54 protein-coding genes and 2 pseudogenes (1 of these 56 only partly in view) are annotated in these 56,706 nt (G+C 72.4%); 17 read left to right on the forward strand and 39 right to left on the reverse strand.

Annotation, left to right across the window (positions count from 1 at the left end; translation table 11 throughout):
- Positions 1–170: 170 nt before the first annotated feature.
- On the reverse strand, positions 171–986 hold the full coding sequence (gene dapB, locus L615_RS04550; protein ID WP_145724286.1) for a 4-hydroxy-tetrahydrodipicolinate reductase: 816 nt from the start codon (positions 984–986) through the stop codon (positions 171–173).
- Positions 987–1,037: 51 nt separating this feature from the next.
- On the opposite strand from dapB, the gene L615_RS04555 reads away from it, so the two are divergent.
- Entirely contained in the window at positions 1,038–1,553 is a 516-nt protein-coding gene (locus L615_RS04555) for a trans-aconitate 2-methyltransferase (protein WP_036517326.1), read from the forward strand.
- Positions 1,554–1,610: 57 nt separating this feature from the next.
- Here the strand turns inward: L615_RS04555 and L615_RS04560 are convergent, their stop codons facing one another.
- From L615_RS04560 to rpsO, 4 genes are all read right to left on the reverse strand, one after another.
- Positions 1,611–3,368, reverse strand: a complete 1,758-nt coding sequence (locus tag L615_RS04560) for a BCCT family transporter (protein ID WP_051485631.1) — start codon at positions 3,366–3,368, stop codon at positions 1,611–1,613.
- Positions 3,369–3,431: 63 nt separating this feature from the next.
- Positions 3,432–4,853: a pitrilysin family protein gene (locus L615_RS04565; protein ID WP_145724287.1), complete on the reverse strand. Its 1,422-nt coding sequence runs from the start codon at positions 4,851–4,853 to the stop codon at positions 3,432–3,434.
- Positions 4,850–7,078 carry a polyribonucleotide nucleotidyltransferase gene (locus L615_RS04570; RefSeq protein ID WP_145724288.1) on the reverse strand — a complete coding sequence of 743 codons (2,229 nt, stop codon included), beginning with the start codon at positions 7,076–7,078 and terminating at the stop codon, positions 4,850–4,852. The genes L615_RS04565 and L615_RS04570 overlap by 4 nt, the downstream gene beginning before the upstream one ends.
- 268 nt (positions 7,079–7,346) lie before the next feature.
- Positions 7,347–7,622, reverse strand: coding sequence for a 30S ribosomal protein S15 (gene rpsO / locus L615_RS04575; protein ID WP_028655186.1), 276 nt, complete (start codon positions 7,620–7,622; stop codon positions 7,347–7,349).
- Positions 7,623–7,839: 217 nt separating this feature from the next.
- On the opposite strand from rpsO, the gene L615_RS04580 reads away from it, so the two are divergent.
- Together L615_RS04580 and arfB are read left to right on the forward strand one after the other, a co-directional pair.
- Positions 7,840–9,951, forward strand: a complete 2,112-nt coding sequence (locus L615_RS04580) for a molybdopterin-dependent oxidoreductase (protein WP_186449733.1) — start codon at positions 7,840–7,842, stop codon at positions 9,949–9,951.
- 4 nt (positions 9,952–9,955) lie between these two features.
- Entirely contained in the window at positions 9,956–10,378 is a 423-nt protein-coding gene (gene arfB / locus L615_RS04585) for an alternative ribosome rescue aminoacyl-tRNA hydrolase ArfB (protein ID WP_028655184.1), read from the forward strand.
- 12 nt (positions 10,379–10,390) lie between these two features.
- Here arfB and L615_RS23115 read toward each other — a convergent pair whose 3' ends face one another.
- From L615_RS23115 to rimP, 13 genes and pseudogenes are all read right to left on the reverse strand, one after another.
- Complete coding sequence (locus L615_RS23115) at positions 10,391–10,594, reverse strand: hypothetical protein (protein ID WP_028655183.1); 204 nt, start codon at positions 10,592–10,594, stop codon at positions 10,391–10,393.
- 64 nt (positions 10,595–10,658) lie between these two features.
- Positions 10,659–11,264: pseudogene (locus L615_RS24695) on the reverse strand (molybdopterin-dependent oxidoreductase); the annotation flags it as partial.
- Positions 11,265–11,296: 32 nt separating this feature from the next.
- Entirely contained in the window at positions 11,297–12,256 is a 960-nt protein-coding gene (locus L615_RS04595) for a nucleoside hydrolase (RefSeq protein WP_145724290.1), read from the reverse strand.
- The gene (locus tag L615_RS04600; protein WP_028655181.1) at positions 12,253–13,272 is read right to left on the reverse strand and encodes a hypothetical protein; all 1,020 of its coding nucleotides are present in this window, start codon (positions 13,270–13,272) and stop codon (positions 12,253–12,255) included. The genes L615_RS04595 and L615_RS04600 overlap by 4 nt, the downstream gene beginning before the upstream one ends.
- Positions 13,273–13,294: 22 nt before the next feature.
- Positions 13,295–14,242, reverse strand: coding sequence for a bifunctional riboflavin kinase/FAD synthetase (locus tag L615_RS04605; protein WP_028655180.1), 948 nt, complete (start codon positions 14,240–14,242; stop codon positions 13,295–13,297).
- A gap of 68 nt (positions 14,243–14,310) precedes the next feature.
- A complete protein-coding gene (locus L615_RS04610; protein WP_145724291.1) occupies positions 14,311–14,757 on the reverse strand; it encodes an FxLYD domain-containing protein in 447 nt (148 codons plus the stop codon).
- A 56-nt stretch (positions 14,758–14,813) separates the two neighbouring features.
- On the reverse strand, positions 14,814–15,239 hold the full coding sequence (locus L615_RS04615; RefSeq protein ID WP_186449734.1) for an LPXTG cell wall anchor domain-containing protein: 426 nt from the start codon (positions 15,237–15,239) through the stop codon (positions 14,814–14,816).
- Positions 15,240–15,323: 84 nt separating this feature from the next.
- Complete coding sequence (gene truB / locus L615_RS04620) at positions 15,324–16,181, reverse strand: tRNA pseudouridine(55) synthase TruB (protein ID WP_028655177.1); 858 nt, start codon at positions 16,179–16,181, stop codon at positions 15,324–15,326.
- The gene (gene rbfA / locus L615_RS04625) at positions 16,181–16,627 is read right to left on the reverse strand and encodes a 30S ribosome-binding factor RbfA (RefSeq protein WP_028655176.1); all 447 of its coding nucleotides are present in this window, start codon (positions 16,625–16,627) and stop codon (positions 16,181–16,183) included. Before rbfA ends, truB begins: the two co-directional genes overlap by 1 nt.
- Positions 16,628–16,730: 103 nt before the next feature.
- Positions 16,731–19,580, reverse strand: coding sequence for a translation initiation factor IF-2 (infB, locus tag L615_RS04630; protein ID WP_145724293.1), 2,850 nt, complete (start codon positions 19,578–19,580; stop codon positions 16,731–16,733).
- A gap of 97 nt (positions 19,581–19,677) precedes the next feature.
- On the reverse strand, positions 19,678–20,034 hold the full coding sequence (locus L615_RS04635; protein WP_261376555.1) for a YlxR family protein: 357 nt from the start codon (positions 20,032–20,034) through the stop codon (positions 19,678–19,680).
- A gap of 80 nt (positions 20,035–20,114) precedes the next feature.
- A complete protein-coding gene (nusA, locus tag L615_RS04640; protein ID WP_028655174.1) occupies positions 20,115–21,080 on the reverse strand; it encodes a transcription termination factor NusA in 966 nt (321 codons plus the stop codon).
- Positions 21,080–21,604: a ribosome maturation factor RimP gene (gene rimP / locus L615_RS04645; RefSeq protein ID WP_145724294.1), complete on the reverse strand. Its 525-nt coding sequence runs from the start codon at positions 21,602–21,604 to the stop codon at positions 21,080–21,082. Before rimP ends, nusA begins: the two co-directional genes overlap by 1 nt.
- Before the next feature lie 76 nt (positions 21,605–21,680).
- Between rimP and L615_RS04650 the strand changes: the two genes are divergently transcribed.
- The gene (locus L615_RS04650; protein ID WP_036517324.1) at positions 21,681–22,184 is read left to right on the forward strand and encodes a hypothetical protein; all 504 of its coding nucleotides are present in this window, start codon (positions 21,681–21,683) and stop codon (positions 22,182–22,184) included.
- On the forward strand, positions 22,181–22,699 hold the full coding sequence (locus L615_RS04655; RefSeq protein WP_145724295.1) for a ferritin-like domain-containing protein: 519 nt from the start codon (positions 22,181–22,183) through the stop codon (positions 22,697–22,699). The genes L615_RS04650 and L615_RS04655 overlap by 4 nt, the downstream gene beginning before the upstream one ends.
- 301 nt (positions 22,700–23,000) lie before the next feature.
- On the opposite strand, the gene L615_RS04660 is transcribed toward L615_RS04655, so the two are convergent.
- The 4 genes from L615_RS04660 to L615_RS04675 all read right to left on the reverse strand — a co-directional run bounded on the left by L615_RS04660 (position 23,001) and on the right by L615_RS04675 (position 28,875).
- Positions 23,001–23,711, reverse strand: a complete 711-nt coding sequence (locus tag L615_RS04660; protein WP_028655172.1) for an HAD family hydrolase — start codon at positions 23,709–23,711, stop codon at positions 23,001–23,003.
- 2 nt (positions 23,712–23,713) lie between these two features.
- Positions 23,714–25,228, reverse strand: coding sequence for an acetyl-CoA hydrolase/transferase family protein (locus L615_RS04665; RefSeq protein ID WP_028655171.1), 1,515 nt, complete (start codon positions 25,226–25,228; stop codon positions 23,714–23,716).
- A 16-nt stretch (positions 25,229–25,244) separates the two neighbouring features.
- Complete coding sequence (locus L615_RS04670) at positions 25,245–27,023, reverse strand: proline--tRNA ligase (protein ID WP_028655170.1); 1,779 nt, start codon at positions 27,021–27,023, stop codon at positions 25,245–25,247.
- Positions 27,024–27,120: 97 nt separating this feature from the next.
- Positions 27,121–28,875: an FAD-dependent oxidoreductase gene (locus L615_RS04675; RefSeq protein ID WP_028655169.1), complete on the reverse strand. Its 1,755-nt coding sequence runs from the start codon at positions 28,873–28,875 to the stop codon at positions 27,121–27,123.
- A gap of 141 nt (positions 28,876–29,016) precedes the next feature.
- On the opposite strand from L615_RS04675, the gene L615_RS04680 reads away from it, so the two are divergent.
- Positions 29,017–29,664, forward strand: a complete 648-nt coding sequence (locus L615_RS04680) for a TetR/AcrR family transcriptional regulator (RefSeq protein ID WP_036517323.1) — start codon at positions 29,017–29,019, stop codon at positions 29,662–29,664.
- Between the two features lie 4 nt (positions 29,665–29,668).
- Here L615_RS04680 and L615_RS04685 read toward each other — a convergent pair whose 3' ends face one another.
- Positions 29,669–30,514 carry a DUF4081 domain-containing GNAT family N-acetyltransferase gene (locus L615_RS04685; RefSeq protein ID WP_028655167.1) on the reverse strand — a complete coding sequence of 282 codons (846 nt, stop codon included), beginning with the start codon at positions 30,512–30,514 and terminating at the stop codon, positions 29,669–29,671.
- On the opposite strand from L615_RS04685, the gene L615_RS04690 reads away from it, so the two are divergent.
- On the forward strand, positions 30,497–31,384 hold the full coding sequence (locus tag L615_RS04690) for a homocysteine S-methyltransferase family protein (RefSeq protein ID WP_186449735.1): 888 nt from the start codon (positions 30,497–30,499) through the stop codon (positions 31,382–31,384). The two genes, L615_RS04685 and L615_RS04690, sit on opposite strands and share 18 nt — an antisense overlap.
- On the opposite strand, the gene ispG is transcribed toward L615_RS04690, so the two are convergent.
- Genes ispG through dxr form a run of 3 tightly spaced genes read right to left on the reverse strand, consistent with a single transcriptional unit; the run spans position 31,377 to position 35,018 of the window.
- Entirely contained in the window at positions 31,377–32,528 is a 1,152-nt protein-coding gene (ispG, locus tag L615_RS04695) for a flavodoxin-dependent (E)-4-hydroxy-3-methylbut-2-enyl-diphosphate synthase (RefSeq protein ID WP_145724297.1), read from the reverse strand. The genes L615_RS04690 and ispG overlap by 8 nt on opposite strands.
- Before the next feature lie 31 nt (positions 32,529–32,559).
- Complete coding sequence (locus L615_RS04700) at positions 32,560–33,918, reverse strand: RIP metalloprotease (protein ID WP_315897773.1); 1,359 nt, start codon at positions 33,916–33,918, stop codon at positions 32,560–32,562.
- Positions 33,915–35,018, reverse strand: a complete 1,104-nt coding sequence (gene dxr / locus L615_RS04705; RefSeq protein ID WP_145724298.1) for a 1-deoxy-D-xylulose-5-phosphate reductoisomerase — start codon at positions 35,016–35,018, stop codon at positions 33,915–33,917. The genes L615_RS04700 and dxr overlap by 4 nt, the downstream gene beginning before the upstream one ends.
- Positions 35,019–35,167: 149 nt before the next feature.
- Here dxr and L615_RS04710 point away from each other — a divergent pair, with 149 nt between their 5' ends.
- Entirely contained in the window at positions 35,168–36,316 is a 1,149-nt protein-coding gene (locus tag L615_RS04710) for a polysaccharide deacetylase family protein (protein ID WP_051485627.1), read from the forward strand.
- On the opposite strand, the gene meaB is transcribed toward L615_RS04710, so the two are convergent.
- Positions 36,306–37,286, reverse strand: a complete 981-nt coding sequence (meaB, locus tag L615_RS04715) for a methylmalonyl Co-A mutase-associated GTPase MeaB (RefSeq protein ID WP_232221723.1) — start codon at positions 37,284–37,286, stop codon at positions 36,306–36,308. The genes L615_RS04710 and meaB overlap by 11 nt on opposite strands.
- Before the next feature lie 14 nt (positions 37,287–37,300).
- The gene (locus tag L615_RS04720) at positions 37,301–38,500 is read right to left on the reverse strand and encodes an acetyl-CoA C-acetyltransferase (RefSeq protein ID WP_145724299.1); all 1,200 of its coding nucleotides are present in this window, start codon (positions 38,498–38,500) and stop codon (positions 37,301–37,303) included.
- Between the two features lie 140 nt (positions 38,501–38,640).
- Between L615_RS04720 and mce the strand changes: the two genes are divergently transcribed.
- The gene (gene mce / locus L615_RS04725; RefSeq protein WP_028655162.1) at positions 38,641–39,093 is read left to right on the forward strand and encodes a methylmalonyl-CoA epimerase; all 453 of its coding nucleotides are present in this window, start codon (positions 38,641–38,643) and stop codon (positions 39,091–39,093) included.
- A 25-nt stretch (positions 39,094–39,118) separates the two neighbouring features.
- Here the strand turns inward: mce and L615_RS04730 are convergent, their stop codons facing one another.
- The 3 genes and pseudogenes from L615_RS04730 to L615_RS04740 all read right to left on the reverse strand — a co-directional run bounded on the left by L615_RS04730 (position 39,119) and on the right by L615_RS04740 (position 41,359).
- Entirely contained in the window at positions 39,119–39,970 is an 852-nt protein-coding gene (locus L615_RS04730) for a biotin-dependent carboxyltransferase family protein (protein ID WP_145724300.1), read from the reverse strand.
- Positions 39,967–40,601, reverse strand: a pseudogene (locus L615_RS04735) (allophanate hydrolase subunit 1). Before L615_RS04735 ends, L615_RS04730 begins: the two are co-directional and overlap by 4 nt.
- Positions 40,598–41,359, reverse strand: a complete 762-nt coding sequence (locus L615_RS04740; protein ID WP_232221722.1) for a LamB/YcsF family protein — start codon at positions 41,357–41,359, stop codon at positions 40,598–40,600. Before L615_RS04740 ends, L615_RS04735 begins: the two are co-directional and overlap by 4 nt.
- 180 nt (positions 41,360–41,539) lie before the next feature.
- Here L615_RS04740 and ccrA point away from each other — a divergent pair, with 180 nt between their 5' ends.
- From ccrA to L615_RS04755, 3 genes are all read left to right on the forward strand, one after another.
- Positions 41,540–42,880, forward strand: coding sequence for a crotonyl-CoA carboxylase/reductase (ccrA, locus tag L615_RS04745; protein WP_028655158.1), 1,341 nt, complete (start codon positions 41,540–41,542; stop codon positions 42,878–42,880).
- 170 nt (positions 42,881–43,050) lie between these two features.
- Positions 43,051–44,307 carry a hypothetical protein gene (locus L615_RS04750; RefSeq protein ID WP_145724301.1) on the forward strand — a complete coding sequence of 419 codons (1,257 nt, stop codon included), beginning with the start codon at positions 43,051–43,053 and terminating at the stop codon, positions 44,305–44,307.
- Entirely contained in the window at positions 44,304–45,479 is a 1,176-nt protein-coding gene (locus L615_RS04755; RefSeq protein WP_232221721.1) for an AI-2E family transporter, read from the forward strand. Before L615_RS04750 ends, L615_RS04755 begins: the two co-directional genes overlap by 4 nt.
- A gap of 16 nt (positions 45,480–45,495) precedes the next feature.
- On the opposite strand, the gene L615_RS04760 is transcribed toward L615_RS04755, so the two are convergent.
- Entirely contained in the window at positions 45,496–46,461 is a 966-nt protein-coding gene (locus tag L615_RS04760; RefSeq protein WP_051485625.1) for a DMT family transporter, read from the reverse strand.
- A gap of 39 nt (positions 46,462–46,500) precedes the next feature.
- On the opposite strand from L615_RS04760, the gene L615_RS04765 reads away from it, so the two are divergent.
- Together L615_RS04765 and L615_RS04770 are read left to right on the forward strand one after the other, a co-directional pair.
- Entirely contained in the window at positions 46,501–47,049 is a 549-nt protein-coding gene (locus L615_RS04765) for a CGNR zinc finger domain-containing protein (protein WP_145724302.1), read from the forward strand.
- Between the two features lie 41 nt (positions 47,050–47,090).
- Positions 47,091–48,251 carry an endonuclease gene (locus L615_RS04770; protein WP_261376557.1) on the forward strand — a complete coding sequence of 387 codons (1,161 nt, stop codon included), beginning with the start codon at positions 47,091–47,093 and terminating at the stop codon, positions 48,249–48,251.
- A gap of 17 nt (positions 48,252–48,268) precedes the next feature.
- Here L615_RS04770 and L615_RS04775 read toward each other — a convergent pair whose 3' ends face one another.
- The 3 genes from L615_RS04775 to L615_RS04785 form a co-directional block, all read right to left on the reverse strand.
- Positions 48,269–49,057, reverse strand: coding sequence for an alpha/beta fold hydrolase (locus tag L615_RS04775; RefSeq protein WP_028655155.1), 789 nt, complete (start codon positions 49,055–49,057; stop codon positions 48,269–48,271).
- Between the two features lie 31 nt (positions 49,058–49,088).
- Positions 49,089–50,255 (reverse strand): 3-hydroxyacyl-CoA dehydrogenase NAD-binding domain-containing protein, encoded by a 1,167-nt coding sequence (locus tag L615_RS04780; RefSeq protein WP_028655154.1) that lies wholly within the window; start codon positions 50,253–50,255, stop codon positions 49,089–49,091.
- A gap of 107 nt (positions 50,256–50,362) precedes the next feature.
- Positions 50,363–50,710: a DUF167 domain-containing protein gene (locus L615_RS04785; RefSeq protein WP_198020158.1), complete on the reverse strand. Its 348-nt coding sequence runs from the start codon at positions 50,708–50,710 to the stop codon at positions 50,363–50,365.
- A 25-nt stretch (positions 50,711–50,735) separates the two neighbouring features.
- Between L615_RS04785 and nucS the strand changes: the two genes are divergently transcribed.
- Positions 50,736–51,434, forward strand: coding sequence for an endonuclease NucS (gene nucS, locus L615_RS04790; protein ID WP_028655153.1), 699 nt, complete (start codon positions 50,736–50,738; stop codon positions 51,432–51,434).
- A gap of 12 nt (positions 51,435–51,446) precedes the next feature.
- Here the strand turns inward: nucS and L615_RS04795 are convergent, their stop codons facing one another.
- Positions 51,447–52,643, reverse strand: a complete 1,197-nt coding sequence (locus L615_RS04795; RefSeq protein WP_051485624.1) for an LCP family protein — start codon at positions 52,641–52,643, stop codon at positions 51,447–51,449.
- 50 nt (positions 52,644–52,693) lie between these two features.
- On the opposite strand from L615_RS04795, the gene L615_RS04800 reads away from it, so the two are divergent.
- Positions 52,694–53,296, forward strand: a complete 603-nt coding sequence (locus L615_RS04800) for a DUF952 domain-containing protein (RefSeq protein WP_145724303.1) — start codon at positions 52,694–52,696, stop codon at positions 53,294–53,296.
- Position 53,297: 1 nt separating this feature from the next.
- On the opposite strand, the gene L615_RS04805 is transcribed toward L615_RS04800, so the two are convergent.
- Together L615_RS04805 and L615_RS04810 are read right to left on the reverse strand one after the other, a co-directional pair.
- A complete protein-coding gene (locus tag L615_RS04805) occupies positions 53,298–53,822 on the reverse strand; it encodes a ferritin (protein ID WP_028655152.1) in 525 nt (174 codons plus the stop codon).
- Between the two features lie 53 nt (positions 53,823–53,875).
- A complete protein-coding gene (locus L615_RS04810; RefSeq protein WP_145724304.1) occupies positions 53,876–54,295 on the reverse strand; it encodes a hypothetical protein in 420 nt (139 codons plus the stop codon).
- 95 nt (positions 54,296–54,390) lie between these two features.
- On the opposite strand from L615_RS04810, the gene L615_RS04815 reads away from it, so the two are divergent.
- Positions 54,391–54,750: an ArsC/Spx/MgsR family protein gene (locus tag L615_RS04815; RefSeq protein ID WP_261376558.1), complete on the forward strand. Its 360-nt coding sequence runs from the start codon at positions 54,391–54,393 to the stop codon at positions 54,748–54,750.
- A 111-nt stretch (positions 54,751–54,861) separates the two neighbouring features.
- Here the strand turns inward: L615_RS04815 and L615_RS04820 are convergent, their stop codons facing one another.
- Positions 54,862–56,706: the 3' portion of a protein meaA gene (locus L615_RS04820; protein WP_084254990.1), read on the reverse strand. Its footprint extends 195 nt past the window's final position; the window shows 1,845 of its 2,040 coding nt (coding positions 196–2,040); its start codon lies beyond the right edge, outside the window; the stop codon is at positions 54,862–54,864.

A 56,706-nucleotide genomic window follows, 5' to 3' on the forward strand; every position in this document is an offset into this window, starting at 1 on the left:
CCCGCCGGCCCGGAGCCGCAGGGAGCGAGGAACGAGCGACCGGAGGCGGAGGGAGGCGGGACTGCGCGTGCCGCCCGTCTTGCCGCCAGGCGGACGTCACCATCCACCGGAGGCAACCGCGGCGCGGCAGCGCGGCGCGAGGCACGAGCGACGCGCTCGCGCCATCCAGCTCAGCCCAGGGGCAGGAAATGCTCCAGGCCGACGGTGAGGCCGGGGGAGTCCGCGATGCGGCGCACGCCGGTGAGGACGCCGGGGGTGAAGGAGACCCGGTCGATGGAGTCGTGGCGGATGGTGAGGGTCTCCCCCAGGCCACCGAGCAGGACCTCCTGGTGAGCCACGAGGCCGCGCAGGCGGACGCTGTGGACGGGGATGCCGTCGACGTCCGCGCCCCGGGCGCCCTCGAGGCCGGTACTGGTCGCGTCCGGGACCGGCGGGCAGTCGGCGTCGCGCCGGGCCGCGGCGATCATCTCGGCGGTACGACGGGCGGTGCCGCTCGGCGCGTCGGCCTTGGTCGGGTGGTGCAGCTCGACGACCTCGACGGACTCGAAGAACGGGGCGGCGATCGAGGCGAAGCGCATCATCAGGATCGCGCCGATGGAGAAGTTCGGGGCGATGAGCACGCCGGTGCCGGGGCTGTCGGCGAGCCAGCCGCGCAGCGCCTCGAGCCGCTCCTCGTCGAAGCCGGTGGTGCCGACGACGGCGTGGATGCCGTTCTCGATGCAGAAGCGGAGGTTGTCCATCACCACGTCGGGGTGGGTGAAGTCGACGACGACCTGCGTGCCGCTGTCGACGAGCGAGGAGACGTCGTCACCCTGGTCGACGCCGGCGCTGAGCTCGAGGTCGTCGGCCGACTCGACGGCCTTGACCACCTCCGCGCCGACCTTCCCGCGGGCGCCGAGGACGCCGACCCGGAGCCTCGTGGCGTCCGTCGACGTCGGCGCCGATGCGTCCGTGGGGGCTGTGTTCTCCGCGACACGACTGCTCACGGGACCAAGGTAGTGCGTCGTCCGCGCAGGCGTTCTGGCAGGCTGGACCCCATGGTGACCAAGATCCCGGCCCGGATCCGCTGGGCGGTGGACTTCATGGACGTCCAGCCCAACGACCACGTGCTGGAGATCGGCTGCGGCAACGGCGCAGCCGCCGACCTCATCTGCAGCCGTCTCGAGGGCAAGGGCAAGATGTTCGCGATCGACCGCTCCGAGGCGGGCGTCGACCGCACGAAGCAGCGCTGCGCGGCCCACATCGAGGCCGGCCGGCTGACGGTCCGCCAGATCGACCTGGCCACGCTGCGGGTCCCGGTCAAGCGGCTCACCAAGGTGTTCGCGTTCGACGTCAACCTGTTCTGGGTCCGTGACGCGTCCGAGGAGATCGCGCTGCTGCACGAGCGGCTGATGCCGGGCGGCTCGGTCAACCTGTTCTTCGACACCACCCGCCCCGAGCAGGTGCCGGACATCCTCGCCAAGGCCTCCGCGCAGCTGCGCGACGGCGGCTTCCGCGTCTACATCGTCGACTCGAAGACCCCGCCGGTCATCGGCATCATCGGCCGCCGCTGAAAGACGCACCGCGCCCCGACACCTCGTGGAGGTGCCGGGGCGCGGTGGCGTGTGGCGTCAGCCTGCGGGCGGTGCCGGCGGACCGTCACCGGCCTCGCCGGCCGGGGCCTTGCGCAGCGACGCGCCGCCGGACGAGCCGGCCGGCGCCGTCGACTCGTCCGACGCAGCGATCTCGGCCGCCACCTGCTCGGCGAGCCACTGCCGCTGGCGACGCACCCGCAGCCGGTTCTCGGCCAGCAGCGACTTGGCCGTGGCGATGGCCAGGCCCAGCATCACGATGCTGAACGGCAGCGCCAGCAGGATCGCCATCGTCTGCAGCGCGCCGAGCGGATTCACGTCCGGGTCGGTCTTCTGCGCCTCGAGACCGACGTAGAGCAGCACAGCGGCGACGGCGCCCTCCATGAGGGCCCAGAACGCCCGGCTCCACACCGGCGGGTTCTGGTCGCCGCCCGAGGAGAGCATGTCGACCACGAAGGAGCCCGAGTCCGAGCTGGTGACGAAGAAGACCACGATGAGGAAGATCGCCACGCCGCTGACCAGGCCGGCGGCGGGCAGCAGGTCGAGCATCTGGAAGAGCGCGGTGTTGGTGTCGACGCCGCCGTCGGCACCGACCACGCCACCGTCGCCGAAGAGCTCCTCGTAGAGGGCGGTGCCGCCCAGCGCGGAGAACCACAGGAAGGTGACCAGGGTGGGCACGAGCAGCACGCCGACGATGAACTCACGCACGGTGCGCCCGCGCGAGATGCGGGCGATGAAGACGCCGACGAAGGGCGCCCAGCTCATCCACCAGCCCCAGTAGAAGGTCGTCCAGCCGCCGAGCCACTCCTTGCCGTCGTCCTGGAACGGGCGGGCGTTGAACGACATCTGGAAGAAGTTCTGGATGTACGACCCGATCTGGGTGACGAAGTCGCTGAGGATGAACACCGTGGGACCGGCGACGAGGACGAAGCAGACGAGCGCGACGGCGACGACCATGTTGATGTTCGACAGCCACTTGATGCCCTTGTCGACGCCGGTGACGACGGAGGTCAGGGCGATGGCGGTGATGCCGATGACGAGGGCGATCAGCAGCCACGTCGTCGGCTCGTCGATCACCTCGAGGTAGCCGAGGCCGGCGCCGATCTGGCTGACGCCGAGGCCGAGCGAGGTCGCGACGCCGAAGAGGGTGCCCAGGACGGCGATGACGTCGATGACGTCACCCCAGAAACCACGGATCCGGTCACCGAGGAGCGGCTGGAGCGCCCAGCGGATGGAGATCGGGTTGCCGCGGCGGTGCACCGAGTAGGCGATCGCCAGGCCGACGACGACGTAGATCGCCCAGGCGTGCAGGCCCCAGTGCAGGAAGGTGGTGTCCATGGCGGTGCGCGCCGCTTGCGCGTCGGTGGCTGCGGCGGCACCCGGCGGCGGGGCGACGTAGTGGTTGAGCGGCTCGGCGACGCCCCAGAAGACGAGGCCGATGCCCATGCCGGCCGCGAAGAGCATCGCGAACCAGGAACCGAGCCCGAACTCGGGCTCCTCGTCGTCCTTGCCCAGGACGATGTTGCCCATGTGGGACGTCGCGAGCCAGATCGAGAAGAACACGAAGCCGGTGACGAGGGCGATGTACCACCACCCGAGGTCCTGGACGACGGTGCTGTTGAGGTCACCGAGGACCTCCCCCGTCTTGCCCGGCGCGATGGCGGTGACCGCGACGAACAGGACGAGCAGGCTGGCAGCCGGGACGAACACCCGCGGCGCGGCGATGAGGCGGCTGCCGGTGGGAGGGGTCCGCTCCTCGGGTGGGGTCTCGGGGTCGGACTGGTGCACGGCAGTCATTCAGTTCTCCTGTGTCGACAGAATTCCTTTGACACGGTGCCCAGAAAACCTGCAGGTAACCCCTCAGGGTCCGACGAGCGCCAGCAGCTCGGGTCGCCCGAAGACCTCGGCTGCGACCTCGCGGACCTCGTCGAGGGTGACCGCCTCGATCCGGTCGATGACCTCGTCGATGCCGAGCACCTCGCCGTGGACGAGCTCGTTCTTGCCCAGGCGCATCATCCGCGAGCCGGAGTCCTCGAGCCCGAGGATCATGCCGCCGACGAGCTGGCCCTTGCCGCGGGCGAGCTCCTCACCGGTGATCCCCTCCGCCGCGATGGCGTCGAGCTGCTCCCGGACCACGGCGAGCACCTCGTCGGTGCGGTCGGGCAGGCAGCCCACAGCCACGCCGACGATGCCGGAGTCGGCGTACTGGCTGGCGAAGGAGTAGACCGAGTAGGCCAGGCCGCGCACCTCGCGGACCTCCTGGAACAGGCGGCTCGACGTGCCGCCGCCGAGAGCGGTGTTGAGCACGCCCAGCGCGAACCGGCGGTCGTCGTCGCGGGTGACGCCCTCACGGCCGATGACGAGGTTGACCTGCTCGAACGGCCGGCTCACCTCGGCGCTGCCCGCGGTGACCTTCGGCCGGCGCCGCGCGCTCGACGGCCGCGGGGCGACCGGCGCGGCCGCGCCGTCGACGGCGCCGGCGATGGAGATGACCGTGTTGGCGNCCTCGGCGCTGCCCGCGGTGACCTTCGGCCGGCGGCGGGCGAACGCCTTGCGCACGGCCTTGACCGCGGCGGCGTGGTCGACGGCGCCGGCGATGGAGATGACCGTGTTGGCGGGCACGTAGTGCCGCCGGTAGAAACGCCGGATCTGGGCCGGGGTCATCGCCTCGATCGACTGCTCGGTGCCGGCGATGGGGCGGCCCAGCGGCGTGCCGGCGCCCCAGGCGAGCTCGGCGAGGAGGTTCTGGACGACGTCGTCGGGGTCGTCGTCGTGCATCGCGATCTCGTCGAGGATCACGTAGCGCTCGGCCTCGACGTCGTGGGCGTCGATCCGCGAGCCGGTGACCATGTCACCGAGCACGTCGATCGCCAGTGGCAGGTCGTCGGAGAGCACCCGCGCGTGGAAGCAGGTGTACTCCTTCGCGGTGAACGCGTTGAACTCGCCCCCGACCGCGTCCAGCGCGATCGAGATGTCCAGCGCGGAGCGCTCGTCGGTGCCCTTGAAGAGCAGGTGCTCGAGGAAGTGCGAGGCGCCGTGGGTCGCAGCGGCCTCGTCGCGGGAGCCGACGCCGACCCACACGCCGACGGAGGACGACCGGGCGCCGGCCATCTCCTCGGTGACGATGCGCAGGCCCGAGGCGAGCTGGGTGCGTCGTACGACGGAGGTGACCCGGCCCGCGTCGTCGCGGACCGTCTCCAGCGTCCGCGTGGAGGTGCGGGAAACGGCCGACGGCCGGTCAGCGCTGGGCTGACCGGCCGTCGTCGTGCGAGCTCGGCTCACGCGTCCTCAGACTCCTGGGCGGAGTCAGCGGCGCCGTCCTCGGCGTCCTCGACGACCGGGACGAGCGAGAGCTTGCCGCGGTCGTCGATCTCGGCGATCTCGACCTGGATCTTCTGGCCGACGGCCACGACGTCCTCGACGTTCTCCACGCGCTTGCCACCGGCGAGGGAGCGGAGCTTGCTGATGTGCAGCAGCCCGTCCTTGCCCGGCATCAGCGCGATGAAGGCACCGAAGTTCGTGGTCTTGACGACCGTGCCCAGGTAGCGCTCGCCGACCTCCGGCATGGTCGGGTTCGCGATCGCGTTGATCGCGGCCCGGGCCGCCTCGGCCGCCTCGCCGTTGGTCGCACCGATGTAGACGGTGCCGTCGTCCTCGATGGAGACGCTCGCGCCGGTGTCGTCCTGGATCTGGTTGATCACCTTGCCCTTGGGCCCGATGACCTCGCCGATCTTGTCGACCGGCACCTTCACGGTGATGATCCGCGGGGCGTGGATCGACATCTCCTCGGGGGCGTCGATGGCCTCGCCCATGACGTCGAGGATGGTCATCCGGGCGTCGCGAGCCTGCTGGAGGGCCTGCGCGAGGACCTCGGCCGGGATGCCGTCCAGCTTGGTGTCGAGCTGGAGCGCGGTGACGAACTCACGCGTGCCGGCGACCTTGAAGTCCATGTCGCCGAAGGCGTCCTCGGCGCCGAGGATGTCGGTCAGCGCGACGTACTCGGTCTTGCCGTCGATCTCGCCGGACACCAGGCCCATGGCGATGCCGGCGACGGGCGCCTTCAGCGGCACACCGGCCTGCAGCAGCGACAGGGTCGAGGCGCAGACCGAGCCCATCGAGGTGGAGCCGTTGGAGCCCAGGGCCTCGGAGAGCTGGCGGATGGCGTACGGGAACTCCTCGCGGCTCGGGAGCACCGGCAGGAGCGCACGACGCGCGAGCGCACCGTGGCCGACCTCGCGACGCTTCGGCGAGCCGACGCGGCCGGTCTCGCCGGTGGAGAACGGCGGGAAGATGTACTTGTGCATGTAGCGCCGGCTGGTCTCCGGCGACAGGGTGTCGAGCTGCTGCTCCATCTTGAGCATGTCGAGGGTGGTGACGCCCAGGATCTGGGTCTCGCCACGCTCGAAGAGCGCGGAGCCGTGGACCCGCGGGATCACGTCGACCTCGGCGTGCAGCGGACGGATGTCGGCGAGGCCGCGACCGTCGATGCGCACCTTGTCGCGCAGGATGCTCTCGCGCACGACCTGCTTGTTGACCGACCGGAACGCGGCGCCGATCTCCTTCTCGCGACCCTCGAACTGGGGCGCGAGCTCGGTGAGGACGCGGTCCTTGAGCTCGTCGGTGCGGTCGTTGCGCTCCTGCTTGTCGGCGATCTTCATCGCGGCGGCGAGGTCGGCCTTGACGGCGGACTCGACGGCGGCGAAGACATCGTCCTCGTAGTCGAGGAAGATCGGGAACTCCTGGACCGGCTTGGCGGCCACGTTGGCGAGCTCGACCTGGGCCTCGACCAGCTGCTTGATGAACGGCTTGGCGGCATCGAGGCCACCGGCCACGACGTCCTCGGTGGGCGCCTGCGCGCCGCCGCGGACGAGCTCGATGGTGCCCTCGGTGGCCTCGGCCTCGACCATCATGATCGCGACGTCGCCGGTCTCGGTGACGCGGCCGGCGACGACCATGTCGAAGACGGCCTTCTCGAGCTGGCTGTGGGTCGGGAACGCGACCCACTGGCCCTCGATGAGCGCGACTCGGGTGGCGCCGACGGGGCCGCTGAACGGCAGGCCGGAGAGCTGGGTCGACAGCGACGCGGCGTTGATCGCGAGCACGTCGTACGGCGTGTCCGGGTTGAGCGCCATGACGGTGATGACGACCTGGACCTCGTTGCGCAGGCCCTTCTTGAAGGTCGGGCGCAGCGGGCGGTCGATGAGGCGGCACGCGAGGATCGCGTCCTCGCCCGGGCGGCCCTCGGAGCGGAAGAACGAGCCGGGGATCCGGCCCGCGGCGTACATCCGCTCCTCGACGTCGATCGTCAGCGGGAAGAAGTCGAAGTGGTCCTTGGGGTGCTTACCGGCGGTGGTCGCCGACAGGAGCATCGTGTCGTCGTCGAGGTAGGCGCTCACCGATCCGGCGGCCTGGCGGGCGAAGACGCCCGTCTCGAACTTGACGGTGCGGGTGCCGAACTTGCCGTTGTCCAGAACGGTCTCGACGGCAGAGATGACGGGTTCAGTCAAGTGTTTTCTCTTATTCGTACGTGCGGGACGCGCTGCCCCGCGGGCATGGACATGTGTTGTCACCGGCCAGCCTAACGACAGGTCGCCGAAATGCAGAACGGGCGACCCCGATCGGGGTCACCCGTTCTCATGATCTTGTCCGGATCCGGTGTCACGGATCCGGGCCGTCCAGTGCGTGCCTGACAAGGCGCGGCCGCGAAGGCGACCTTGGGGCGGAGCGGTCGTCGAGCGGCCGCAACGCCGTCAGGCGCGTGCTGGACGGTTCGGATCAGCGACGAAGGCCGAGGCGCTCGACGATGGAGCGGTAGCGCTCGATCTCGGTCTTCTTCAGGTAGTTGAGGAGACGACGGCGCTGGCCGACGAGCAGGAGCAGGCCACGACGGCTGTGGTGGTCGTGCTTGTGCTGCTTGAGGTGCTCGGTGAGGTGGGCGATGCGGTGGCTCAGCAGCGCGATCTGCACCTCCGGCGAACCGGTGTCGCCCTCGGTCGTGGCGTACTCGGCGATGATCTTCTTCTTGGTCTCAGCGTCGGTTCCGACAGCCATGGGTTCTCCTCGGTTCACTCGTTGCGCGGCGCCCCAGCCTGACTACCTGGAGCACTCTCGATCCGCGGCCGATCTGACGGCGGTGGGTGCGCCCTCCGGGGTCCCGGGGGCAACCGGTCAAGGCTAACAGCGCGCTGCTCCCCCGGCCGAATCGCTGGGCATCGGACCGCGGGCGCGGTCGTGGCGCCGGGCGGGTCCGGCGTGTGACGATGCCAGTGTGCCCCAGCAACACATCGGCGTGTGCAACCTGTGCGAGGCGACCTGCGGCCTGCTCCTGACGGTCGACGACGGCCGGGTGACCGGCGTCCGCGGCAACCCCGACGACCCGCTGTCCCGCGGCCACATCTGCCCGAAGGGCGTGGCGATCGGCGACATCCACGCCGACCCGGACCGACTGCGGCGGCCGGTGCGCCGGATCGGCCGCGGCGCCGACGCCCGGTGGGAGGAGATCTCCTGGGACGAGGCCCTCGACCTGGTCGCGGACGGCATCGCTCGCACGATCAACGAGCACGGCGACGACGCGTTCGCGCTCTACCTCGGCAACCCCAACGCGCACAGCCTCGGCGCGCTGACCCACGGCATCGCGCTCGCGCAGGTGTTCCGCACCCGCAACAAGTTCAGCGCGACGTCGGTGGACCAGCTCCCCCACCAGATGATCGGTCGCCTGCTCTACGGGCACCAGCTGCTGCTGCCGGTGCCCGACATCGACCGCACGAGCTACTTCCTCGTCCTCGGCGCCAACCCGATGGCCTCGAACGGCTCGTTGATGACGGTGCCGGATTTCCCGGGGCGGTTGCGCGAGCTGCAGGCGCGCGGCGGCCGGATGGTGGTGCTCGACCCGCGCCGGACCGAGACCGCCCGGGTCGCCGACGAGCACCACTTCGTGCGGCCGGGCACGGACGCGTGGGTGCTGCTGGCACTGCTCAACACGCTGTTCACCGAGGGGCTGACCAGCCCGCCGTCGTACGTCGACGGGCTGGACGCCGTCCGGGACGCGGTCGCCGACTTCACCCCCGAGGCGGCGGAACGGGCGAGCGGGGTCCCGGCCGAGGTGGTCGTGCGGATCGCGCGCGAGCTCGCCGCCGCGGACGGCGCGGCGGTCTACGGGCGGATGGGCGTGTCGACGCAGGAGTTCGGGCTGGTGTGCCAGTGGGCCGTGCAGCTGCTCAACCTGGTGACCGGCAACACCGACCGGGTGGGCGGGGCGATGCTCACCTCACCGGCGATCGACGCCGTCGGCCGCGGGATGATCGGCCGCGGCCACCACGACCGGTTCCGGTCCCGGGTCCGGCAGGCTCCGGAGTTCGGGGGCGAGCTGCCGGTGGCCGTGCTGCGCGAGGAGATCGAGACACCCGGCGATGGGCAGGTGCGGGCGCTGCTGACGGTCGCCGGCAACCCGGTCCTCTCGACGCCCGACGGCGCGGGACTGGACGCGGCGATGGAGGGCCTCGACTTCTGCGCGGCGATCGACATCTACGTCAACGAGACGACCCGGCACGCCGACGTGATCCTCCCGCCGACCACGCTGCTCGAGCGTGACCACTACGACCTGCCGTTCCACGTGCTGGCGGTGCGCGACACGGCGCGCTTCACCCCGGCGGTGTTCCCGAAGGGGCGCGACCAGCGGCACGACTGGGAGATCTTCCGCGACCTGCACGCGCGCGTCACGAAGCGCCTGGACCGCAAGCCGCCGCTGAAACGGCACCTGGTGACCCGTGCGCGGCTGCGGATGAGCCCGGCGTTCATCATCGGGATGCTGCTGCGCACGGGCAGGTCGGGCGTCACCACCACCGACCTGCGCAAGCACCCGGAGGGCGTCGACCTCGGACCGCTCAAGCCCGGCCAGCTCCCCGGCCGGCTGTTCACGAAGGACAAGCGGGTCCGGGCGCTGCCCGACATCGTCGCCGGCGACCTGGACCGGCTGCGCGCCCAGGAGCTGCCGACCGGTGACGAGCTGCTCCTCATCGGGCGGCGCCACCAGCGCGACTGCAACTCGTGGATGCACAACACCGACCGGCTCACGAAGGGCAAGCCGCGCCACCACCTGCTGATGCACCCGGCTGACCTCGCCGCGCGGGGCATCGCGGACGGCGCGATGGTGACGGTGACGTCGCGGGTCGGCAAGGTCGCCGTCGAGGTCAGGGCGACCGAGGACGTGATGCCGGGGGTGGTCTCGCTCCCCCACGGCTACGGCCACCAGCGCGACGGTGTGCGCCTCGGCGTCGCGAGCGGTGTCCCCGGGGTCTCGATCAACGACCTGACCGACCCCGAGCGCCTCGACGTCTCCGGCAACGCCGCCCTGTCGGGCGTCCCGGTCACGGTCGCGTAGCCCCGTGGACCTCACCGTCCCACCGGGCCCCGGCCTGCCGCAGGGCCTGGTCGTCCCGGACACCGAGCTCGTGGAGCGGTTCTCGCGCTCCCCCGGTCCGGGCGGGCAGTCCGTGAACACCACCGACTCCCGGGTCGAGCTGGTGTGGGACCCGGCTGCCTCGAGCGTGCTCGACGAGCGGCAGCGGGCCCGGCTGCTGGCCCGCACCGACGGCCCGATCACCGTGGTCGCGCACGAGCACCGCTCCCAGCACCGCAACCGCACCGCCGCTCGTGAGCGCCTCGCCCAGCGGGTCAGGGAGCTGCTGGCTCCCCCGCCTCCGCAGCGCCGGGCCACGAAGCCCACGCGCGGGTCGAAGGAGCGTCGCCTCGAGGCCAAGCGCCAGCGCGGCCAGACCAAGCAGCTGCGCGGACGGGTCCGGGACTGACGGACCAGGCGGTCAGACCACGACGACGGGGTGGCGCACCACTGCGTCGAAGAAGTAACCGTTCGGGTTGAAGGCCGCGACGTCGGGTTGCGTGCGACCGTGCAGGTCGGTCGCCCGGGCGAGCAGCTCGTGGCGGCCGGCGCGCGGGGCGTGCCAGGTGAAGTCCCAGCGGGTCCAGCCGTGGCCCTCGGTGCGCGGTCCGGGGTCCGGGCGCAACCGGGCAGGCGACCACGACGTGCCTGTCGAGGGCCTTGGCGATGGGGAAGGGGCGGCGCACGCGGCCGTGGTTCTCGCCCTTGTCGACGTACTCGTCGTCGAGCCCGACACCCTGCACGGACACGGCCTCGGGACGCACACCGGCCCAGCGCAGCACGTCGCGCAGGCGCGCGCCGCGCCAGGTGACGGTGCCGACGGCGCCGAGCGTCCACGCCGTGCCCGACGCCTTCTTGCCCTGCTGGGTGTCGAAGAAGCTGCGCCCGTTGCCGGTGTACTCGTGCACGGAGGTGACCTCGACGGCGCGGAAGCGCCGCCGGAGGTCAGCGAGCCCGATGCTCATCCCGGCCGGGTCGGCGAGGCCGTCGCCGTGGATCCGCAGCCGGTACGACAACGGGTCGATCTGCGGCGTCCGGGTGTGGTTGCGCACGAAGAGCCGCGACTGCGGCGTGCGGTAGCGGTGGTTCTCCACCGACTCCCAGCGGGTCTCGGCGCTGGTGGCGTGGTCGATGAACCAGGTCGGCGGCAGCGGCTTCTCGATGGCCGGCGCGCCGGCAGGGGCCCCGGGCGCGGGCCCGACGAGGGTGCCGAGGGCGGAGCCGGCCCCGGCGACAGCGAGTCCCGCAACCGGGAGACCGAGGACGGAGCGACGACGCAGCGTGGAGTCCACCATGTCCAGAGACTAACACTAGCGACTTACTCTAGTTAAGGCGCCAACGTGTCGCAGAGCAGGTCGACGTACCGGTCGTGGTCGGCCCGGACCGCGACCCGGAGCCGGCCGCGCCGCTCGTCGGGCTCGGCCGTGAACCTCGTGGCGCCGTAGCGCACCGGGTCGCGCCGCTCCACCTCGACCGAGGCGCGCAGCGTGGTCAGCAGGTCCGGGGCCACGAGCGCGGCGACCGCGAGCGGGTCGTGCACGGGTGCTCTCCCGCCGGCGACCTCGACACCTGCACGCCGGTGCCACGCCACCCGCTCCTCGACCAGGTCGGCGGCGACGCGGCCGGCAGCGGTGCCGAGGCCGCGCAGCCGGGCCGCGTCGGCCCGGGTCAGCGGGGCCGAGCAGGTCGCGTCCATGGTCACCAGCCACACGTCGCGGAACGGCGCGGCGAGCACGTCGGCGGCCGCCTCCGGGTCGCACCACGTGTTGCGCTCGGCGTACGGCGTGACGCCGGTCTGGCGGTGCGTGCCGCCGAGGACCACGAGGCGGCCCACGGAGCCGGTGATCGACCGGTCCGCGGCCAGGGCAGCGGCCAGGTTGGTCAGCGGCCCGGTCGCGACGAGTGCGACCGGGGTGGCCGCCGCGCGCAGCGTGCCCACCAGCCACTCGACGGCCTCCTCGCCAGCAGTCGAGACCGGGTCCGGCAGGGGCAGGGTCGGCGGCAGGTCGGCGCGCCCGCTCGGGATCGCCTCGATCCGCGGCCGGAACGGCTCGTCGCGGCCCGGGTGCACGCCCACGTCGCCGCGGCCGACGGCGTCGAGGACGCGCAGGGTGTTCTCGGTGGTGCGGGCCACGTCGTGGTTGCCCCACACGGTGGTGACGCCGAGGAGGTCGAGGTCCGGGTGCAGGGCGGCGAGCAGGATCGCGACGGCGTCGTCGGTGCCGGTGTCGCAGTCGAGGACCACAGGTTGGCGCGGCCGGCGGGACTGGCGGGGCTGGCCGGTCACGCCGGCTCCTCCCCCACCGCGTCGCGCAGCGACCGGTAGGCGACCCGGGCGCTGACCGCCCGCTCGAGCTCGCGGATCACCACCGAGAAGAACTGCTTGCGGTAGAGCTCGTCGGTGACGGCGTACACCGTGAAGTAGAGGCCGCTGAAGGCCGCGAGGAAGGTCGAGACGCGCAGCAGCTCGAGGCTGACCCGTTCGCCGAGCCACTCCCCGACCACGCCGTCGACCACGTGCAGCGGCCCGCCGGTCCAGCTGCTGACCACGTCCGGCGCCATCGCCACCGCCCCGAAGAGGATGAAGAACGCGAACACCGCGACGGCGAGCAGCAGGACCTGCACGGTCTGCGCGACCAGCAGCACCAACACGAGGTTGGCCCGCTGCAGCCCGGAGACCTGGGCGTCGACGGCGCCGACCCGTTCGACGCGGTCGGCCAGCCCGCGCGCGGCCGCCTCGAGCGGCGTGCCGGTGCAGGCGGTGACCAGCTGGGCGGACTCGACCGTCTGGTCGACGTCGTCGAGCTCCTCCGGCAGCCGGGTGAGCAGGAACAGGACGGCGATGCCGGCGAAGAGCAGCACCGCCACCCACAGCACGCCGCCGTCCAGGCTCGCCGCGACCTGCCAGACCTCGGCGTTGATGAACAGGAAGGTGATGAAGAGCAGGAGCAGGGGCAGGGCCCGCGTGACGAGGGGCAGGACCAGGCCGAAGGAGCGCAGCGTGCGCCGCACCGCCCAGCCGACGATCAGCCAGGCCCGCAGCGTCGCCACGGCGTAGGTCGCGACCACGACGCCGGCGACGGTCATCCCCGCGCCGAGGCCCGCGGAGGCTCCGAGGACGGCGCCGGCACCGGTGCCGGCCGCCGCGCCGACGACGGCCGCGACGGTGAAGACCACGACCAGCCGGGAGCGTCGCAGCCCGCGCGCGACGGCCGCGCGCTGGTCGTCGACGAAGTAGGGCAGGCCGTGGTCGACGAACCAGCGCTCGGCGGCCCTGACGGCACTGGACTGGTCGCGGACCATGTCGCTCAGCGCTCCCGGTCCGTCAGTCGGTGAGGACCGTCCGGGCCCGCACCACGTCGTCGGCCATCGCCGTCAGCAGGGCGTCGACGGAGTCGAAGCGGACCATGCCGCGCAGGCGCTCGACGAACTCCACCTCGACCTCGCGGCCGTAGAGCTGGAGGTCGGTGCGGTCGAGCACGTAGGACTCGACCCGGCGCTCCCGCTCGCCCGCGAAGGTCGGGTTGGTGCCGACGCTGATGGCGGCGGGGTACGTCGAACCGGCGTCCGGGCCGTCGAGGACGGTCAGCCGGCCGGCGTACACGCCGTCGGCGGGCGCGGCCGCGCCCGGGCGGACCCCGACGTTGGCGGTCGGGTAGCCGAGCTCGCGCCCACGCTTGTCGCCCTCGATGACCTCGCCGCGGGTCGTGAACGGGCGGCCCAGCGCCTCGGCGGCGCCGGCCACGTCGCCGGCCGCGAGGCAGGTGCGCACGTAGGTGGACGACCAGACCTGGGGCCCGCCGTCGAGGGTGACCTCCTCGAGGACGAAGTCGTGCTCGGCGCCGACCGCCCGCAGCAGGTTGCAGTCACCGGCGGCGCGGTTGCCGAAGCGGAAGTTCGCGCCGACGACGACCGCACGCACGTGCAGCGTGTCGAGCAGGATCCGGTCGATGAACTCGTGCGGCGTCCACGCCGCGATGTCGCGGGAGAACGGGATGACGAGCACGTCGTCGACGCCGGCCTCGTGGAGCAGCTGCAGCCGCTCCTCGATGGTCGTCAGCGTGGGCGGGGCGTGCTCGGGCCGCAGCACCGCGATCGGGTGCGGGTCGAAGGTCACGGCCACCACGTGGTCGACGCCGACCTCGCCGGCCACCTCGCGCGCGCGTCGTACGACGTGCTGGTGGCCCAGGTGCATGCCGTCGAAGTTGCCGATGGTCACCGCCGTGCGGCCGAGATCGCTCGGCACCTCGGAGAAGTCGCGCCACACTCGCACGGCGGCAACTCTTGCACATGCGGCCCTCCCCGTTGAACCGAGGCGGGCCGCACCGTCGCCCGGACCGGTCAACGCACCTCGCCCCGGGCGACGTGGAAGGTGCACGTGTCGGCGTCCTCCGGGACGGACGCCGAGACCTCGAAGTCCTCCGACGCGCCGGCCGCGAGGTCCTCCAGGACTGCCACCCCGCGGGCGAGCACGTCGTAGGTCTCGTTGATCCAGCTCACGGTGACGACGTAGTCGGTCGTCTGCCGCGTCGAGTTCGTCACCGTGCCGCTGACCTTCTGCTCACCGGGGGCGGCCGTGCACTGCCCGAAGCTGGCGTCGGCGACCGCGCCCTTCGAGCCCTTCAGCTCGGGGACCTCGGGCAGGTCGGTCGGCGAGACCCGCGAAGGGTCGACCGACGCGGTGTCCTCGCCCTTCGACGTCGACCCGCCCTTCGGCTCGTCGTCGCCGCACGCGCCGAGCGCGAGCAGCGCCACGAGGGCCGTGGCTGCGGCTGGCAGGGTCTTCATGGTTCTCCTCGGTGTCGTTCGTCGGTCTGGTCGGCCCCGTCGGGGTCCGCCGGCCGTCACGCCCGCCGCCGGGCGCTGAGGACCAGCCCGGCACCGCCGAGCATGGCCAGGATGCCGAGCAGGAGCAACCAGCGGGCCGGGCCGCCGGTGTCGGGCAGGCCCGCGTCGGTGGTCGGGCCACCGGGGCCGTCCGGGCCGTCCGGGACGGCGGTGAGCACGGCGGTGTCCTCGCCGCTGGTCACCGGCGACACCACGCTCTCACCCACGGCCTGGGCCGTGTTGGTGACCCGGCCGTCGACGATGTCCTGGGCCCGCACCACGTGCACGGCGCGGCAGGTCATCATCTCCCCGGGCTCGAGCACCGTCTGCGGGCAGGTGACGCCGCCCTGGATCATCGGGTCGACAACGTGGATGTCGCGCACCCGCAGGCTGCCGGTGTTCGTGACCTCGAAGAGGTAGGTGATCTTCTCCCCCACGTCCACCCGGCCGTCGCCGCAACGATCCTGACAACCGGCATCGACGACGTCAAACAACCCGCCACTTGACGCCTGATCCCCAAGAGGGAATCAGCCGACGAAGACGGCGACCGGCTTCGCGTGGCTGCCGTGGGGCTGGTAGAGCGCGAGGAACTCCCCGCCGGGAGCGAAGACCGCGGTCAGCTCGTCGATCGGCAGCGGCAGGGGTCGGCCGAACCGGACAGCCTGTGCCTGGGCGGCGTCGAGGTCGAGGGCGGGGAAGCTGCGCCGGGCCGCGTCGGCCAGCGGCGTGACGACGAGGTGCTCGAGGTCGGTGCTCGCCTCGTCGAGGCCGAACTCCCCCACCGAGTGGCGCCGCAGCGCGGTCAGGTGGCCGCCGACGCCGAGCGCGGCGCCGAGGTCGCGGGCGATGGCCCGGATGTAGGTGCCGCTGGAGCAGCGCACCCGGATGTCGACGTCGACGGCGCCGCCCTCGCGGCGGACGTCGCCGCAGGCGATCTCGTGGATGGTCACCGGCCTGGCCTTCAGCTCGACCTCCTCGCCGGCGCGGGCGCGCGCGTAGGCGCGCTTGCCGTCGACCTTGATGGCCGACACGGTCGAGGGCACCTGCTCGATGTCGCCCTCGAAGGCGGAGAGCGCGGAGCGCACGGCGTCCTCGGTGAGGTGCGCCGCGGGCGCGGTGGCGGTGACCTCGCCCTCGGCGTCGTCGGTCGTGGTGGAGACACCGAGCCGCACGGTCGCCGAGTAGGTCTTCTCGGTCAGCATGAGGTGGCCGAGCAGCCGGGTGGCGCGCTCGACGCCGAGGACCAGCACGCCGGTCGCCATCGGGTCGAGGGTGCCGGCGTGGCCGACCTTGCGCGTGCCGAGGGTACGACGCACCCGCGCCACGACGGCGTGGGACGTCAGGCCGGCGGGCTTGTCGACGACGACCAGCCCGGACTCCGCCATCAGTCCTCGTTCTCCTCGTCCTCGGCGGCCTCGCGCGGCTTCTTGTACGGGTCCGGGTCGCCGGCGGGCTGGGCGCCCTCGCGGGCGGCCGCGACCGCGGCGTCGGCCTCGCGGGCGCGGGCGAGCACCTCGTCGAGGTGGCGCGCGTTCTCCGGGACGCCGTCGAACTCGAAGGCCAGCGTGGGCACGTGCCGCATGCCGAGCTGCTTGCCGACCTCGGAGCGGAGCAGGCCCTTCGCCGACTCCAGCGCGCGGGCGGTGGCCTGCTGGTCGGCGTCCTCGCCGAGCACGGTGTAGTAGATGGTGGCGTTCTGCGCGTCACCGGTGAGCCGCACCTCGGTCACCGTCACGAACCCCAGGCGGGGGTCCTTGATCCGGCGCTCGAGCATCTCCGCGACGATCACCTGGATGCGGTCGGCGATCTTGCGCACGCGGGGGCTGGCCATGGTCAGTTTCCTATCACTAGAACGGCCGCGCCGCCCGCCCCGGTGACGGGACGGGCGGCACAGCACGGTGCTTGCCGAGGGCTGCCGGGACGGCAGCGGTGCCTCAGGCGCGCGGGATCTCCCGCATCTCGAAGGCCTCGACGATGTCGCCCTCCTTGATGTCCTGGAAGTTCTTGAGCACGAGACCGCACTCGAAGCCCTCCCGGACCTCCGACGCGTCGTCCTTCTCCCGCTTGAGCGAGGCGAGGTCGAGGTTGTCGGCCACGACGGCACCGTCGCGGAGCAGGCGCACCTTGGCGTTGCGTCGGATGACGCCCCCGGTGACCATGCAACCGGCGATGTTGCCGATCTTGGAGGAGCGGAAGATCGCACGGATCTCGGCCTGGCCGAGCGTGTTCTCCTCGTACTCCGGCTTGAGCATGCCCTTGAGGGCCGCCTCGATCTCCTCGATCGCCTGGTAGATGACCGAGTAGTAGCGGATCTCGACGCCTTCCTTCTCGGCCATCTGCGCCGCCTTGCCCTGCGGGCGGACGTTGAAGCCGATGATGATGGCGTCGGAGGCGGCGGCCAGGTCGACGTTGGTCTCGGTGATCGCACCGACACCGCGGTCGATGACCCGGAGGCTGACCTCCTCGCCCACGTCGATCTGCGCGAGGGCGTCCTCGAGGGCCTCGACCGAACCGGACACGTCGCCCTTGAGGATGAGGTTGAGCTCCTGGCTCTCGCCCTTCTCCATGGAGGCCATGAAGTCCTCGAGGGTACGGCGGACGCGGCGCTTCGCCTGCATGGCGGCACGCTCGCGCGCCTCCCGCTTCTCGGCGATCTGGCGCGCCATCCGGTCGTCCTCGACCACGATGAAGTTCTGGCCGGCGCCGGGCACGGCCGAGAGGCCGAGCACCATCGCGGGCCGGGCCGGGTCGGCCTCGGTCAGCTCGTTGCCGTGCTCGTCGAGCATCGCGCGGACCCGGCCGTGGGCCGGACCGGCGACGATCGAGTCACCGACGCGCAGCGTGCCGCGCTGGACCAGGATCGTGGCGACCGGACCGCGACCGCGGTCGAGGTGCGCCTCGATGACGAGGCCCTGGGCGTCCTGGACCGGGTTGGCCCGCAGGTCGAGCGACGCGTCGGCGGTCAGCACGATCGCCTCGAGCAGCTTGTCGAGGTTCAGGCCGGCCTTGGCCGAGACGTCGACGAACATCGCGTCGCCGCCGTACTCCTCGGGCACGAGGCCGTACTCGGAGAGCTGGCCGCGGACCTTCGTCGGGTCGGCGGTCTCCTTGTCGATCTTGTTGACCGCGACCACGATCGGCACGTCGGCCGCCTTGGCGTGGTTGAGCGCCTCGATCGTCTGCGGCATCACGCCGTCGTCGGCCGCGACCACCAGGACGGCGATGTCGGTCGCCTGCGCACCACGGGCACGCATCGAGGTGAACGCCTCGTGACCCGGGGTGTCGATGAAGGTGATCCGGCGGTCCTCGCCGTCGACGTCGGTGTGCACCTGGTAGGCACCGATGTGCTGGGTGATGCCACCGGCCTCGCCCTCGACGACGTTCGCGTTGCGCAGCGCGTCGAGGAGCTTGGTCTTTCCGTGGTCGACGTGACCCATGACGGTGACGACCGGCGGACGGACGACCAGGTCGTCCTCGCCGCCCTCGTCGGCGCCGAACTCGATGTCGAAGGACTCGAGCAGCTCGCGGTCCTCGTCCTCCGGGGAGACGACCTCGACCTTGTAGTTGAGCTCGTCACCGAGCAGCTCGAGGGTCTCGTCGCCCACCGACTGGGTGGCCGTGACCATCTCGCCGAGGTGGAAGAGCATCTGCACGAGCGACGCGGCGTCGACGCCGATCTTCTCGGCGAAGTCGGTCAGCGAGGAGCCGCGCGCCAGGCGGACGGTCTCGCCGTTGCCCTTGCGGACCCGCATGCCGCCGATCGTCGGGGCCTCCATGGCCTCGAACTCCTGGCGACGCGCCCGCTTCGACTTGCGACCGCGACGGGCCGGACCACCGGGACGCCCGAAGGCACCCTGCGTCTGGCCGCGCTGGCCGGGACGACCGCCACCGGGACGACCGCCGCCGCCGGGGCCGAAGCCGCCGGGACCACGACCGCCGGGCGCACCCGCACCCGCACCGCCACGGCCGGGGGCACCGGCACGACCCGGACCACCGGGGCCACGGCCACCGGGGCGACCCGGACCGCCGGGGCCACGGCCACCGGGGCCGGTGCCGAACGCGGCCGGGGACTTCGGCATCATCGCCGGGTTCGGGCGCGGCATGCCCGGACGCCCGCCACCGGCACCAGCCGGGGGACGCGGGCCGCCGGGACCGGCCTCGCCGTCGCGCGCCGGCGGCGCGGGACGACGGCCCATGCCCTGGCTGGGCGCGAACGGGTTGTTGCCCGGACGCGGCGTGCCGCCGGGCTTGCCGACGGGACGCGGGGCCGGGGCCTTGGGCTTCGGGGCGCCGGGCTTGCCGGGCGCCGGGGCGGCCGGGGCCGACGGCGCAGCAGCGGCCGGGGCCGCGGGGGCCTCGGGCGCCTTCGGCTCGGCCGCAGGGGCCTTCGGGCCGGGTCGCGGGCCGGGCCTGGGGCCGGACGGCTTCTCGGCAGCCGGGGCCGGGTCAGCCGGAGCAGCCTCGGCCGCGGGGGCCTCGGGCTTCGCGGCGGCCTTCCTGGCCGGGCCGGGCTTGGGGGCGGCCTTGTCGGCAGCCTTCTCGGAGGTCTCAGCAGCCTTGGCGTCGCCCTTGGCGGCCTTGGCGGTGTCGGCGGCCGGCTCGGCGGGCTTCATCTTCGCCAGCAGCTCGGCGCCGTAGGTGTCCTCGAACTTCTTCACAGCCGGAAGCTCGATGCTGGAGGACGCCGTCTTGGCGAACTCTCCGATGTCACTGAGCATCTTGAGCGCCTCGGCGCTCTTGATGCCGTACTTCTTCGCGAGTTCGGAAACTCGGGTCTTGGCCACGGTTCTCCTTCTGGCCTGGACCCGTGCTTCCGGGATCTCAGACCGTTGGTGGGTGGTGCAGAACGAACTGGCTCATCGCGAGGTACTCATCGAGTGCTCATGAGCTGTTGCTCCAGTTTCTGTCGGTCGGATCGGTCCGCGAGGCGACGTACTCCCCCACCGGCACGCTGGAGAGCCCACCCGCGTCCGGGGCGACCCGGAGCGCACGGGAGAAGGCTTTCCGCCGTACCGCGAGGTCGTAGCAACCGGAGGTGGGGTGCAGGTGCGCTCCACGTCCCGGCGCGGTGCCGTCGGGATCGGGCACGACAGCCGGTCGGCCGTCGGGACCCGAGCCGGCGGTCACCCGCAACAACTCGCGTTTGGTGGCCCGCTGCCGGCATCCGACGCACGTCCGGACGGGTCCCTCGAGGGGGAGGTCGTCAGGTCGTGCAGGGGATTTCAGTCGGTGAGCCACCAAGGCTCAACTCTACCGCTCCTGCGGTCAGGATCACGAACCGGCACGGTCCGACCCTCGCCTCGGGAGCGTGCGGCTCGTCACTCCTCGTCGGAGTGGATGTCGATGCGCCAGCCGGTGAGGCGGGCGGCGAGGCGGGCGTTCTGCCCCTCCTTGCCGATCGCGAGCGACAGCTGGAAGTCCGGCACGACGACGCGCGCGGACTTCGTGTCCGGGTCGACGACGGTCACCGACTGCACCTGGGCCGGCGAGAGCGCGTTGGCGACCAGGGTGGCCGGGTCGTCGGACCAGTCGACGATGTCGATCTTCTCGCCGTGCAGCTCGGCCATCACGTTGCGCACCCGCTGGCCCATCGGGCCGATGCAGGCGCCCTTGGCGTTGACGCCGGAGACGGTGGAGCGGACCGCGATCTTGGTGCGGTGCCCCGCCTCGCGCGCGATCGCCGCGATCTCGACGGTGCCGTCGGCGATCTCGGGGACCTCGAGCGCGAAGAGCTTCTTCACCAGGCTCGGGTGCGAGCGCGACAGCGTGACCTGCGGGCCGCGCATGCCCTTGCGGACCGACACCACCAGTGCCTTGATCCGGGTGCCGTGGCTGTAGTCCTCCCCCGGCACCCGCTCGCTCGACGGCAGCTGCGCCTCGATCCGGCCGAGGTCGACGAGCACGTCGTCGGGGTTGCGACCCTGCTGGATGATGCCGGAGATGATGTCGCCCTCCTTGCCGGAGAACTCACCGAACTTGATCTCGTCCTCGGCGTCGCGCAGACGCTGCAGCATGATCTGCTTCGCCGTGGTCGCCGCGATCCGGCCGAAGTCGGCGGGGGTGTCGTCGTACTCGCCGATCTTGTTGCCCTCGTCGTCGAGCTCCGCCGCGAGGACGCTGACGTGACCGGTCTTGCGGTCGAGCTCGACCCGCGCCTGGGCCACCGACCCCTCGGTCTTGTGGTAGGCGGTGAGGAGCGCCTGCTCGATCGCCTCGACGAGGACGTCGAACTTGATCTCCTTCTCCCGCTCCAGCGTGCGCAGGATGCTGAGGTCGATGTCCATCAGTCGGCGTCCTTCTCGTTCTCGTCACGGTTCTTGCGGTTGAACTCGACCTGCACCAGGGCCTTGCGCACGTCGGAGTAGGGGATGCGGCGCTCGGTGCCGTCGAGGTCGACGGTGACCGCCTCGTCGTCGGAGCTGCCGATGCGCCCGGTGACGGTGCTGTCGTCGGCGAGGTCGATCTTCACCAGCCGGGTCTCGTTGCGCCGCCAGTGCCGCGGCAGCGTCAGCGGCCGGTCGACGCCACGCGAGGTCACCTCGAGGGTGTACGGCAGCTCGCCCATCACCTCGGCGGCGCCGTCGGGACCGTCGGACTCGAGGACCCGGTCGATGACCTTGGTGGCCGCGGCCACGTCGTCGAGCGTCGGGCCGCCGTCGGTGTCGACCGCGACCCGCAGCACCCGCCGCTTGCCTGCCGGAGTGATCTCGACCGCCTCGACGTCGAGGCCGAGCTCAGCGAGGGGTCCGGTGAGAACCTCCTCGATCCGCTCGGCTGTGGCGCGCTTCGCGCCCTGGCCGGAACCCATGACGAGTCCTCCCGTGTCCTGTTGTGGCTGTGCCCGTCAACGATAGCGGGTGTCCGCGTGGCGGTAGGGTTCCCCGGTGCCCGCTCGACCGATCCCGATCTCGCGGCGCGCGCTGGTGACCGGCGCCGTGGCGGGCTCCGCGCTCGCCCTCACCGGCTGCGACAGCGTCGCCGACCTCCTCGAGGGCGACGACGAGCCGGGCGTGTCGGGCGCCGTCACGCCCACCGCGCCTGCCGTCGACGCCGACAGCGACCTCGTCGCCGGCGTGCTGGACGCCGTGGCCGCGGCCGCGGCGCTCGCCACCGCCGTGGGTACGACGGTCCCGGCCCTGGCCCCCGTGGCCACGCGCTTCGCCCGGCTCCACGCAGCGCACGTCGAGGAGCTCGGGGGCACCGAACCCGCCGACTCCCCCGTGGTGCCGTCGGCGCGTCCCACCGCCCTGCGCCGGCTCGCCCGCACCGAGCGGCGCCTCCAGGACCGACTGGTCCAGGCCGCCGGGGAGGCGGAGAGCGGCGCGCTGGCCCAGGTGCTGGCCGCCATGGCCGCCGCCGTCGCCCAGCTGCGGGTGGGCCTGGCATGACCGACCCCGCCCCCACCACCCCGGACAGCGCCACCACCCCAGACAGTCCCGCCAGCCCGGGCACCACGACGCCCGGCGCGGCCGGCCCCGACGGCGGCACCGAGGCGCTGCAGACCGCCCTCGCCGCCGAGCACGCCGCGGTGTTCGTCTACGGCGCCCTCGGCGCCCAGGCGTCGCGCTCTGCGCAGCCGGCGCTCTTCGGCCGGCTCACCGCTGCGTACCGCCTGCACCGCACCCGGCGCGACGAGCTGGTCTCGATGATCCGCGACGCCGGAGCCGAGCCGGTCGCGGCCGAGCCCGGCTACCAGCTGCCCCGCGACCTGGGCACCGCCGCCGCGCTGGAGGCCCGGGCCCGCCGCCTGGAGCAGGACGCCGCGCGCACCTACGCCTGGGTGGTGGCGAGCACGACCGGCGAGCCCCGCGCGTGGGCGGTGGAGGCCCTCCTCGACGCCGCCGTGCGCGGGCTGGGCTTCGGCGCGAAGCCGCAGTCGCTGCCCGGGCTCCAGGCACCCTGACCGATCGTTAGGCACCTGACCGGTCGCTGGGCACCGCCCGGTCACTGGGCACCGCGGGCCAAAAACGCCAGTGGTTCGCGGCCTCTGAGTCTTCGGGGAACTCCCGAGACGTCCCCCGAAGACGGGGCCGCGAACCACTGGTGACCGGGGACAACGGTCATCTGGGTGACGGGAGAGGTGGGGCTCACCGATCACCTGTGCACAATCATGCAACACAAGCAGGTCGGGGTCTCTAGGTAGCGATCCTCATAAATATGCACTGCACAAACCTGCAGTACGGAACCCGCCGACCGGGGTCCGGTCAGCGCCAGGGCGCGATCAGGTCCGGGATGTCGGAGAGGCGCTGGGCCACCGCGTCGGGCTCCCCGTTCGTGTGGCCGTGCTGCTCGGCGGGGATGGTGCTGTGCGGGACGTGGATGGCCCGCATCCCGGCCTGCTGGGCGCCCCAGACGTCGTCGTAGAGCCGGTCGCCGACGTACACGCACGCAGCCGGGTCGCTCGCGCCGACCACCTCCATCGCGGCGCGGAAGGCGTGCGGCGACGGCTTCGTCCACGGGACCTCGCTGGTGTAGACGTCGCCGTCGATGAGGTCCAGCACGCCGTCGCGCTCGAAGAATCCGCGGTGCCAGGCGCGCGGCCAGATGGTGTTCGACAGCACGCCGACCTTGATGCCCTGCTCGCGCAGCCAGCTGAAGAGCGGCGCGACCTCCGGGTCGGTGAGCGTGTGCGGTTCCCAGAAGCCGTAGTAGGCGTCGAGCAGGTCCGGGTCGTGGTCGAGCCCGGCCTCGGTGAACAGGTCGGCGATCGTCGCGCTCTGCTGGTGGTCGCGGCTGCGGCCCCAGATCACGCTGCCGGCCTGGTGCAGCCGGGTGGCGTGGGCGTGGTGGTCGTCGGAGGTGTCCGGCGTGGTGAGCACGGCCTGCGCGAGCGCCAGCGACTCGGCGTGGAAGTCGATGTCGTGCCAGGCGGTCAGGGTGCCACCCCAGTCGAAGATCACTGCGTCGACGGCCATGGTCACATCCTGCCGTCGCGCAGGTACGACGCGTGCCAGCTCAGCGCCTCCTCCAGCAGGTGCGGCGTGTGCTGGGCGTCCGGGCGGGCCCGGCGCGCGCGGGCCACGTAGTCGTGGAGCCGGTCCCGGAAGTCGGGGTGGGCGCAGTTGTCGATGACCCGCTCGGCGCGGTCGGTCGGCGACAGGCCGCGCAGGTCGGCCAGGCCCTGCTCGGTGATCAGCACGTGCACGTCGTGCTCGGTGTGGTCGACGTGGCTGACCATCGGGACGATCGAGGAGATCGCGCCGCCCTTGGCGAGCGAGGGCGAGACGAAGAAGTTGAGGTAGGCGTTGCGGGCGAAGTCGCCCGAGCCGCCGATGCCGTTCATGATCGCCGAGCCCATGACGTGCGTGGAGTTCACGTTGCCGTAGATGTCGGCCTCGATCATCCCGTTGATCGCGATCAGGCCGAGCCGCCGGACCAGCTCGGGGTGGTTGGAGATCTCCTGGCTGCGCAGCAGGATGCGGCCCTTGTAGGAGCCGACGTTGTCGAGGAAGCGCTGCTGGCCCGCCGGGGACAGCCCGAACGCCGTCGACGACAGCGAGGTCAGCTTGCCCGCGTCGAGCAGGTCGAGCAGGCCGTCCTGGATGACCTCCGTGTAGGCCGTGAGCCCCTCGAACTCGGCGTCGAGGAGCCCCTCCATCACCGCGTTGGCGGTGCTGCCGACCCCGGACTGCAGCGGGAGCAGGCTCGCTGGGAGCCGGCCGGCGCGCACCTCGTGGCGCAGGAAGTCGACGAGCTGGTCGGCCATCGCCCGCGACGCATCGTCGGGCTGGGCCAGCGGCGAGTTGCGGTCCGGCGCGTGGGTCTCGACGACGGCGACGACCTTGGCCGGGTCGACCCGCAGGTAGGGGTCGCCGATGCGCTGCATCGGGTGGGTGAGCTGGATCGGGATCCGGTGCGGCGGCAGGGCGGCGCCGTAGTAGACGTCGTGGAAGCCCTCGAGCTCGCGCGGCAGCCAGCTGTTGACCTCGAGGACCACCTTCTCGGCGCGGTCGAGCCAGGTCTTGTTGTTGCCGATCGAGGTGCCCGGCACGAGCAACCCGTTCGGCAGGATCGCCGCGACCTCGACGACGGCGACGTCGAGGTCGCCGTAGAAGCCGAACCACGCCTGCTGCGCGGAGTGCGAGAGGTGGGCGTCGACGTAGTCGACCTCGCCGGCGTTGATCCGTCGCCGCATCACCGGGTCGGAGTTGTAGGGCAGGCGCTTGTCGACGCCGTCGACCTCGGCGAGCCGGCCGTCGACCTCGGGCCCGGTCGACGCCCCGGACCAGAGGCCGATCCGGAACTCCTCCCCGCGGGCGCGGGCGTCCTCCATGCGGCGGGCCAGGGCGCCCGGCACCGCCTTCGGGAAGCCGGCCCCGGTGAAGCCGCTGATCCCGACGGTGTCGCCGGGCCGGATCACCTCAGCCGCCTCGTCGGCGGTCGTGATCCGCTGCCCGAGCTCCGGGCAGGTCACGCGTGGGCTGGCCGGCATCGGCACGCCCCTCCCCTCAGTCCCGGACCAGCGCCCGGATCTGCTCGACGGCGGAGACCAGGGGGAGCTCCTGCTTCTCGCCGGTACGACGGTCCTTGACCTCGATCACCTGGTTGTCGGGGTCGGCGACGCCGCGCCCGACGGTGACGATCGTGGGCACGCCGATCAGCTCGGCGTCCTTGAACTTCACGCCCGGGCTCACCTTGCCGGCCCGGTCGTCGTAGAGCACGTCGATCCCGGCCTCGTCGAGCCCGGCGACGAGCTGCTCGGCCGCGGCGAACACGGCCTGGTCCTTGCCGGCGGCCACGACGTGCACGTCGGCGGGCGCGACCTGGCGCGGCCAGCACAGCCCGATCTCGTCGAGGGTGCCCTCGGCGATCGCGGCGACGGCGCGCGAGACGCCCACGCCGTAGGAGCCCATGGTGACGGTCACGAGCTTGCCGTTCTCGTCGAGCACCTTGAGGTCGAGCGCCTCGGCGTACTTGCGGCCGAGCTGGAAGACGTGGCCCATCTCGATGCCGCGCGCGGACTCGAGCACGCCGTCCTCGCAGCTCGGGCAGGCGTCGCCGTCGCGCACCTCGGCGGCCTCGATCGTGCCGTCGCCGGTGAAGTCGCGGCCGGCGACGAGGTCGATGGCGTGGCGGCCGTCCTCGTTGGCGCCGGAGACCCAGCGGGTGCCCTCGCTGACCCGGGGGTCGAGCAGGTAGCGGATGCCGCTGGCGGACTCCTCGCCCAGCACGCTGGGACCGATGTAGCCCTTGACCAGCGCGGGGTGCTTCGCGAGCTCGGCCTCGTCCATGGGTTCGACCTCGATCGGCTCCAGCTGGCCCTCGAGCCGCTTCTGGTCGACCTCGCGGTCGCCGGGCACGCCGATGGCGAGCGGCTCGCGGGTCCCGTCGGGGTGCTTCAGCACGACCATCACGTTCTTGAGGGTGTCGCCGGCGTGCCAGGGCCGGTCCTCGCGCGGGAACGCCGCGTTGAGGTGGTCGACCAGCGTCTCGATGGTCGGCGTGCCCGGGGTGTCCTCGGCGTGGGCGGCGGGCACGTCGTCGTACGCGACGGGGGTGGGCTGGCGCACCTCGACGGCCTCGACGTTCGCGGCGTAGTCGCACTTCGTGCAGCGCACGTAGGTGTCCTCGCCGACGGCCGCGTTGGCGAGGAACTCCTCCGACTTCGACCCGCCCATCGCGCCGGCGGTCGCCTTGACGATGACGTAGTCGAAGCCGAGCCGGTCGAAGATCCGCACGTAGGCGTCGCGGTGCTTCTGGTAGGACGCCTCCAGGCCCGCGTCGTCGACGTCGAAGGAGTAGGAGTCCTTCATGATGAACTCGCGGCCGCGCAGCAGGCCGGCGCGGGGGCGCGCCTCGTCGCGGTACTTGGTCTGGACCTGGTAGATGCTCAGCGGCAGGTCCTTGTACGACGAGTACAGGTCCTTGACCAGGAGCGTGAACATCTCCTCGTGGGTGGGGCCGAGCAGGTAGTCGGCGTCCTTGCGGTCCTTGAGCCGGAAGATGTTGTCGCCGTACTCGGTCCAGCGGTTGGTCGCCTCGTAGGGCTCGCGGGGCAGCAGCGCGGGGAAGGTGACCTCCTGGGCGCCGATGGCGTCCATCTCCTCGCGGATGATGCCCTCGACCTTGCGCAGCACCTTCAGGCCGAGCGGCAGCCAGGTGTAGATGCCCGGCGCGGCGCGGCGGATGTAGCCGGCCCGCACGAGCAGCCGGTGGCTCGGGACCTCGGCGTCGGAGGGGTCCTCGCGCAGGGTCCGTACGAACAGGGTCGACATCCGCATCAGCACGGTGGAAGCCTACGGCGCCTCGAGGACGCGGGGCGAACCAGTGACCCCGGCGGACCGGCCGGGGTCGTCCAGGTCACCCCGGTGGCTCCCCGCCGGCTCAGCCCAGGTCGAGCACGTTGCGCATGCCGAGCTTGTAGAGCAGCCGGTCGGTGGCCTTGAGCGCGGCGAACTCCGGCGGGTCGTAGAGCGTGAAGGTCCGCACCCGCGGCGCCGTGGAGCGGGACTCGTCGAGGATCGCGTTCACGGCGTGCCGCGCCGCCTCGTTGGCGCCCTCCATCGTCGCGAGGTCGATGTCGGTCTGCACGAAGTCCCCGCTCATCAGCAGGTTGGGGATCTTCGTCCGGGCGGTGGGGCGGCTGCTCCACGAGTCGACGGTGTTGACCAGCAGCGGGGTCTCGTTGGAGTTGCGCCGGTTCGCCGCGTCCCACTGCACGCCGGGGTCGAGGAACCACGAGTGCACGATCTCGTCGGGCAGCTGGTCGCCGGCGGTGTGGTGCTCCTTGATCTGCGCCCAGACCTCGGCGGCGATCTCGTCGGCGGTGCACTCCTTGGCCGTCTTGCCGTAGAGGATGCCCTTCGCGTCCCAGTTGGAGATGTCGACGGAGAGGATGTCGACGACCTCCCCGTCGCCGTAGTCGCGGGCGACGACGCGGTCGGCCCAGAACTGGCCCTGGGTCAGCGCGGTCAGCGACCACGGCGAGTCGATGAAGGTGATGTGGCCCTTGGTGATGTCGACGTGCTCGCGCAGGAAGTACTGGATGCCCACCATCCAGTCGGTCTTGAGCGCGGACATCTTCGCCAGGCCCGGGTCGAGGGCGAGCACGTTCGAGGTGAGGGTGGGGACGACCCGCTCGACGGGCATCGCGCTGACGAACCAGTCCGCCTCGACCCTGCTGGTGGCGCCCGTGACCGTGTCGCGCAGCACGGCGGCGGTGACCCGGCCGCCGGCGGTCTCGTAGCGGACCAGGGCCTGGCCGCTGACGAAGCGCACACCCAGCCCGCGCAGGTGGATCATCCACGGGTCGATCCACGCCTCGTTGGTCGGCAGGTCGAGCACGCGGTCGAGCGCTCCGTCGTTGCCGCGGCCCATGATGTTGTAGACGAACGCCTCGCCCATGTTGCCGATCGTGCGCGTGCTGGCGATGGTCTCCTTGGCCGCGACGAGGTTGCGGGTGAGCCCGGCAGCGAGGATCTTCTGGTAGGGCTGCGAGCGCTTCCCCGCGCCGACGAAGTCCCACCAGCTCACCTTCTCCCACTGCCCCATCCGGCGTTCGTCGCAGCTGGTGAGGAAGACGAGCAGCCGCTCGACGAAGTAGACGAGCTCGTGGGCCGGCACGGCGTGGCCGCCGAGGTTGTCCACCAGGAAGCGGCGCAGGCCGTCGACGGTGAGCAGCTGCACCGGGTCGGGACCGATGCCGAAGACGAAGGCGTCGCCGCGGTCCCCGGCCCGCAGGAACTTGCCGCCCGTGGCGGCGACCAGGTTGTCGCCGACGGTGCCGGAGCCGAACGGGATGCGTCGCATCGTGTCGGGGACGTGGTGGTAGAAGCCGGGGAAGAACCGGAAGCCGTGCTCGCCCGGCAGGTCGGCGCGGCCGCCGGACCCGGTGCCGGGGACCGGGATCGACCGGGCCTTGCCGCCCCAGGCCGACGGCTCGAACACGGTGACCGAGAAGCCGCGCTCGACGAGCTCGTGCGCGGCGGTGAGCCCGGCCATCCCGCCGCCGAGGACGACGGCGTCCTTGCCGGGCGTGGCGGCGAACGCCGGCGCCAGGCCGGTGCTCGCCAGGGCGGCCCCGGCGCCGGCGGCGACCGACGAGCTCAGGAGGGTACGGCGGTCGAGGCGGTGCGTCATCTGTTCTCCCCATGGACGCCAACCGACACAGGTGTCGGTTGCTGTTGGGCACCGAGTATCGTGACTGCCGTTGCACCGGTCAAGGCCCGCCGCCGCACGAGCCGACACCGGTGTGGGAAGCGGACCCAGCGAGGAGGTGACGTGGCGACCACCGACACCGTGCGCCGCCGGCTGCGCGGCCCCGACCGCCGGCAGCGGATCGTGGCCTCGGCCGTCGAGGTCTTCGCCGAGCGCGGGTACGACGCCACCTCGGTCGGCGAGGTCGCGGCCGCCGCCGGCGTCACCCGCACCGTCCTCTACGACCACTTCCGCTCCAAGCGCGAGCTCTACCTGCACGTGCTCGAGGTCGAGAACGCCGCGATGCTCGCCGAGGTCGGCTCGGGCATCACCGGCTCGGGCCTCGCCGGGTCCGGCGCCGGGGAGGACCGGCTGCGGGCGACCGTCGCCGCCTACCTGACGTTCGCGCACGAGCGCCCGGCCGCCCGCCGGCTGCTCGTCGACCCGGTGCCGACCGGCGACGCCCAGCTCGACCAGGTGATCGCGGCCTACCGCTCCGCGCGGGTCCAGGCGGTGACCGCCATGCTCGCCCCCGACCTGACCCGCGCCGGCGTCGTCGCCGGGTCGACGACCGCGGCCGTGGTCGTCGAGCTGCTCATCGCCGGCGTCGACGGCGTCGCCCGCTGGTGGCAGGAGCACCCGTCGAGCACGCTCGAGGAGGTCACCGACACCGCCTCGCGGCTGATCTGGAAGGGCCTCCCCCGCGTCGAGCCCCGGGTCGAGCGGCCCTAGCGGGTCAGAACATCACGGTCGCGAAGCGACAGGTCTCCACGAAGCCGACCCGCTCGTAGACCGCGCGCGCGGCGTGGTTCCAGTCGTTGACGTAGAGCGAGACCGTCGGCGCGATCCGGGCGCGGACCTGGTGCACCACGGCCGCCATGCCCGCCGACGCCAGCCCCTCGCCGCGGCGGTGCGGCGGCACCCACACGCCCTGCACCTGCGCGGCGTGCTCGGTGGCGCAGGCGACCTCGGCCTTGAAGACGAGCTCGTCGCCGTCGTACCGGACGAAGGACCAGCCGCGGCCGATCAGCTGGGCGACCCGGGCGCGGTAGAGGTCTCCCCCGCCGTGCGCCTCGGGCGAGACCCCGACCTCCTCGGTGTACATCGCGACGCAGGCCGGGTAGAGCGAACCGATGTCGGACTGCACGCCGGCGCGGACCCCCGGGTCGGGGGCGACCAGCGGCGGTCCGGAGATCTCCATGTGCCGCTGGTCCCAGCGGGCGTCCCGCGGCTCGCCCCAGGCCGGGGCGACCTCGTCCCAGAACGGACGCACGGCGCTCTGCGGGCCGACGATCGTCGAGGCGGTACGGCGCCGCGCCAGCGCCCGCTCGGCGAAGGCGGCAGCGTCCTCGGGGCTGGCCTGGACCGGCACCAGGTTGGCGGCGACGTGGCACGCGGCGACGAGCCGGCCGGCCTCGAACCGCCCCCACATCTCGCCACCGAGCCAGCGCGGCTCGAGGTTCGTCGTGTGCGCGCGGTGGAGGGCGAACACGTTGACGACGGGGTCCTGGTTGGCAAGGTCCAGGAAGGCGGGCAGGTCGGCGCTCGCCAGGACGCGCACGCCGTGCCGGGTCGTCAACACGTAGGGAGCCTATGCCCTCGGCGGCCCGGAATTGATGACGGGACACGGTGCCGGTCCGCGACACACACCGGACGCTCCCCCAGCGACACCCAGCGACCTGTCCGAGGGGGGTGCCTCGATGGTGGCACGACACGTGACCGACGGAGGTCTGGAGACCGACCTCATCTTCCTGCGCGGGCCAACCCCGACCACGCCGCGCTCCTCGGGTACGACGCCGCGGCGCTCGACCGGGTCAACCGCCAGTCCGTCGAGCTCCTGGCCGACGTGGCCGGCGAGCGTTCCGACGAGCTGGTCGGCTGGGAGGTCGGCGGCATGCTCGGCCCGCGCGGCGACGGCTACGCGACAGCCGGGCCGGTCGACCTGGACGTGGCAGCGGACTACCACCGCCCGCAGCTGGAGTCCTTCCGGGCGGCCGGGGCGAGCCGCGCGACCGTGCTCACCCTCACCGAGGTCGGGGAGGCGATCGGCGTCGCCCGCGCAGCCGCCGACGTGGGCATCCCGGCCGCGATCGGCTTCACCGTCGAGACCGACGGCCGGCTGCCCGACGGCACCAGCCTCGCCTCGGCGATCGAGCAGGTCGACGCGGTCGCCCCGCCGGCGTACTTCCTCGTCAACTGCGCACACCCCAGCCACGTGCTGCGCGGGCTCGACGAGGGGCCGTGGCGCGACCGGGTCGGTGGCCTGCGGTGCAACGCCTCGACGATGAGCCACGCCGAGCTGGACGCGGCCGAGGAGCTCGACGGCGGCGACCCGGTGGCGCTCGCCGCCGACCAGCAGCCGCTGCTCGACGCCTTCGGCGACCTGGAGGTGCTCGGCGGCTGCTGCGGCACCGACGCGCGGCACGTGGCCGCGATGTGGGGCGTCAGCTGACCGAGACGCTGGGCTCCGCGCCCTCGACCGGCTCCATCGACTCGGCGATCTTCATCGCCTCCTCGATCAGGGTCTCGACGATCTCGGCCTCGGGGACGGTCTTGATGACCTCGCCCTTGACGAAGATCTGGCCCTTGCCGTTGCCCGACGCGACGCCGAGGTCGGCCTCGCGGGCCTCGCCCGGGCCGTTGACGACGCAGCCCATGACGGCCACGCGCAGCGGCACCTCGAGCCCGTCGAGGCCGGCGGTCACGCGCTCGGCGAGCGTGTAGACGTCGACCTGGGCGCGGCCGCAGGAGGGGCAGGAGACGATCTCGAGCTTGCGCGGGCGCAGGTTGAGCGACTGGAGGATCTGGATGCCGACCTTGACCTCCTCGACCGGCGGCGCGGACAGCGAGACCCGGATGGTGTCGCCGATGCCGCGCGAGAGGAGGGCACCGAAGGCGGTGGCCGACTTGATCGTGCCCTGGAAGGCGGGGCCGGCCTCGGTGACGCCGAGGTGCAGCGGCCAGTCGCCCTGCTCGGCGAGCAGCTCGTAGGCGCGCACCATCACGACGGGGTCGTTGTGCTTGACCGAGATCTTGAAGTCGCGGAAGCCGTGCTCCTCGAAGAGGCTGGCCTCCCACACGGCGGACTCGACGAGGGCCTCGGGCGTGGCCTTGCCGTACTTCTCCAGCAGCCGCTTGTCGAGGGAGCCGGCGTTGACGCCGATCCGGATCGACGTGCCGTGGTCCTGGGCCGCCTTCGCGATCTCCTTGACCTGGTCGTCGAACTTCTTGATGTTGCCGGGGTTGACCCGCACCGCCGCGCAGCCGGCCTCGATGGCCTGGAAGACGTACTTCGGCTGGAAGTGGATGTCGGCGATGACCGGGATCTGGCTGTGCTGGGCGATCTCGGCGAGCGCGTCGGCGTCGTCCTGGCTCGGGCAGGCGACCCGGACGATGTCGCAGCCGGCGGCGGTGAGCTCGGCGATCTGCTGCAGCGTGCTGTTGACGTCGGCGGTGAGCGTCGTCGTCATCGACTGCACCGAGATCGGGTGGTCGCTGCCGACGCCGACCTTGCCCACCCGGATCTGGCGGGTCTGGCGGCGGGGAGCGAGCACCGGCGGCGGCGCGGCCGGCATGCCCAGGCTGATCGACGTCATGGCCTCAAGGTTAGTCCGCGGGGCCTCGAGATCAGGATTCGAGGTGGAGCGGCACCACGAGGTCGCCGACGATCAGCACCACGCCCATGACCAGCAGCGCCGACGCCACGACGTACGCGACGGGGAGCAGCTTGGCGGCGTCGACGTAGCCCGGGTCGGGGCGACGGCGCAGGCGGGCCAGCCCGCGCCGCGCGGCCTCCCACAGGGCGCTGGCGATGTGACCGCCGTCGAGGGGCAGCAGCGGCACGAAGTTGAACATGCCGATGAAGAAGTTGAAGCCGGCGATGAGCATCAGCAGCGAGACGAGCTTGTCGTTGACGCTGATCTCGTCGTGCGAGGCGACCTCGCCCGCGAGGCGGCCACCACCGACGACGCTGACCGGGCCCAGCGGGTCGCGCTCCTCGAGCCCGACGATGGCCTGCGCGACGTCCCAGACCTTGGCCGGGAGCGTGGCCAGCGCCTCGACGACGTCGACGGTCATGTGGCCCATCTGGCCGACCGTGTAGAACACCCCGCCCGTGGTCGGCTCGATGCGCGGGCTGACGCCGAGGAAGCCGATCTCCTCGTCGACGACCTGGCCGGCCTCGTCGGGCGGGCGGACGGTCGTCTTCGTCGCGATGGTCACCCGCTCGCCGTCACGCTCGACGACGACGGTGGCCTGCTTCGTGCCGTTGGCGCGGACCAGGTCCTGCATCTGGTCCCAGCTGGTGATCGCGGTGCCGTTGAAGGAGACCATCCGGTCGCCCGGCTCGATGCCCGCGGCGTACGCCGGGGTGGGCTGGTCGCGGATCTCCTCCTCGGTGCAGACCTCGCCGGACTCGTCGGCGGGCTTCACGCAGGCGTGCACGACCTCGACGGTGGTCTCGACCTTCGGGTCGCCAGCATTGCCGTAGGTCGCGAACACCGCGGCGAACACGCCGAACGCGATGAGGATGTTCACCGTGGGCCCACCGGCCATCACGACGACCTTCTTCCACCACGGCAGCTTGTAGAACAGCCGCTCGGAGTCCTCCGGGCCGACCAGCTCCCACTCGGCCGCGCGGGCGTCGGAGATCAGCTGGGTGAACATCCCGGTGTTGGACTTGCGCACCCGGAAGACCTGGTTGCCGTCGGCGTCGCGCTCGACCTCCTCGACGAGGTCCTCCGCCGCCGGGGGCAGCATGCCGACGATCTTGACGTAGCCGCCGAGCGGGATCGCCTTGACGCCGTACTCGGTCTCGCCGACCTGCTTGCTCCACACGGTGGGGCCGAAGCCGATGAAGTACTGGGTGACCTTCCCGCCGAACTTCTTGGCGGGGATCATGTGGCCGAGCTCGTGCAGGCCGATGGACGCCAGGATCGCCACCGCGAAGATGACGACGCCGAGGGTGTAGAGAAGTACGGAGATCACGGTCGGTTGGCTGTCCTCGGTGCGATGGTGCGGGCAGCAGCCTCGCGCGCCCACGCGTCGGCCGCGAGGACGTCGTCGAGCGAGACCTGCTGCTCCGAGGGTACGTCGTGGGCGGCAACCACGTCCCCGACTACGTCGACAATGCCGGTGAAGGCCAGCTCACCGCGCCGGAAGGCGTCGACGGCGACCTCGTTGGCCGCGTTGTAGACGGCGGGCGCGGTGCCGCCGCGCTCCCCCGCGGCCCGGGCCAGGGCGACGGCCGGGAAGGCCTCGTCGTCGAGCGGGAGGAACTCCCACGTCTCGGGGCGGGTCCAGTCGACGGCCGGCGCCGCGTCAGGCACCCGGTCGGGCCAGGCCAGGCCGAGCGCGATCGGGATCAGCATGGTCGGCGGGCTGGCCTGGACCAGCGTCGAGCCGTCGACGAACTCGACCATCGAGTGCACCACGCTCGTGGGGTGCACCACGACCTCGATCCGGTCGTAGGGGATGCCGAAGAGCAGGTGCGCCTCGATCACCTCCAGGCCCTTGTTGACCAGGGTCGCGGAGTTGATGGTGATGACCGGGCCCATGTCCCAGGTCGGGTGGGCGAGCGCCTGGCCGGGCGTCACCCCGGCCAGCTCGTCGCGGCTGCGGCCGCGGAAGGGCCCGCCGCTGGCGGTGAGCACCAGCCGGCGCACCTCCTCCGGCGTGCCACCGCGCAGGCACTGGGCGAGCGCGCTGTGCTCGGAGTCGACCGGGACGATCTGGCCGGGTCGCGCCCGCTCCAGCACGAGCGGGCCCCCCATCACCAGCGACTCCTTGTTGGCCAGGGCCAGGGTGGTGCCGGCGTCGAGTGCGGCGAGGGTGGGCCGCAGCCCGACCGCGCCGGTGATCCCGTTGAGGACGACGTCACACTCCTGCTGCGCCGCCTCGACGCTCGCCTCCTCCCCCAGGCCGTGGAAGCGCGGGGAGAGCTCCGCGACCTGCTGCTCGAACAGGTCGGGGTTGCTGCCACCCGCGGTCAGGCCGACCACGCGGAACCGGTCGGGGTTGGCCCGCACCAGGTCGAGCGCCTGCGTGCCGATCGAACCGGTGGACCCGAGGATGACGACGTCCTTCACACCGGCATCCTCTCAGCGGGACCCGGCCAGACACACTTCGGGACGTCCCACGAAGAGGGCCCACCAACCTTCATAGTTGCTCCGTGCTTCCACCCCGTGCCCGCACGGAGGTCACGGGACGGAGACTCGGTTCCGCCTGTGCCGCCGCCGTGCTGCTCCCCCTGGTCCTGGCCCTCGGCCTCGGTACGACGCCGGTGCCGCCCTCGTCGTCCGCCGAGCCGGGCGCCTCGACCGAGGGCGCGGTCCTCGCCGCGGGGTCGCCGGCCGCCGCGGGCTCGACGGGGTCCACGACCACCCGGCGCCGGGCGGCCACCCGCCGCTGCAAGGGGCGGGTCGCCCTCACCTTCGACGACGGTCCTGTGCCCGGCACCACCACGCGCCTGCTGCGGGTCCTGCGCCGCCACGACGTCCCCGCGACCTTCTTCGTGGTCGGCCGGCGCGTGCGCGAGCACCCGGAGCTGGTCCGCGCGATCGAGCGCAACGGGCACCTCGTCGCCAACCACACCTGGGCGCACGAGCAGCTCACCGCCCGCTCGGACCGCGAGGTCCGCGCGACGGTCCACGGCACGCGGCGCGCGCTGCAGCGCGCCGGCGTGGCGCCGACCCGGCTGGTGCGTCCGCCGTACGGCTCGATCAACCCGCGAGTGCGCCGGGTGCTGGTGCGGGCCGGCTTCGTCCCCGTGCTGTGGAGCATCGACTCCAACGACTGGGCGAACGGGTCGGCCGACCAGATCGCCGGGCGCATCCTGCGCGGCCTTCGCCCGGGGCCGAACGTGGTGCTGCAGCACGACGGCGTGAACCGCTCGCCCATCTCCGTCGACGCGGTGGCCACGGTGGTCCGCCGCGCGAAGCGCCGCGGCTACTGCTTCACCGCGCTGGACGAGAAGGGTCGTCCGGGCTTCCACACGCCGGACGTGTCGGTGACGGTGACCCCGGTCGTCGAGGGCCGCACCGCCGTCGCCACCGTCCGCCTGGCCGGCGAGGCCGGTCGGGACACCTCGGTCCGACTGACGGTGCGCTCCGGCACGGCCCGGGTCGGCACCGACCTGCCGGCACGGACCACCCGCGTGGCCATCCCCGCCGGGCGGCGCTACGCACGGGTGAAGATCCCGACGACCGCCGACGGCACCGTGGAGCCGGTCGAGCGCGCCAGCGTCGAGATCGACGCCCCGCAGGGCGTGCGCATCGCGGGCGGCACGGCGAGCCTCGAGATCCTGCCGCCGGGCACGACCCGCACCGAGCGGGTCTCGCGCGGCGCCGCACCGGACCGCGTCTGGGAGCCGGCCGTCAGGCGGTGAGCACCTCCGCGGCGGAGTGCGGGTCGGTCTCGCCAGCCACCACGGCCGCAGCCAGCTCCTCGAGCCGGTCCCCCTCGCCGACGCCGCCCCAGCGACGGCGCAGCACGGTGAGCGCGAGGGTCTCGATCTCGTTGCGCGCCCGGCGCAGCCGCCGGCGGTGCAGCTCGCCGCTCTCCCGCAGCCAGGCGCCGTGCTCCTCCAGCGCGTCGACGACGTCGGCGACCCCGTCGCCCGTGGACGCCACGGTCTTCAGCACCGGCGGGCGCCACGCGCCCTCACGCCGCTCGGCGAGGCCGAGCATCGAGCGCAGGTCGCGCCGCACCTTGTCCGCCCCCTCGCGGTCGGACTTGTTGACGACGTAGAGGTCGCCGATCTCGAGGATCCCCGCCTTCGCGGCCTGGATGCCGTCGCCCATGCCGGGCGCGAGCAGGACGACCGTGGAGTCGGCCTGGCCGGCCACCTCGACCTCGCTCTGGCCGACCCCGACGGTCTCGACCAGCACGTAGTCGAAGCCCGCGGCGTCGAGGACCCGCAGCACCTGCGGCGTGGTCCACGCGAGGCCGCCGAGGTGGCCGCGCGCCGCCATCGAGCGGATGAAGACGCCGGGGTCGAGCACGTGGTCGCCCATCCGGATCCGGTCGCCGAGCAGGGCACCGCCGGAGAACGGCGACGACGGGTCGACGGCCAGCACCGCGACCCGCTGGTCGCGGCGGCGCAGCTCCCCGATCAGCGCGTTGGTGGACGTGGACTTCCCCACGCCGGGGGCGCCGGTCAGCCCGACGATCCGCGCGTGGCCGGTGTGCGGCGCCAGGGCGCGCATCAGCTCCGGCAGCAGCGGTGACTCGTCCTCGACCTGGGACACCAGGCGTCCGACCGAGCGCGGGTCGCCGGCCCGCGCCTTCTCCACGAGTGCAGGAACGGCCGCCGCGGTGATCCCGCGACGGCCGCCCTGGTTGCCTGCTCCGGGCAAGTCGTTCCCGTCGATCAGCTGGCGGGGACCCGGATGACGAGCGCGTCGCCCTGGCCGCCACCGCCGCAGAGGGCGGCCGCGCCGAGGCCGCCGCCGCGGCGCTTGAGCTCGAGGGCGAGGTGCAGCGTGATGCGCGCACCCGAGGCGCCGAGCGGGTGGCCGATGGCGATGGSGCCGCCGTTGACGTTGACCTTCTCGTCGTCGAGGCCGAGCGCACGGGCCGACTCGATGCCGACGGCGGCGAAGGCCTCGTTGAACTCGACCAGGTCGAGGTCCTCGGCGCTCAGGCCGGCCTTGTCGAGCGCCTTCTTCGTGGCGTTCGCGGGCTGCATCTGCAGCGTCGAGTCCGGACCGGCCACCTGGCCGTGGCTGACGATCTCGGCGAGGATCGGCAGGCCGAGCTCCTCGGCCTTCTTCTTGCTCGTGACGACGACCGCGGCCGCGCCGTCGGAGATCTGCGAGGCCGAGCCGGCGGTGATCGTGCCGTTCTTGGAGAACGCCGGGCGCAGGCCCGCGAGCGACTCGGCGGTGGTGTCGCCGCGCACGCCCTCGTCCTGGGTGATGACGATCGGGTCGCCCTTGCGCTGCGGGATGCTGACCGGGACGATCTCCTCGTCGAAGACGCCGTTCTTCTGCGCGACCGCGGCACGCTGGTGCGAGCGGGCCGAGAACTCGTCCTGCTCCTCGCGGGTCAGCGGCGTGGTGCTGTCGGCGTTGTAGGCCTCGGTCAGGTTGCCCATGGCCTGCTGGGTGGCCTGGTCGTAGAGGGCGTCGTAGGCCATCGAGTCGACGAGCGCGGTGTCGCCGTACTTGAAGCCCTCGCGGCTCTTCGGCAGCAGGTGCGGGGCGTTGGTCATCGACTCGGTGCCGCCGGCGACCACGATGTCGGCCTCGCCGGCACGGATCAGCTGGTCGGCCTGGGCGATCGCGTTGATGCCCGAGAGGCACACCTTGTTGATGGTGATCGACGGAACGCTGGCCGGCAGGCCCGCCTTGAGGCCCGCGGTGCGGGCGGGGTTCTGGCCGCAACCGGCCTGGAGGACCTGTCCGACGATGAGGTAGTCGACCTGGTCACCGGAGACACCGGCCTTCTCCAGCGCGCCCTTGATCGCGACGCTGGCGAGGTCCGCGGCCGACAGGCTCTTGAGGCCGCCGAGGAGGCGACCGATGGGCGTACGGGCGCCGGCGACGATGACGCTGGGGTTGTCGGACATGCTTCCTCCGTGAGTGGAACGGGTCTGAACCTCTGCGACTCTACTCGCGGGTCACGAAGCGGGGCAGGGGGTCCAGCGTGCGGTCCGGTGAGTCCCTCGTCACAGCGGCGACACCTCCGCGAAACGGCACAATGGCGCGCATGAGCATCACTGACGGCGTCCCCACCCACCTCTTCACCGCCATCGACCACGTCGGCATCGCGGTGCCCGACCTCGACGAGGCGATCGCGTTCTACCGCGACAACTTCGGCATGCACGTCGCGCACGAGGAGACCAACGAGGAGCAGGGTGTTCGGGAGGCGATGGTCGCCGTCGGTGACACCGACTCGAAGATCCAGCTCCTCGCCCCGCTCAACGCCGAGTCGACGATCGCGAAGTTCATCGACCGCAGCGGCCCGGGCCTCCAGCAGCTCGCCTACCGCGTCACGGACCTCGACCAGGTCTCCGCGATCCTGCGCGAGCGCGGCCTGCGCCTGCTCTACCCGGAGGCCAGGCGCGGCACGGCCAACAGCCGGATCAACTTCGTGCACCCCAAGGACGCCGGCGGCGTCCTCGTCGAGCTGGTCGAGCCGGCCGCCGACGCCGCCCACTGACCCCCGGCCGACGCGCTGCCGCTGGTCACGCCCAGCGGAGGCGGACCTCCTCGCCCGGCCGCAGCTGGGCGAGGCGGTCCGCGTCGGCGTCCACGACCACCCCCACGACCGGGTAGCCACCGGTGACCGGGTGGTCGGGGCCGAACACCACGGGGTGACCGTCCGGCGGGAGCTGGACCGCCCCCCGCAGCGCGCCCTCGCTGGGCAGCTCCCCCTTCCCCGGCACGACGGCCAGCGGGTCGCCCTCGAGCCGCAGCCCGACCCGGTCGCTGGCCGCGCCGACCCGCCACGTGCGGGAGACGAGGGCGTCCGGGTCGACCGCCCAGTCGTCGCGGGGGCCTCGCACGACCCGCACCACCGGCCGGTCGTCGTACGACGCGGGCGGGACGGCATCGACCAGCATGTCCCCCGCGACCGCGTCCCCCACCGGCAGCCGGKCGCCCGGCCGCACCGGCTCCGGGCCCAGCCCTGCGAGGGTGTCGCGCGAGCGCGACCCCAGCAGCGGCGGCACGTCGATCCCGCCGCGCACGGACAGGTAGCTGCGCAGCCCCGACGGCGGCGTCCCCAGGCGCAGCCGCTGCCCGGGCCGCAGCGCGACGACCGCGCCCGTCGGCTCCGCCCGCCCGTCGACGGTCAACGGGGCCGGCGCCCCGGTGACGCAGGCCCAGACCACGCCGGTCGCCTCGGCCTCGAGCCCGCCGAGCACCACCTCCAGGGCCGCCGCGTCGTCGGCGTTGCCGAGCAACCGCCTCCCCAGCGCGTACGACGACCGGTCGGCCGCGCCCGCGACGCCGACGCCGATCGCGGCGTGGCCGGGCCGGCCGGCGTCCTGCACGAGGCAGGGTCCCCCGACGGCGTGGACCACCAGCGCGCTCACCGGGCCTCGAACCTCACCCTCAGGCCGGCCGCGAGCAGTGCCGGCGGGTCGCGGTCGAGGTCCCACAGCACCACGTCGGTGCGCCCCACCAGCTGCCAGCCGCCGGGCGAGGCGCGCGGGTAGACCCCGCTGAACTCCCCGGCGAGGCCGACCGCCCCGGCGGGCACGGTGGTGCCGGGTCGCCGCCGACGAGGTAGGCGAAGCCCGGCGCGAAGCCGCCGAACGCCACTGTCCACGGCGTCCCGGTGTGCGCGGCCACCACCCCGTCCTCCCCCAGCCCGGTCAGCTCCCCGACCTCGGCCAGGTCCGGGCCGTCGTACACGACCGGGATGGTGACCTCCTGATGCACCGGCTGCTGCGTCGGCTGCTGCGTCGACTGCGATAGTCCCTGACGAAAAGCACCGTCCGCCGGCGTGTCGCGGTGCTTCTCGTCAGGGACTACCGCCCGAAGCCGCTCGAGGGGCACCCCGCGGCGGGCGACCAGCAGGACGGTGCGGGCGCCGGGAACGACGTCGTCGAGCAGGGCGGTGGCGGCGGGGTCGGCGCGGAGGGCGGCCGCGGTGGCCACCGCCTCGCTGGTGTCGGCGAGCTCGAGCAGGAGCCCGCGGTCGCCGTACGGGAGGACCCTCATCCGAACGCCGCGACCGGGACCGAGGCGGCCTCCAGCGCGGCCCGCACCGCGGCCGCGAGGGCGGGCGCGCCGGGCGAGTCGCCGTGGACGCACAGCGACCGGACCTCGCCGGAGGTGGCGAGCCGGACGGCCTGCTCGGCGGCCGCGGCCGGGTCGGTGAGCACCGCGCCCGGCTCCGAGCGCGGCACCAGGCCGCCGTCGGGGAGGTAGGCCCGGTCGGCGAAGCCCTCGCCGACGGCCTCGAGGCCTGCGGCGCGGACGGTGTCGAGGAAGGGCGAGCCGGCCAGCCCGAGCACCGGCAGTCCGCCGAAGGCCTGCACCGCGCGGACCACCGCCTCCGCCTGGGCCGGGTGCTGCGACACCGCGTGGTAGAGCGCGCCGTGCGGCTTGAGGTAGGCGACCCGGGTGCCGGCCGCACGGGCGATCGCGTCGAGCGCGCCGAGCTGGTAGAGCACGTCGGCCTCGAGCTCGGCGGGCGGCACGTCGACGAAGCGGCGGCCGAACCCCGCGAGGTCGCGGTAGCCGACCTGGGCCCCGACCACGACGCCGTGGGTGGAGGCGAGCTCGCAGGTGCGGCGCAGCGCGAGGGGGTCCCCGGCGTGGAAGCCGCACGCGACGTTGGCGCTGCTCAGGTGCGGCAGGAGGGCCTCGTCGTCGCCGAGCTGCCAGCGCCCGAACGACTCCCCCACGTCGGCGTTGAGGTCCACGCCGCTCGATGGCGTGCCAGACGTGGACGGGCGACCCGGATGCGACGTCACGGCCCTATGGTGGCCCATCAGGAGCGCCGCCGAGCCCAGGACGGTGCAGGCGCCGCGGTGAGATGCCCGTCACGGAACCGCCATGATGTGGTTACCGATGGGTAATGTTCGCGGCGGCCGTATTGCCACCTGAGCCGCCCCGTTCCGGGGCCGCCACCAGATCCCAGGGAGACGACGACCGTGCAGCACATCCTCGATGCGATCCAGGCCGAAGACACCTCGTCGGAGGACTTCGCCAACCTCGAGCTTCCCGAGTCCTACCGCGCCGTGACGGTGCACAAGGACGAGGTCGACATGTTCGAGGGCGTTCCCTCGAAGGAGAAGGACCCGCGCAAGTCCCTGCACGTCGACGAGGTAGCGCTGCCCGAGCTCGGCCCGGGCGAGGCGTTCGTGGCCGTCATGGCCTCCGCGATCAACTACAACACCGTGTGGACCTCGATCTTCGAGCCCGTCTCCACCTTCGGCTTCCTCGAGCGCTACGGCCGCGAGTCCGAGCTCGGCGCCCGGCACAACCTGCCCTACCACGTCGTCGGCTCCGACCTGTCCGGCGTCGTGCTCAAGGTCGGCCCCGGCGTGACCAAGTGGAAGCCGGGCGACCGCGTCGTCGCCCACTGCCTCTCCGTCGAGCTCGAGGCCCCCGACGGCCACAACGACACGATGCTCGACCCCTCGCAGCGCATCTGGGGCTTCGAGACCAACTTCGGCGGCCTCGCCGACGTCGCGATGGTCAAGGCCAACCAGCTCATGCCCAAGCCCGAGCACCTCACCTGGGAGGAGGCCGCCTCCCCCGGCCTGGTGAACTGCACCGCCTACCGCCAGCTCGTCTCGGCCAACGGCGGCAACATGAAGCAGGGCGACAACGTCCTGATCTGGGGCGCCTCCGGCGGCCTCGGCGGCTTCGCCACCCAGTACGCCCTCAACGGCGGCGCGAACCCGATCTGCGTGGTCTCCAACGAGGAGAAGGCCCAGATCGTGCGCAACATGGGCGCCGACAAGGTGATCAACCGCTCCGAGATGGACTTCAAGTTCTGGAACGAGGACGGCACCAAGCAGAACCCCAAGGAGTGGCAGCGCCTGGGCAAGGCGATCCGCGAGCTCACCGGCGGCGAGGACATCGACATCGTCTTCGAGCACCCGGGCCGTGAGACCTTCGGCGCCTCGGTCTACGTCACCCGCAAGGGCGGCACGATCACCACCTGTGCGTCGACCTCGGGCTACATGCACGAGTACGACAACCGCTACCTGTGGATGAACCTCAAGAAGATCATCTCCAGCCACTTCGCCAACTACCGCGAGTCGTGGGAGGCCAACCGCCTCATCGCGCAGGGCAAGATCCACCCGACCCTGTCGAAGACCTACACCCTCGAGGAGACCGGCCAGGCCGCCCTCGACGTGCACCACAACAAGCACCAGGGCAAGGTCGGCGTCCTGTGCCTGGCCCCGCAGGAGGGCCTCGGCGTGAAGGACACCGAGCTCCGCGAGCAGCACATCGACAAGATCAACCTGTTCCGCGGCATCTGAGTCCACCGCCGCAGGACGACCCGGGAGGCCGGCGCAGCACGCGCCGGCCTCCCGCGATTTTTGCCGCTCCCCCGGGCGGGCCGGGCTGGGAAACCTCAGGTCCATCGGGGATCATGGGGGCCGAGCATCCCCCCACCACCACGCACCACGAGCCAGGAGGCTCCGTCCCCATGAGCGACCAGGGTCTGTCCATCTTCGACGACGAGCCCAGCACCCCCGAGGAGTCCACGCCTGTGACGACCAAGTCCGCCGACGAGGAGCCGACCCAGGTCATCCCGGCGACCCGTGAGACGCCGGCAGCCCGCCCCCCGGCCGCCGCCTCCGACCGACCGACCCCCAGCCAGCCCGACCGCGCCGCCGCGACCTCGCCCCGGCCGGCGAGCTCGCGCAGCGCGCACGCAGCGTCCCCGCGCCCGGTCGGCTTCACCGCGCCGGCCGGCGGCCTGCCGATCGTGCGCAAGGGCGGTTACGACCGCGACGCCGTCGACGCCCAGATCCGCCAGCTCTCCTCGGAGAAGGCGACCCTGGGCGCCAGCCTCGCCGAGTCCGAGCAGCGCGTGATCGAGCTCGAGCAGGAGCTGGCCAAGGTCAAGGCCGAGCTCGCCGAGATGGACAACCCGTCGTACGCCGGGCTCGGCGGCCGCGCCAGCGCGATGCTGCGCCTCGCCGAGGAGGAGGCCGCGGAGATCCGCGCCACCGCGGAGGCCGACGCCACCGAGATCCGCGAGCAGGCGACCCGCGACGCCAAGGCGATCCGCGCCGAGGCGACCCGCGAGGCCGACGACATGCGTGCCGTCCAGCTGCGCGAGCTGGAGGAGAACCGCACCCGCCTGCTCGCCGACGCCGAGCAGGAGCGCACCCTGGCCCGCGCCGAGTCCGAGGACACCCTCGCCGCGGCGAAGCGCGAGGCCGACCAGGTCCGCCTCGCCGCCCAGCAGGAGGCCTCGGAGCTGCGCAGCCAGGCCCAGCGCGAGATCGAGCAGGCCCGCGCGGCCGTCGACCGCGAGGTCCAGGAGGCCCGCCGGGCCCTGGCCGTGGAGAAGGAGCGCCTCGCCCGCGAGGCCACCGACCACCACAACAGCGCCGTCGCCGAGACCCGCCGCCTCGTCGAGGAGGCCGAGCAGCGCGCCGCGGCCGCCGAGGCCCGCCGCACCGAGGCCAGCAAGCAGGCCGCCGAGACGCGTGCGGCCGCGCAGTCGGAGTCCGAGGGCGTGCTCGCGCGGGCCCGCCGCGAGGCCGAGCAGATCGTCGCGTCGGCCAAGGCCCAGGCCGAGGCGATCACCGCGTCGAGCAACTCCGAGGTCGAGCGTGAGATCGCCGCCCGCCGCGCCGAGCTCGACCGGCTCACCAAGCGCCGGGCCTCCATCACCGCCCAGCTCTCCTCGCTCGCCGACCTGGTCGCCGGCTTCGGCGAGGACGAGAGTTGAGCCACCCCGACGACACTGCGACCGGCCACCCCGACGACCTCGACACCGAGGTCGACGGGGTGGCCGAGCACGGTGGGGTCGATCCCGCCGCGCCGACCGCCGGCGACGGCGAGGAGGCGACGTACGGCCAGATCGGCGAGCCCTTCGACCGGCGCTCGCCCTTCTACTACGGCTTCGTCGGGGCGCTCGGCGCGCTGAGCGCGTGGTGGCTCTTCCAGGCCGTCGCAGGCATCGGCTCGGTGCTGATGCTCGTCGTCGTCTCGTTCTTCCTCGCTGCGGGCCTCAACCCCGCGGTGGAGTTCCTCCAGCGCCGCGGCCTGCGCCGCTCGATCGCGGTCACCACGGTGATCGTGATGGCGCTGGGCACGGTCGCGCTGTTCGTGGTCGCGATCGTGCCGGTGATCACCGACCAGGTGCAGTCGATCACCAGCAACGCGCCCGGCTGGCTGGACCAGCTCCAGGAGAACAAGCGGATCCAGGAGCTGAACCGCGAGTACGACATCATCGACAAGCTCAAGGAGAAGATCACCGACGAGAACTTCGTCACCGCGCTCTTCGGTGGCGCCCTCGGCTTCGGGCTGAAGATCGTCTCGGCGCTCTTCAACCTCTTCGTGATCGTCGTCCTGACGCTCTACTTCCTCGCGTCGCTGAAGACCACCACTCACGCGATCTACCGCCTCGCGCCGGCCTCGCGCCGCGACCGGGTCACCCGGCTCGGCGACAAGGTGATCAGCAACATCGGCGGCTACGTCTCCGGGGCGTTCATCGTGGCCCTCTGCGCCGGCCTGACGTCGCTGGTGTTCTTGTGGTTCACCCCGATCGGGGAGTACGCCGTCGCCCTGGCCTTCGTCGTCGCGGTGCTCGACGTGATCCCGATGATCGGTGCCACCCTGGGCGCCGTCGTGGTGAGCGCGATCGCGTTCGCCACCGACTTCAAGACCGGCATCGCCTGCGTCATCTTCTACGTGGTCTACCAGCAGTTCGAGAACTACGTGATCTACCCGCGGGTGATGAGCAAGTCGGTCGACCTGCCGGGCGCGGTCATCGTGATCGCCGCCCTGGTCGGCACCGCCCTGCTCGGGGTGGTCGGCGCCCTGCTCGCGATCCCCGCTGCGGCGGCGGTGCTGCTGGTCGTGCGCGAGGTCGTGGTGAAGCGGCAGGACCTGCGCTAGCCGGTCAGGCGGCCGGTCAGGTGAGCACCGGCTCCTCGTGCTCGACCGTGCGCTCGCCCAGCTTCACGCCGACGACACCGGCGAGGATGAGCACGCCGCCCAGCAGCTGCACGACGCCGGGGAGCTGGCCGAGCAGCACCCACGCCCACAGCACGGCCAGCACGACCTCGCTCAGCGCGACGAACGACGCCAGGCGCGAGCCGAGGCGCCGGATCGCGGCGATGCCGGTGCCGTAGGCCAGCGCGGCGGTGACCAGGCCGAGGGCGAGGACGGCCACCCACGGCGCGACCTCGACGCCGGCGTACTCCACGTGGGTGGAGGCCGACGCGACCGGCATCAGGCCCACCAGTCCCAGCAGGCCCAGGAAGAGGCCGCCCACGACGAGGCCGCCCGTGGCCAGCGCCATCGGCGGCAGCCCGCTGCGGTCGTCGGCGGAGATGATGAAGTACGCCGCCGCCCCGACCATCGCGCCCAGCGCCCACGCCGCACCGACCAGGTCGAAGTCGGCGCCCGAGAACAGGTCGAGGACCAGCAGCAGGCCGATGGCCGCGACGACCGCACCGCCGATCGTCAGCGCGCCGGGGCGCTCGCCGTGGGCCAGCCACATCCACAGCACGACGGCCGCTGGGGCGGTGTACTCGATGAGCAGCGCCGGCCCGACCTCCATGGTCCGCACCGCGGAGAAGTAGCAGAACTGGGCGCCGGCGACGGCCAGGACGCCGTAGAGGACGACGGTCGGCAGCGCCGGCCGGAGCAGGCCCCACCGCCCGCGCATCGCGCGCAGTCCGAGCGGCAGCACGGCGAGGGCACCGACGGCGATGCGCAGCAGGACGATGCCACCCGCGCTCCAGCCGCTGTCGAGGAGCGGCCGGGCGAAGGCGCCGGAGAGCCCAAAGGTGGCGGCGGAGACGAGCGCCAGGGCCAGTCCGGCTCCGGCGCCCCGGCGGCCCAGCCCCGAGGTGTCACGAGTCAACGTCGCCATGACTCATGACGATAGGCGGCGGTGCAGTAACCTGTCAAAGTGGTCTTCACCCATGACACCGCCGTGTCCCTCCAGGCAGCCGTCACGCTGGTCAACTCCGACCTCGAGCCGGTCGGCCTGACCACGCCCGCCGAGCTCGGCGACTTCTACGCCGACTTCGGCTACACCGGCCGCCACGACGGCGACCAGGCCGAGGTCGACCAGGTCCGCGCCGTGATCCCCCGGCTGCGCGCGCTGCTCACCGCCGACCGCGACGAGGCGGTGCGGCTCCTCAACGAGATGCTCCGCGAGGCCCGCGCCCTCCCCCAGCTCCGGCGGCACGACGGCCTCGACTGGCACCTGCACGCGATCGACGCCGACCGGCCGCTGGCGGAGCGGATCGTGGTGGAGACCGCGATGGCGATGATCGACGTGGTCCGCGCCGACGAGATGTCCCGGCTGTCGACCTGCGCCGACGCGACCTGCGAGGGCATCGTCCTCGACCTGTCGCGCAACCGTTCCCGCCGGTTCTGCTCCACGACCTGCGGCAACCGCAACGCCGTCGCGGCCTACCGGGCCCGCCAGGCCGAGGAGGCTGCCGAGGGCTGACCTCTGGCGGTGCGGGCCGCGGCGGGTGGAGGATCCCTGTCATGACTCGCATGCTCGGGATGCGACGTCGCCGCACCGGCGCGCTCGCCCTCACCCTCGTCGCCCTCCCGCTCGCCCTCGCGCTGCTCGTCGCGCCCCGACCAGCGGTGTCGACCGCGGCGGCACCGATCAGCGTCAGCCAGGCCGTCGCCCGGCAGGACGGCTCGGTCGCCACCGTGCGCGGGTACGTCGTCGGGCAGCCGACCGCGACCACGACCGTCGTCACCAGCGGCTTCCCCAGCGACTACGCGATCGCGCTGGCCGACTCCCCCGGCACCACCGCGACCAGCCAGATGGTCTACGTGCAGGTCCCCTCGGCCTTCCGCTCCGGCTTCGGCCTGCGGTCGAACCCGTCGCTGCTCGGCAAGCAGGTCGACGTGACCGGCCGGCTCACGGCGTACTTCTCCCACGCCGGCCTCAAGGACGGCACCGCGTTCAGCGTGGTCGGCGGACCCGGGGGCGGCACCACCGACCCGGGCGTCCCCGCGGGCTACTACGACGCCGCCGCCGGCAAGACCGGCAGCGCCCTGGCCGCCGCGCTGCACGACATCATCGACGGCCACACCACGCTCAGCTACAGCCAGGTCTGGGAGGCGCTCGAGGTGACCGACGCCGACCCGGCGAGCTCCGCGAACGTCATCGAGTTCTACTCGGGGCGCTCGGTGCCGAAGAGCTCGAACGGCGGCGACCCCGACGACTGGAACCGCGAGCACACCTGGCCGCAGAGCCACGGCGGCTTCGGGACCAGCGCCGGCCCCGGCACCGACCTGCACCACCTGCGCCCCGAGGACGTGACGGTCAACTCCACCCGCGGCAACAAGGACTTCGACAACGGCGGGTCCGCGGTCGCGCAGTGCCCGGGGTGCTTCACCGACGCCGACTCCTTCGAGCCGCGCGACGCCGTCAAGGGCGACGTGGCACGCGGCCTGATGTACATGGCGGTGCGCTACGAGGGCGGCGACGGCTTCGCCGACCTCGAGCTCAACAACAGCACCAACGGCTCCACGCCCTACCTCGGCAAGATCTCGGTGCTGTTGGCCTGGCACGCAGCCGACCCCGTGTCGGCGGCCGAGCGCGCCCGCAACGACCGCATCCACGCCGACTACCAGGGCAACCGCAACCCGTTCGTCGACCACCCAGAGTACGCCGAGGCGATCTGGTAGGCCGCCGGGCGCGGCGCTCAGTCGCCGAGGAAGCGGCGCAGCACCTCGAGGAAGAGCTCGGGGCGCTCGGAGTGCAGCCAGTGGCCGGTGTCCTTGAGGGTGACCTTCCGGTTCCGCGGGAACCAGCGGTCCATCGCCTCGTCGTACTCCGGCCGGACGTAGCCGGACCGGGCGCCGGCCAGCCACAGCACCGGGCCGTCGTACGGCGGCAGGTCGGCCAGCTGCTCCTCGGGCCACGTGCTGATGACGTCGAGGTCGCGCTGCAGCACCTCGAGGTTGACCTGCCAGCTCCAGCCCTGGGGTGCCTCGGGGTCGCGGCGGAGGTTCTGCAGCAGGAAGGAGCGCACGGTCGCGTCCGGGACGGCCGGTTCGAGCAGCCGGTCGGCGTCGGAGCGGCGCTGGACCCGGCCCAGGTCCATGCCGCGCATCGCGTCGAAGTAGCCGGGGAACTCCCGGCCCTCGGGGTAGGTCACCGGCGAGATGTCGGCGACGCACAGCCGCTCGACCAGGTCGGGCCGGCGCAGCGCGAGGACCATGGCGACCTTGCCGCCCAGCGAGTGCCCGACGAGGGTGACGGGGTCGCCGCCGTCCGCGAGGACCTCGGCGACCTGGTCGGCCGCCTCGAGGAAGTCGAAGCGCTCCGACCACGGCGACCGGCCGTGGTGGGGCAGGTCGACGAGCTGCACCCGGTGCTGCCCGGCGAGCTGCTTGGCGACCTGGGTCCAGTTCTTCCCCTGGCCGAAGAGGCCGTGCAGGAACACCACACGGCTCCCGGCAGAGCCGAGAGCCGTGTGGTGAAGAGTCACGCGGGCACCCTATCGGGCACCACGGCGGGCCTCAGTAGGTGTGGAAGCCCTTGCCGGTCTTGCGGCCGAGCTCGCCGGCGGTGACCTTGTCCTCGAGGGTCTTCGCGGGGGCGAAGCCGGGCTCGCCGAACTCGCCGTGCAGCTCCTTCTGGATCGCCAGCGACACGTCGTTGCCGACCACGTCGAGCAGCTCGAAGGGACCCATCGGGAAGCCGGCGGTCTCCTTGATGGCGGCGTCGATGGTCGCCAGCTCCTCGCCGGACTCCGCCAGCTTCACGGCGTCGTTGAGGTAGGGGAAGAGCAGCAGGTTCACGATGAAGCCCGCGCGGTCGCCGGCGGAGACGCCGACCTTGCCGACCTTGGCGGTCAGCGCGCGGACGGTCTCGTCGACCTCGGCGGACGTCGCGGACGTGGTGATCACCTCGACCAGCTTCATGACCGGGGCCGGGTTGAAGAAGTGCATGCCGATGACGTCCTGCGGGCGGCCGGTGGCCTCGCCCAGCTTCGTGATCGGCAGCGACGAGGTCGTCGTGGCCAGGATGGCGCCCGGCTTGACGATCTTGTCCAGGTCCCGGAAGAGCTCGAGCTTGACCTCGAGGTCCTCGGCGATCGCCTCGACGACGATGTCGACGTCGGCGAGCGCGTCGCGCTCGAGGGCGCCGGTCAGGCGGCCGAGCAGGGCCTCCTTGTCGGCCTCGGTGCCCTTGCCCTTGGCGATCGCGCGGTCGAGGTTCTTGGTGATGTAGCCGACGACCCCGTCGAGCTTGTCCTGGCTGCGGCCGACGAAGACCACGTCGTAGCCGGCCTGCGCGAAGACCTGGACGATGCCCGAGGCCATCGTGCCGGTGCCGACCACGCCGACCCGGGTGATGTCGTGCTTGAGCTCGGGCGCGGCGCCGGCGCCGGCGGCCGCGGCCTCGTCGGCGAAGGTGCGGCCGTCGGCCGCCAGCTTCTCGAGCAGGTCCGCGGGCTGGTGCAGGTGGTCACCGGTCTCCGCGTAGCGGGCGGCGAGGCGGTCCCGGACCTCCGCGGCGCCGATCTCGTCCACGACGGTCAGCGGGCCCTTGGGGTAGCCGCAGCCGAAGCGCATGGCGGCGTCGATGTCGGCCACCGAGGCGTAGCCCGACTCGTAGGTGCGCACCGCATGGTTGAGGTACGGCAGCACCAGCGTGTTGAAGATCTGCTCGTTCGAGGTCATGCGCCGGATTCTGGCAGTCACCGGGGTCCAGTTCTACCCGTCGGTAACAATGTGGACACATCGAGACAGAGGTCACACCGCCGGCGCGCGCCTGCCCGCCGCCCGGCTCAGCGCCGGCGCTGCGAGGTGTCGACCCGGAGCAGCTTGGACCGCGAGGCCTGGCCCCGGACCAGCTCGACGGCCGAGCGGGGCACGCCCAGCTCCTTCGCCAGCCAGCGCACCAGCTCGTCGTTGGCGCGACCGTCCACGGGCGGCGAGGCCAGGCGGACCTTCAGCTCGGCACCGTCGGGCCCGGTCGGACCTGCCGCGCCGGTGCGCGAGGCGCCGGGCTGCACCCGCACCGAGAGCAGCCAGGTCGTCGTACCGGCGGGGTCGGCACCGGGGTGGGCACCGGGGTCGGCACCGGGTTCGGCACCGTCAGGACGCCACCACGGCTGCTGGGGCTCGATCTCCACGGGGCTGAGGGTATGTTGCTGCCCCGTGAGACTCGTCGTGGCGCGCTGCCAGGTGGACTACGCAGGGCGGTTGACCGCCCACCTGCCGATGGCGACGCGGGTCCTGATGCTCAAGGCCGACGGCTCGGTGCTGGTGCACTCCGACGGCGGCTCCTACAAGCCGCTGAACTGGATGTCGCCGCCGTGCACGGTGCGCGAGGGCACCACCGAGGACGGCAAGGTCGAGTGGACGGTCACCGCGCGGGCGCCGAAGGGACAGACCCCCGACACCCTGCGGATCCTCGTCGACGAGATCCTCCACGACAGCGAGCACGACCTCGGCATCGACCCGGGCCTGCAGAAGGACGGCGTCGAGAAGCACCTGCAGGAGCTTCTGGCCGAGCACCCCGCGACCCTCGCCGCCGGCCTGACCCTCGTCCGCCGCGAGTTCCCGACCGCGATCGGGCCGGTCGACCTGATGTGCCGCGACGGCGACGGGCTCAGCGTGGCGGTCGAGATCAAGCGGCGCGGCGAGATCGACGGCGTCGAGCAGCTCACCCGCTACCTCGAGCTGCTCAACCGCGACCCGCTGCTCACCAGCAAGGGACAGGTTCGCGGGATCTTCGCCGCCCAGGAGATCAAGCCGCAGGCCCGCGTCCTCGCCGAGGACCGTGGCATCACCTGCGCCGTCGTGGACTACGACGCGCTGCGCGGCATCGACAACGTCGAGGACCGGCTGTTCTGAACACCTGCAGGATCAACAGAGGCCGGGCGAGGCGGGCGGCTCGTCTGGCGTCCGGCTGTCCCCGCCGTCGGCGCCTGCTGGCCCTGAGGCGTCCGGGGTCCGGCTCGCGCCCCCGGAGGCGTCCGCACCCGACCCGGGAGTGCCGGCTGCGCGGCCACCGGCCGCACTGATCGCCTCGTCGAGGAACTCCGGCGTCAGCCGCTGGTCGTTGCGCACCAGCTCCCACAGCCGGTCGACGGCGTCGGTCCACTCCACGCGACCCTCCTGGGTCGTGGAGTACTCCCAGGGCGTGGTGACGAAGGAGATGTTGCCCAGCCCGATGCCCTGGAAGGAGCGGGCCAGGTCGGCGATCTGGGCGACGTTCTCGAAGTTGGTCGTCAGCGAGTCGGTGGTCGCGTTGACGAAGCCGACCAGCCGGTCCGGGCGGGCCAGCATCTGCGCTCGCATGGCCTCCTCGACCATCGAGGCCATGAACGCCTGCTGGCGCTTGATCCGCTGCGGGTCGGTGCCGTCGCCGCCGACGACGCCCTTGCGGACCCGGACGTAGCTGAGCGCCTCGTTGCCGCGGATCTCCCGGGTCCCGGCACGCAGGGTGATGCCGGCCTCCTCGTCCACGATGTCCTCGGGGATGCAGACCTCCACGCCGTCGAGCGCGTCCACCATCCCCTTGAAGCCGGCGAAGTCGACCACGACGTACTTGTGCGTGCGGATGCCGGTCACCTGCTCGAACTGCTGGATGGTGCACGCCGGTCCGCCGACCGCGTAGGCCTCGTTCCACATCGCGCCCGGCTTCGCCGACAGCACGGTGCCGTCGTCGAGCGTGCACTCGGGCCGGTCGACGAGCGTGTCGCGCGGGATGGAGATGCCGTAGGCGAAGCTGCGATCCGCCGAGAGGTGGAACAGCACGGTCGTGTCCGACCCGCCGCCACCCTCGCCGTCGATCCGGTTGCCCTTGCCGTCGCGGGTGTCGTCACCCATCACCAGGATGTTGACCTGCCCCTCGACGGCGTCGTCGGGCCGGTCGGAGAGCAGCGCGTCGAGGTCGCGGACATCGAGGTTGCCGTTCCAGTTCGCGTAGACCCACACCACCCCCACGCCGGTGAGCAGCCCGAGCGCGGCCAGCGTCGCCACGATCACCCGCGCGACCGTGCGACCGGGCTGGGCGGCCTTGCGCCTGCCGCGGCCCGCGCCTGCCGCACCGGAGCTCATGCCCACCACCGTAGGGAACATGGCAAGGGGCTGCTGGCAAGATCGCCGTCATGGCCACGATCTTCCACATCGCGCTCGCCTCGGAGTGGGCCGCAGCCCGGGAGGCCGGCGTCTACACGACGTCGACGCTCGGGCGGTCGCTGGCCGAGGAGGGATTCATCCACGCCAGCCGCGCGGACCAGTGGACGGGGGTGCGCGACCGGTTCTACGCCGACGTGTCCGAGCCGCTGGTGCTGCTGCAGGTCGACACCGACCTGCTCGACGTACCCGTCGTCGACGAGCCGCCGGCCCCCGGCGTCGAGGAGACCTTCCCGCACATCTACGGCCGGTTGCCCGTCACGGCGGTGGTCCGGGCGATCCCGCTCTCCCCGGGCGCGCCCGCGGCTGCGCCGGAACCGGCTGCGCCCGCGCGTCCTGCCGCCCAGTCGGGCCCGGCTGCCGGCGGCGACAGCTTCTCGAAGGTGTTCCTGCTCGAGATGTACTTCAACGCTGCCGTGGCGAGCGTGGCGATCCTGCTCAGCGCGCTGGGGATTGCGATCGGCGTGGCGATCGGCGGCGACCGGGCGCCGGGCATCGGCGGGCTGGTCGGCCTCGCGGTCGGCGTGCTGGTGGCGGTCCGGGTCTACCGGCGCCGCCACCCGCGGGTGGCCTGACTCAGGCGCCGGCGACCGGCGGGGCGGTCGGGTCCTCGCCCTCGCCGCCCTGCTCGCGCGCGACCCACTCCTCGATCGCGTTGATGTCGTCCTTGCTGCGCGTCACCACGGCGAGCAGGTCGTTCATCGTCGCGACCTCCTCGACCTGCTCCTTGATGAACCACTGCATGAACTGCTCGGAGGCGAAGTCGCACTCCTCGCGCGCGATGCGCAGCAGGCCGTAGATCTGCTCGGTGACCCGCTTCTCCTGCTCCAGCGCCAGGGCGATCGGTGCGACGACGTCCTCGAACGACGAGACCGGCGCCTCCACACCGGGGATGGCGACCTCGGCGTCGGTGTCGAGCAGGTACTTGACCATCATCATCGCGTGCTCGCGCTCCTCGAGCGCCTGCGCGTAGAAGAAGCCCGCCATCTGCGGCATGGTCAGGGAGTCGTAGTAGACGGCGCACGCGAGGTACTGGTTGTGCGCGGCGAACTCGTTGCCGATCTGGACGTTGAGCTGGTCGGCGAAGCGGGTGGCGGCCATGGCCGTCACCCTATCGAGGCGGGTGCGGCGGCCCGCAGTGGGACCGCACGCGGTCAGGCAGCCTTCTGCAGCTGCTTCTTGGTCACCTTCTTGCCGCTGGTCGTGACCAGGACCCGGCGCTTGACGGTGAAGCCCTCCGGCAGCGTGCCCTCCTTGAGCATCCGCAGCGGGCAGCGCTTGCACCTCTCCTTCGAGACGCAGCACTCGATCTTGGGCAGCCTGGCCTTCGACGCGGCCTTCGCCGACGTGCCCTTGGCGTACTTGTCCCTGGCGGGCTTGTCCTTGGCGGGCTTGACCTTGCCGGGCTTGTCCTTGGCGGGCTTGACCTTGCCGGGCTTGTCCTTGGCGGGCTTGACCTTCGCGGGCTTGACCTTCGCCGGCGTGGCCCCGCGCAGGTCAGTCTCGGAGAGACTCGCCCCGGCGAGCTTCTTCTTCGACTTCTTCCCGGCCTTCGCGGCGGACTTCTTGCCCACGGGTACGAGGGTAGGCGATCAGGCAAGGCGCGCCTAACCAATGTGACGCCCACCACGGGAAGGCTGCCGCCGGTGCGGTCGCTAGGGTGCGGTGCGTGATCGAGATCTGGCTGAACCCCGCCTGCTCCAAGTGCCGCACCGCGCAGACCGAGCTCGACGCGGCCGGCGTCGAGTACACGGTGCGCCGCTACCTCGAGGAGCCGCCGACGGTGGCCGAGCTCGAGGACGTGCTCGGCCGGCTCGGCCTGGAGCCGTGGGACATCACCCGGACCGCCGACGCGCGCAAGCTCGAGGTGACGCTGCCGGCGAAGGACCCCGCCCAGCGAGCGGCCTGGCTGCAGGTGCTCGCCGACCACCCGCGCCTGGTCCAGCGCCCGATCATCACCGCCTCGGACGGCACCACGGTGGTCGGCCGCGACCCGGAGTCGGTGGCCCGGGTCATCGAGGCGGGCTGAGACGCCGACGGCCGCCGCGGGAGGTCCCGGGGCGGCCGTCGTACGTCGCGGTCAGGCGGTCGGTCCAGTCCGTCGGTCCAGTCCGTCGGTCCAGTCCGTCGGTCCAGGCCCTCAGGCCAGGCCGTTGGCCTTGCGGATCACCTGGACGATGCCGCCCATGATCTCGGTGAGGCCGAAGTCCTTCGGGGTGTAGACCGCGGCGACGCCGAGGTCCACCAGCGCGCGGCCGTCGGACTCCGGGATGATCCCGCCGACGATCACCGGGACGTCGTCCATGCCGGCCGCCTTGAGGCCGTCGAGGACGGCGGGCACCAGCTCCATGTGCGAGCCGGAGAGGATCGACAGGCCGACGCAGTGCACGTCCTCGGCCACCGCGGCCGCGACGATCTGCTCCGGGGTGAGCCGGATGCCCTGGTAGATCACCTCGAAGCCGGCGTCGCGGGCCCGCACGGCGACCTGCTCGGCACCGTTGGAGTGGCCGTCGAGGCCGGGCTTGCCGACGAGAAGGCGCAGGCGGCCGCCGAGCTCGTCCCCGGTCTTCTGCACCGCCTCGCGCACCGCGGTCAGCTCGGCGCCGGCCTCCGCGACACCGACGGCGCCGGAGACGCCGGTCGGGGCGCGGAACTCGCCGAAGACCTCGCGCAGGGTGCCGGCCCACTCCCCCGTGGTTGCGCCCGCACGGGCGGCCGCGAGGGTCGCGGCCACGAGGTTGGTGCCGCTCTTGGCGTCCTCGGCCAGCCTGGCCAGCGCTGCGTCCACCTCGGCCTGGTCGCGCTGCGCCTTCCACGCCTCGACCGAGGCGAGGGCCGCCTTCTCGGCCTCCGGGTCCGCGACCATGATCGCGCCGTCGAGGTCGGCGGTGAGCGGGCTGGGCTCGGTGGTGTCGAACTTGTTGACGCCGACGATGACCTCGTCGCCGGCCTCGATCGCTGCGCGGCGGCGGGCGTGCGAGGAGACCAGCTCCTGCTTCATGTAGCCGGAGTCGACGGCGGCGATGGCCCCACCCATGGCCTGGACCCGGTCGATCTCCGCCTTCGCGCCGGCGACCAGCTCGTCGACCTTCGCCTGGATGACCGGCGAGCCGTCGAAGATGTCGTCGTACTCGAGCAGGTCGGACTCGAAGGCCAGCACCTGCTGCAGGCGCAGCGACCACTGCTGGTCCCACGGCCGCGGCAGGCCGAGTGCCTCGTTCCACGCCGGCAGCTGCACCGCGCGGGCCCGGGCGTTCTTCGACAGCGTGACCGCGAGCATCTCCAGCACGATGCGCTGGACGTTGTTCTCCGGCTGGGCCTCGGTCAGGCCGAGGCTGTTGACCTGCACGCCGTAGCGGAAGCGGCGCATCTTCGGGTCCTTGACGCCGTAGCGCTCACGGGTGATCTCGTCCCACAGCTCGACGAAGGCGCGCATCTTGCACATCTCCTCGACGAAGCGGACGCCCGCGTTGACGAAGAAGGAGATCCGGCCGACGACCTTCTCGAAGTCCTCCTCCGAGACCTGGCCGGAGTCCTTGACCTGGTCGAGGACCGCGATCGCCGTGCACATCGCGTAGGCGATCTCCTGCACCGGCGTCGCGCCGGCCTCCTGCAGGTGGTAGCTGCAGATGTTGATCGGGTTCCACTTCGGGATCTCGTGGACCGTGTAGGCGATCATGTCGGCGATCAGCCGCAGGGAGTGCTCCGGCGGGAACACGTAGGTCCCGCGCGAGAGGTACTCCTTGATGATGTCGTTCTGCGTCGTGCCGGCCAGCTGGTGGGCGACCTCCGACGGCGACAGGTCGGGGTTCTGCTCCTCCGCCACGACCTGGTAGAGCGCGAGCAGCCACATGGCCGTCGCGTTGATCGTCATCGAGGTGTTCATCTCGGTGAGCGGGATCTGGTCGAAGAGCTTCCGCATCTCGCCCAGGTGCGGCACCGGTACGCCGACCTTGCCGACCTCGCCGCGCGAGAGCGGGCTGTC

It is taken from the genome of Nocardioides sp. J9 (assembly GCF_007829375.1).
In the GTDB taxonomy this organism is placed as follows: Bacteria; Actinomycetota; Actinomycetes; order Propionibacteriales; family Nocardioidaceae; genus Nocardioides.

What these genes read in the sequence shown, in the direction of transcription:
- L615_RS04555 (WP_036517326.1), top strand. Translation starts at nt 1,038, where the DNA reads ATGGTGACCAAGATCCCGGCCCGGATCCGCTGGGCGGTGGACTTCATG.
- L615_RS04560 (WP_051485631.1), bottom strand. Translation starts at nt 3,368, where the DNA reads ATGACTGCCGTGCACCAGTCCGACCCCGAGACCCCACCCGAGGAGCGG.
- rpsO (WP_028655186.1), bottom strand. Translation starts at nt 7,622, where the DNA reads ATGGCTGTCGGAACCGACGCTGAGACCAAGAAGAAGATCATCGCCGAG.
- L615_RS04600 (WP_028655181.1), bottom strand. Translation starts at nt 13,272, where the DNA reads ATGGTCCGCGACCAGTCCAGTGCCGTCAGGGCCGCCGAGCGCTGGTTC.
- L615_RS04610 (WP_145724291.1), bottom strand. Translation starts at nt 14,757, where the DNA reads ATGAAGACCCTGCCAGCCGCAGCCACGGCCCTCGTGGCGCTGCTCGCG.
- truB (WP_028655177.1), bottom strand. Translation starts at nt 16,181, where the DNA reads ATGGCGGAGTCCGGGCTGGTCGTCGTCGACAAGCCCGCCGGCCTGACG.
- rbfA (WP_028655176.1), bottom strand. Translation starts at nt 16,627, where the DNA reads ATGGCCAGCCCCCGCGTGCGCAAGATCGCCGACCGCATCCAGGTGATC.
- nusA (WP_028655174.1), bottom strand. Translation starts at nt 21,080, where the DNA reads ATGGACATCGACCTCAGCATCCTGCGCACGCTGGAGCGGGAGAAGGAG.
- rimP (WP_145724294.1), bottom strand. Translation starts at nt 21,604, where the DNA reads ATGGGTTCCGGCCAGGGCGCGAAGCGCGCCACAGCCGAGCGGATCGAG.
- L615_RS04655 (WP_145724295.1), top strand. Translation starts at nt 22,181, where the DNA reads ATGACCGACCCCGCCCCCACCACCCCGGACAGCGCCACCACCCCAGAC.
- L615_RS04660 (WP_028655172.1), bottom strand. Translation starts at nt 23,711, where the DNA reads ATGGCCGTCGACGCAGTGATCTTCGACTGGGGTGGCACCCTGACCGCC.
- L615_RS04665 (WP_028655171.1), bottom strand. Translation starts at nt 25,228, where the DNA reads ATGCCGGCCAGCCCACGCGTGACCTGCCCGGAGCTCGGGCAGCGGATC.
- L615_RS04675 (WP_028655169.1), bottom strand. Translation starts at nt 28,875, where the DNA reads ATGACGCACCGCCTCGACCGCCGTACCCTCCTGAGCTCGTCGGTCGCC.
- ispG (WP_145724297.1), bottom strand. Translation starts at nt 32,528, where the DNA reads ATGACGTCGATCAGCCTGGGCATGCCGGCCGCGCCGCCGCCGGTGCTC.
- mce (WP_028655162.1), top strand. Translation starts at nt 38,641, where the DNA reads ATGAGCATCACTGACGGCGTCCCCACCCACCTCTTCACCGCCATCGAC.
- L615_RS04750 (WP_145724301.1), top strand. Translation starts at nt 43,051, where the DNA reads ATGAGCGACCAGGGTCTGTCCATCTTCGACGACGAGCCCAGCACCCCC.
- L615_RS04760 (WP_051485625.1), bottom strand. Translation starts at nt 46,461, where the DNA reads ATGGCGACGTTGACTCGTGACACCTCGGGGCTGGGCCGCCGGGGCGCC.
- L615_RS04770 (WP_261376557.1), top strand. Translation starts at nt 47,091, where the DNA reads ATGACTCGCATGCTCGGGATGCGACGTCGCCGCACCGGCGCGCTCGCC.
- L615_RS04780 (WP_028655154.1), bottom strand. Translation starts at nt 50,255, where the DNA reads ATGACCTCGAACGAGCAGATCTTCAACACGCTGGTGCTGCCGTACCTC.
- L615_RS04795 (WP_051485624.1), bottom strand. Translation starts at nt 52,643, where the DNA reads ATGAGCTCCGGTGCGGCAGGCGCGGGCCGCGGCAGGCGCAAGGCCGCC.
- L615_RS04800 (WP_145724303.1), top strand. Translation starts at nt 52,694, where the DNA reads ATGGCCACGATCTTCCACATCGCGCTCGCCTCGGAGTGGGCCGCAGCC.
- L615_RS04805 (WP_028655152.1), bottom strand. Translation starts at nt 53,822, where the DNA reads ATGGCCGCCACCCGCTTCGCCGACCAGCTCAACGTCCAGATCGGCAAC.